53 protein-coding genes (2 of these 53 running past the window's edge) are annotated in these 57671 nt (G+C 56.7%); 19 read left to right on the top strand and 34 right to left on the bottom strand.

Going from position 1 to position 57671, the window contains the following annotated elements; all coding sequences use genetic code 11:
* Positions 1-304, top strand: partial view of a bifunctional lysylphosphatidylglycerol flippase/synthetase MprF gene (gene mprF / locus ACR0CE_RS04495; protein ID WP_480831111.1) — the 3' end only. The gene continues 2306 nt to the left of window position 1, outside the view; 304 of the gene's 2610 nt are visible here — the last part of the coding sequence; its start codon lies beyond the left edge, outside the window; it ends in the stop codon at positions 302-304.
* Between the two features lie 3 nt (positions 305-307).
* Here mprF and ACR0CE_RS04490 read toward each other — a convergent pair whose 3' ends face one another.
* From ACR0CE_RS04490 to ACR0CE_RS04465, 6 genes are all read right to left on the bottom strand, one after another.
* Positions 308-1858 carry an efflux transporter outer membrane subunit gene (locus ACR0CE_RS04490; protein WP_480831109.1) on the bottom strand — a complete coding sequence of 517 codons (1551 nt, stop codon included), beginning with the start codon at positions 1856-1858 and terminating at the stop codon, positions 308-310.
* Positions 1859-1869: 11 nt separating this feature from the next.
* Positions 1870-3015, bottom strand: coding sequence for an HlyD family secretion protein (locus tag ACR0CE_RS04485; RefSeq protein WP_480505472.1), 1146 nt, complete (start codon positions 3013-3015; stop codon positions 1870-1872).
* Between the two features lie 21 nt (positions 3016-3036).
* Positions 3037-3399, bottom strand: a complete 363-nt coding sequence (locus ACR0CE_RS04480; RefSeq protein WP_480493356.1) for a DUF3302 domain-containing protein — start codon at positions 3397-3399, stop codon at positions 3037-3039.
* A 35-nt stretch (positions 3400-3434) separates the two neighbouring features.
* Positions 3435-4004 (bottom strand): disulfide bond formation protein B, encoded by a 570-nt coding sequence (locus tag ACR0CE_RS04475; protein ID WP_480485871.1) that lies wholly within the window; start codon positions 4002-4004, stop codon positions 3435-3437.
* Between the two features lie 10 nt (positions 4005-4014).
* Positions 4015-4170 carry a DUF5993 family protein gene (locus ACR0CE_RS04470; protein ID WP_209595994.1) on the bottom strand — a complete coding sequence of 52 codons (156 nt, stop codon included), beginning with the start codon at positions 4168-4170 and terminating at the stop codon, positions 4015-4017.
* A 107-nt stretch (positions 4171-4277) separates the two neighbouring features.
* Complete coding sequence (locus ACR0CE_RS04465) at positions 4278-5039, bottom strand: DeoR/GlpR family DNA-binding transcription regulator (protein WP_480831106.1); 762 nt, start codon at positions 5037-5039, stop codon at positions 4278-4280.
* Positions 5040-5220: 181 nt separating this feature from the next.
* Between ACR0CE_RS04465 and glpD the strand changes: the two genes are divergently transcribed.
* Together glpD and ACR0CE_RS04455 are read left to right on the top strand one after the other, a co-directional pair.
* Positions 5221-6807 (top strand): glycerol-3-phosphate dehydrogenase, encoded by a 1587-nt coding sequence (gene glpD, locus ACR0CE_RS04460; RefSeq protein WP_480831104.1) that lies wholly within the window; start codon positions 5221-5223, stop codon positions 6805-6807.
* A 195-nt stretch (positions 6808-7002) separates the two neighbouring features.
* Entirely contained in the window at positions 7003-7548 is a 546-nt protein-coding gene (locus tag ACR0CE_RS04455) for a DUF2087 domain-containing protein (protein WP_480485865.1), read from the top strand.
* 42 nt (positions 7549-7590) lie between these two features.
* Here ACR0CE_RS04455 and ACR0CE_RS04450 read toward each other — a convergent pair whose 3' ends face one another.
* The 11 genes from ACR0CE_RS04450 to ACR0CE_RS04400 form a co-directional block, all read right to left on the bottom strand.
* Positions 7591-10728, bottom strand: a complete 3138-nt coding sequence (locus ACR0CE_RS04450; RefSeq protein WP_480831102.1) for an efflux RND transporter permease subunit — start codon at positions 10726-10728, stop codon at positions 7591-7593.
* A gap of 3 nt (positions 10729-10731) precedes the next feature.
* Entirely contained in the window at positions 10732-11889 is a 1158-nt protein-coding gene (locus ACR0CE_RS04445; RefSeq protein WP_480505461.1) for an efflux RND transporter periplasmic adaptor subunit, read from the bottom strand.
* A gap of 249 nt (positions 11890-12138) precedes the next feature.
* The gene (gene metG, locus ACR0CE_RS04440; RefSeq protein WP_480831099.1) at positions 12139-13857 is read right to left on the bottom strand and encodes a methionine--tRNA ligase; all 1719 of its coding nucleotides are present in this window, start codon (positions 13855-13857) and stop codon (positions 12139-12141) included.
* Positions 13858-14063: 206 nt separating this feature from the next.
* Positions 14064-15284: an MFS transporter gene (locus ACR0CE_RS04435; RefSeq protein ID WP_480485858.1), complete on the bottom strand. Its 1221-nt coding sequence runs from the start codon at positions 15282-15284 to the stop codon at positions 14064-14066.
* Positions 15285-15364: 80 nt separating this feature from the next.
* A complete protein-coding gene (locus ACR0CE_RS04430) occupies positions 15365-15961 on the bottom strand; it encodes a YceI family protein (protein WP_480831097.1) in 597 nt (198 codons plus the stop codon).
* Positions 15958-17172 carry an MFS transporter gene (locus ACR0CE_RS04425; protein WP_480537684.1) on the bottom strand — a complete coding sequence of 405 codons (1215 nt, stop codon included), beginning with the start codon at positions 17170-17172 and terminating at the stop codon, positions 15958-15960. The genes ACR0CE_RS04430 and ACR0CE_RS04425 overlap by 4 nt, the downstream gene beginning before the upstream one ends.
* Positions 17173-17234: 62 nt before the next feature.
* Positions 17235-17855: an ImuA family protein gene (locus ACR0CE_RS04420; protein ID WP_480537686.1), complete on the bottom strand. Its 621-nt coding sequence runs from the start codon at positions 17853-17855 to the stop codon at positions 17235-17237.
* Between the two features lie 48 nt (positions 17856-17903).
* Positions 17904-18485: a retropepsin-like aspartic protease family protein gene (locus tag ACR0CE_RS04415; RefSeq protein WP_267364159.1), complete on the bottom strand. Its 582-nt coding sequence runs from the start codon at positions 18483-18485 to the stop codon at positions 17904-17906.
* 41 nt (positions 18486-18526) lie between these two features.
* Positions 18527-19147, bottom strand: a complete 621-nt coding sequence (locus ACR0CE_RS04410) for a MarC family protein (RefSeq protein ID WP_209504138.1) — start codon at positions 19145-19147, stop codon at positions 18527-18529.
* On the bottom strand, positions 19144-19536 hold the full coding sequence (locus ACR0CE_RS04405; RefSeq protein WP_480558577.1) for an ACT domain-containing protein: 393 nt from the start codon (positions 19534-19536) through the stop codon (positions 19144-19146). The genes ACR0CE_RS04410 and ACR0CE_RS04405 overlap by 4 nt, the downstream gene beginning before the upstream one ends.
* Positions 19533-21383: an ABC-F family ATP-binding cassette domain-containing protein gene (locus tag ACR0CE_RS04400; RefSeq protein ID WP_480831093.1), complete on the bottom strand. Its 1851-nt coding sequence runs from the start codon at positions 21381-21383 to the stop codon at positions 19533-19535. The genes ACR0CE_RS04405 and ACR0CE_RS04400 overlap by 4 nt, the downstream gene beginning before the upstream one ends.
* A gap of 107 nt (positions 21384-21490) precedes the next feature.
* Between ACR0CE_RS04400 and ACR0CE_RS04395 the strand changes: the two genes are divergently transcribed.
* Entirely contained in the window at positions 21491-22693 is a 1203-nt protein-coding gene (locus ACR0CE_RS04395; protein ID WP_480831092.1) for a multidrug effflux MFS transporter, read from the top strand.
* A gap of 115 nt (positions 22694-22808) precedes the next feature.
* Positions 22809-23231 (top strand): nucleoside-diphosphate kinase, encoded by a 423-nt coding sequence (gene ndk / locus ACR0CE_RS04390; RefSeq protein ID WP_008757405.1) that lies wholly within the window; start codon positions 22809-22811, stop codon positions 23229-23231.
* A 59-nt stretch (positions 23232-23290) separates the two neighbouring features.
* Here the strand turns inward: ndk and ACR0CE_RS04385 are convergent, their stop codons facing one another.
* Positions 23291-23638: a TfoX/Sxy family protein gene (locus ACR0CE_RS04385; RefSeq protein ID WP_267364152.1), complete on the bottom strand. Its 348-nt coding sequence runs from the start codon at positions 23636-23638 to the stop codon at positions 23291-23293.
* A gap of 213 nt (positions 23639-23851) precedes the next feature.
* On the opposite strand from ACR0CE_RS04385, the gene ACR0CE_RS04380 reads away from it, so the two are divergent.
* Genes ACR0CE_RS04380 through ACR0CE_RS04370 form a run of 3 tightly spaced genes read left to right on the top strand, consistent with a single transcriptional unit; the run spans position 23852 to position 26218 of the window.
* Positions 23852-25372 (top strand): CHAD domain-containing protein, encoded by a 1521-nt coding sequence (locus ACR0CE_RS04380; protein ID WP_480831089.1) that lies wholly within the window; start codon positions 23852-23854, stop codon positions 25370-25372.
* A 3-nt stretch (positions 25373-25375) separates the two neighbouring features.
* Positions 25376-25723, top strand: coding sequence for an AAA family ATPase (locus ACR0CE_RS04375; RefSeq protein WP_480831087.1), 348 nt, complete (start codon positions 25376-25378; stop codon positions 25721-25723).
* Between the two features lie 27 nt (positions 25724-25750).
* The gene (locus tag ACR0CE_RS04370) at positions 25751-26218 is read left to right on the top strand and encodes a CYTH domain-containing protein (RefSeq protein ID WP_480831085.1); all 468 of its coding nucleotides are present in this window, start codon (positions 25751-25753) and stop codon (positions 26216-26218) included.
* Here the strand turns inward: ACR0CE_RS04370 and ACR0CE_RS04365 are convergent.
* From ACR0CE_RS04365 to ACR0CE_RS04325, 9 genes are all read right to left on the bottom strand, one after another.
* Complete coding sequence (locus ACR0CE_RS04365) at positions 26215-27585, bottom strand: sensor histidine kinase (protein ID WP_480565059.1); 1371 nt, start codon at positions 27583-27585, stop codon at positions 26215-26217. The two genes, ACR0CE_RS04370 and ACR0CE_RS04365, sit on opposite strands and share 4 nt — an antisense overlap.
* Positions 27578-28258, bottom strand: coding sequence for a response regulator transcription factor (locus ACR0CE_RS04360; protein ID WP_267366336.1), 681 nt, complete (start codon positions 28256-28258; stop codon positions 27578-27580). The genes ACR0CE_RS04365 and ACR0CE_RS04360 overlap by 8 nt, the downstream gene beginning before the upstream one ends.
* 181 nt (positions 28259-28439) lie before the next feature.
* Positions 28440-29876: a DegQ family serine endoprotease gene (locus ACR0CE_RS04355; protein WP_480831083.1), complete on the bottom strand. Its 1437-nt coding sequence runs from the start codon at positions 29874-29876 to the stop codon at positions 28440-28442.
* A gap of 749 nt (positions 29877-30625) precedes the next feature.
* Entirely contained in the window at positions 30626-31225 is a 600-nt protein-coding gene (locus tag ACR0CE_RS04350) for a nucleotidyltransferase family protein (protein WP_480558567.1), read from the bottom strand.
* Positions 31226-31256: 31 nt separating this feature from the next.
* On the bottom strand, positions 31257-33674 hold the full coding sequence (locus ACR0CE_RS04345; protein ID WP_480505429.1) for a GcvT family protein: 2418 nt from the start codon (positions 33672-33674) through the stop codon (positions 31257-31259).
* 96 nt (positions 33675-33770) lie between these two features.
* Positions 33771-35060 (bottom strand): HlyC/CorC family transporter, encoded by a 1290-nt coding sequence (locus tag ACR0CE_RS04340; RefSeq protein ID WP_480831080.1) that lies wholly within the window; start codon positions 35058-35060, stop codon positions 33771-33773.
* An 81-nt stretch (positions 35061-35141) separates the two neighbouring features.
* Positions 35142-36098, bottom strand: coding sequence for a site-specific tyrosine recombinase XerD (locus ACR0CE_RS04335; protein WP_480493336.1), 957 nt, complete (start codon positions 36096-36098; stop codon positions 35142-35144).
* Positions 36099-36100: 2 nt separating this feature from the next.
* Complete coding sequence (locus ACR0CE_RS04330) at positions 36101-37621, bottom strand: hypothetical protein (RefSeq protein ID WP_480831077.1); 1521 nt, start codon at positions 37619-37621, stop codon at positions 36101-36103.
* Positions 37611-37760: a hypothetical protein gene (locus ACR0CE_RS04325; RefSeq protein ID WP_480472404.1), complete on the bottom strand. Its 150-nt coding sequence runs from the start codon at positions 37758-37760 to the stop codon at positions 37611-37613. The genes ACR0CE_RS04330 and ACR0CE_RS04325 overlap by 11 nt, the downstream gene beginning before the upstream one ends.
* Before the next feature lie 79 nt (positions 37761-37839).
* Between ACR0CE_RS04325 and ACR0CE_RS04320 the strand changes: the two genes are divergently transcribed.
* Positions 37840-38427, top strand: coding sequence for a shikimate kinase (locus ACR0CE_RS04320; protein WP_480831076.1), 588 nt, complete (start codon positions 37840-37842; stop codon positions 38425-38427).
* Positions 38427-39539 carry a 3-dehydroquinate synthase gene (gene aroB / locus ACR0CE_RS04315; RefSeq protein WP_480831074.1) on the top strand — a complete coding sequence of 371 codons (1113 nt, stop codon included), beginning with the start codon at positions 38427-38429 and terminating at the stop codon, positions 39537-39539. The genes ACR0CE_RS04320 and aroB overlap by 1 nt, the downstream gene beginning before the upstream one ends.
* Positions 39540-39548: 9 nt before the next feature.
* On the opposite strand, the gene ACR0CE_RS04310 is transcribed toward aroB, so the two are convergent.
* Together ACR0CE_RS04310 and ssb are read right to left on the bottom strand one after the other, a co-directional pair.
* Positions 39549-40619: a site-2 protease family protein gene (locus tag ACR0CE_RS04310; protein WP_480565034.1), complete on the bottom strand. Its 1071-nt coding sequence runs from the start codon at positions 40617-40619 to the stop codon at positions 39549-39551.
* A gap of 18 nt (positions 40620-40637) precedes the next feature.
* Positions 40638-41126, bottom strand: a complete 489-nt coding sequence (gene ssb, locus ACR0CE_RS04305) for a single-stranded DNA-binding protein (protein ID WP_209504119.1) — start codon at positions 41124-41126, stop codon at positions 40638-40640.
* 201 nt (positions 41127-41327) lie between these two features.
* Between ssb and ACR0CE_RS04300 the strand changes: the two genes are divergently transcribed.
* The 3 genes from ACR0CE_RS04300 to ACR0CE_RS04290 all read left to right on the top strand — a co-directional run bounded on the left by ACR0CE_RS04300 (position 41328) and on the right by ACR0CE_RS04290 (position 44082).
* Entirely contained in the window at positions 41328-41906 is a 579-nt protein-coding gene (locus tag ACR0CE_RS04300; protein WP_480481225.1) for a lytic transglycosylase domain-containing protein, read from the top strand.
* 96 nt (positions 41907-42002) lie between these two features.
* Positions 42003-42965 (top strand): LuxR C-terminal-related transcriptional regulator, encoded by a 963-nt coding sequence (locus ACR0CE_RS04295; RefSeq protein WP_267363905.1) that lies wholly within the window; start codon positions 42003-42005, stop codon positions 42963-42965.
* Between the two features lie 130 nt (positions 42966-43095).
* Positions 43096-44082, top strand: a complete 987-nt coding sequence (locus tag ACR0CE_RS04290; protein WP_480537707.1) for an MBL fold metallo-hydrolase — start codon at positions 43096-43098, stop codon at positions 44080-44082.
* 111 nt (positions 44083-44193) lie between these two features.
* Here ACR0CE_RS04290 and ACR0CE_RS04285 read toward each other — a convergent pair whose 3' ends face one another.
* The 5 genes from ACR0CE_RS04285 to miaA form a co-directional block, all read right to left on the bottom strand.
* A complete protein-coding gene (locus ACR0CE_RS04285) occupies positions 44194-46281 on the bottom strand; it encodes an ABC transporter ATP-binding protein (protein WP_267363907.1) in 2088 nt (695 codons plus the stop codon).
* 93 nt (positions 46282-46374) lie between these two features.
* A complete protein-coding gene (locus ACR0CE_RS04280; protein ID WP_480481219.1) occupies positions 46375-47838 on the bottom strand; it encodes an ABC transporter permease in 1464 nt (487 codons plus the stop codon).
* Positions 47839-47851: 13 nt separating this feature from the next.
* Complete coding sequence (locus tag ACR0CE_RS04275) at positions 47852-48898, bottom strand: ABC transporter permease (protein ID WP_209504113.1); 1047 nt, start codon at positions 48896-48898, stop codon at positions 47852-47854.
* A gap of 123 nt (positions 48899-49021) precedes the next feature.
* On the bottom strand, positions 49022-50692 hold the full coding sequence (locus tag ACR0CE_RS04270; protein ID WP_480831071.1) for an ABC transporter substrate-binding protein: 1671 nt from the start codon (positions 50690-50692) through the stop codon (positions 49022-49024).
* Positions 50693-51044: 352 nt separating this feature from the next.
* Positions 51045-51938, bottom strand: a complete 894-nt coding sequence (gene miaA / locus ACR0CE_RS04265; RefSeq protein WP_480537711.1) for a tRNA (adenosine(37)-N6)-dimethylallyltransferase MiaA — start codon at positions 51936-51938, stop codon at positions 51045-51047.
* Between the two features lie 97 nt (positions 51939-52035).
* Here miaA and pyrH point away from each other — a divergent pair, with 97 nt between their 5' ends.
* The 6 genes from pyrH to ACR0CE_RS04235 all read left to right on the top strand — a co-directional run.
* Positions 52036-52788: a UMP kinase gene (gene pyrH / locus ACR0CE_RS04260; RefSeq protein ID WP_209504110.1), complete on the top strand. Its 753-nt coding sequence runs from the start codon at positions 52036-52038 to the stop codon at positions 52786-52788.
* 262 nt (positions 52789-53050) lie between these two features.
* Positions 53051-54277 (top strand): aminotransferase class V-fold PLP-dependent enzyme, encoded by a 1227-nt coding sequence (locus ACR0CE_RS04255; protein ID WP_480472429.1) that lies wholly within the window; start codon positions 53051-53053, stop codon positions 54275-54277.
* Positions 54278-54325: 48 nt separating this feature from the next.
* Positions 54326-55750, top strand: coding sequence for a cryptochrome/photolyase family protein (locus ACR0CE_RS04250; RefSeq protein WP_480831226.1), 1425 nt, complete (start codon positions 54326-54328; stop codon positions 55748-55750).
* Positions 55751-55819: 69 nt separating this feature from the next.
* Positions 55820-57031: a class I SAM-dependent methyltransferase gene (locus ACR0CE_RS04245; RefSeq protein WP_480831069.1), complete on the top strand. Its 1212-nt coding sequence runs from the start codon at positions 55820-55822 to the stop codon at positions 57029-57031.
* Between the two features lie 11 nt (positions 57032-57042).
* Complete coding sequence (locus tag ACR0CE_RS04240) at positions 57043-57483, top strand: TrgA family protein (protein ID WP_480831067.1); 441 nt, start codon at positions 57043-57045, stop codon at positions 57481-57483.
* 26 nt (positions 57484-57509) lie between these two features.
* A protein-coding gene (locus ACR0CE_RS04235; RefSeq protein WP_480831065.1) for an NUDIX domain-containing protein crosses the window boundary here: on the top strand, positions 57510-57671 show its beginning. The gene runs 954 nt beyond the window's last position; 162 of the gene's 1116 nt are visible here — the first part of the coding sequence; the start codon lies at positions 57510-57512; its stop codon lies off the right edge, out of view.

Here is a 57671-nt window from a genome sequence, read left to right as displayed (position 1 = left end):
TCTTTTCGCCGACATGATGGATTGGGGGGCGCAGCAGGGGTTTCACTGGTTTTCACTGGGTGCCGCACCGTTCTCAGGGATCGAAAACCGTCAGCTTGCTTCGCTTTGGAACCGCATCGGTGGGTTCGTTTACGAACATGGCGAACAGTTCTACCATTTTGAGGGCCTTCGTGCGTTCAAGCAGAAGTTCGATCCGGAATGGAGCCCGAACTATCTGGCCAGCCCCGGTGGGCTGGCCGCGCCCCGCATCCTCTATGAGGTTAATATTCTGATCTCGGGCGGATTGCGTGGATTAACCAAGTAGCACCTAATTCAGGCTTGCGCGGGTTGGGGTTTTCTGCAGCAGATCGCCCCAATCCGTGCGATAGGCCATCTCGGCCAGAACGGTTTCAGGCAGGAATTCCTGATTTTGACGGATTTGCCATCCGCCGCCCAGACCCTTGTAAACCGCCACCAGGTTGCTGGATACCTGCTGCCGCGCCTCGATCAGATTGGCCTGCGACCGCAATAGTGCGGTCTGGGTGTTCAGCACGCGCGAATAATCGGCAATGCCATCTGTATATTGGCTGACGGCGATTTCGGCAGCTTTGCGTGAGGCTTCGACACTTTGCTGATAGAACCCGACCTGCTTACGTGCCTGCGCATAAGCGACCATGGCACTTTCAACCTCGGAATAAGCGGTCAGCACAGTGTTCTGATAATTCGCAATCAGCGCCTGGTAAGCGGCGTCCTGCGCGCGAACATTGTTCTTGATGCGGCCATAGTTCAGCACATTCCAGACCACACCGGCACTGGCCAGACCGGTGGTGCTGCCACCGCTGAACAGATCGCGCCCGCCGGATGCCTGCAGACCGATCGCGCCCGACAGGATAAATTGGGGATACAGATCCGCCATCGCGATGCCCACCTGTGCTGATTGCGTGGCTGCCGCCAGTTCAGCCGCGCGCACATCCGGGCGGCGGCGCAGCAATTCAGCGGGAACGCCCACAGCCACATTTGCCCGGGCCGATGGAATGCGTCCGGTATTGCCCAACAGACCGGTCATGCGTGAAGGTGTCGTGCCCAACAACACCGCAAGCGCGTTCTTGGTCTGTTGCAGGTCGCTTTCCAGTTCCGGTACCAGCGCCTTAGTGTTGTTCAGTAGGGCGGTGGATTCTTGCACATCCAGTTCCGTGGTGACGCCATTGTTGAACCGCAGCTGAGTCAGGTCTGCCGAGTCCTGCTGCAATTTGATGTTCTCGCGCGCAATTGCCAGCGTCTCCTGCAACGCCCGGATATTGACGTAAAGCGCGGCGACGTCCCCGGTCAGCGTAACCAACGCGTCGTCGTAATTCGCCACTTGCAGGGCCAGGTTGGATCGCGCCGCCTGAACACCGCGCCGCTGGGCGCCCCAGACGTCCAGCTCCCACTGTGCATCGAAGCCGACTTGCGAGGTCGAGAATGCGGTATCCAGCGGGATGACGCGATTGACATCCGAAATTGGCCCCAGATTGTCGCTGATCTGGCGCCGTTCAAGCGAGCCGCCTATGGCCTGCGACTGCGGGTAAAGCTCGCCAAAGGCGATACCCAGTTGCGCGCGCGCCTGCAAAACCCGCGCACCAGCGACCTGAAGTGTCAGGTTCTGGGCGTAGGCCTCGGCAATCAGTTTGTTAAGGGTCGGATCATTGAATGTCTGCCACCATTTCACGACAGGCGCACTTCGCGAGGTCAGCCCGCTTTGACCGGCGCTGGGGTTGTTGACCTCAATCCATTGTTTCACGACAGGTGAATTGGGGCGCACAAAATCCGGTCCAACGGGTGTGCAGGCCGCGAGAGTGGCGGCGCAAATGGCGGTTCCCAACAACCTGCGGAGTGTCATGGCGCGCATCCTCAGATATCCAGGGGTCGGATGAAGTTGGCGAAGGAATAAAGGCGGATGTTGATACGCCTCAGAAACTCAAAACTTTTGCCTTGGCCTGTATAGATCGCCACAGCGGCATGGCCGCCCGCTGGGAAAATGTGGTCTTCCGGCACATCGACGGTGATTTGAACCGCAATCCGACCGGGCAGTTTGGGCAGCTCGAAACCGGGCAGGCGGCCCGACGGGATGAGTTGCCCTTGCCGGGTCGCCCACCAGATCGCTTCGACCTTGCCCGTCAGGATTTCACCGGGATAAAGATCAAGTGCGACTTCGACCTCTTGCCCCGGCTCGACAAATTTCAGGTTCTGCTGGCGGAATGTGGCAAGGATATAAGGGCTTTCATCAGTCACAAAGCTGGCAATCGCACCCAACCGGACGTCACCGACTACCAATCCGGGACGAGCCTGCTGCGAGACGATCATGCCATTTTCAGGCGCATAGATTGTTGTGTTTTCCAGAAAATACTCGGCTTCGGCCAATTGCGCCTGCGCTTGAAGGATGCCGGTGTTCACGCCGTCAATCTGCGATTCCAGCGCCAGCTGAGCCTTGGCCAGGTTCGCCTCGGCCTGTTTGACGGCGGCCTGATCTTCCGTCACCTGTTCGTTCCAACGGTCGAGTTCGTCTTGACGGGCGCCTCCGGCGGGAACAAGGTTTTCATACCTTGCCTGTTGAGTTTGCGCATAAGCCAGTTGTGCATTGGCCCGTTCGACAGCTTCGGTCGAGGCAATGACATCCTGTTCAAGGATTTTGGCGTTCTGCTGTGCCGCCACCAGCTGGGCCTGCGCATTATCGACCGCCAGCGAAAACACCGTATCGTCGAACCGATAAAGCGGATCGCCCTTTGTGACCGGTGTGTTCGGTTCAACAAGAACCTCGGACAGGATCGTCGGCTGTGTCAGCTTGGGGATGATCTGTATGGTCGAACGCACCACGTGGCTGTCTGCCGAAAACGGCTGAAAGAAGCGCAACGCCACAAGGAAGATCAGCAGCAGATGTGCGCCCACCCAGAACGAAACAATGCCCCAGGCAATGTTAAACTTCAGCCATTCCAGCTTGAAGAAAATGAGCCAGACGAAAATGATGTAGAACAGAGTGATGCCGAGGGCGACGAACATAGGTATTAGGGTCCTTCGGTCTTAACTGGGTTGTGTGTCGTCTGTGTCCAGACGATTCTGGTATTCGGGTTTGACCTTGCCGCCCAGGCGTTTGATTTCATCGCGAATGGCATCTTTTTCCTCGTCCGGGCCGCGGCGAATATCGACCGTGACTCCATCGTGAAAAGCCCACATGAAGGCGTGTACCCAGGGCACGACAGCCAAGAACCCCATCCATCCCATGATCTTTACAGCTTCGGCGTGGGGATGATTGCGTTTGATCGCGATCCGCCCCGGAAGGCCCATAATGAAAAGGAACAGCGCCATAACTGCTGCAAGCAGCAGGATCAGCGCGGCCAATGTCAGATAGTCATAATAGCCCAGCGGCTGGCCCAGTAGTCCCATGTGTGTGCCTCCATCAGGGGAAGGTTAGGGTATCCTCAGTCATTCGTTTTCAGTTCGTCAATCAACTTGTAGTCCGTTGGCGGGTCATCACAAATGCCCGGTCCGCATTCCAGCAGAGTTGAACCGGCGTTCAGTACGGCAAGTGCCAGCATGACAAAGAAGGCGGTTTTGGCCAGCTTGTTTCCCCCAAAATGTACCTCGCTGGCCGCGCCCGAGTCATATTGGCGATCAAACAGCAGCATGAACGACGTACCCAGCAGGACAAGGAAAAAGGCGATGCCCGCCCAAGTGTAATAATGCAGCCCCAGAACGGGCGATCCGTAATGGCCGGTTCCAGGCACAATGTGCAACAGGATTTGCCGGATCGAAACACTGCCGCCATACAAAGCGGCAATGAGCATGATGGCATAGTGCTGCGGTCGCGCGCCATAAAGCAGGTTCAGGCCCAGCCCGACGCCGACGGCTACAAAGCCGACACGCTGCAACAGGCAAAGCGGACAGGGCAGTTCGTAAAGGACAAGTTGATAGAAGAACGCCAGCGCCAGAACGAGACTGACGGCCAGCATTCCGATCGCGTTTAGTGTACGTGACAGTTCGGGTGTCATGATGAGGCCCTCAAAGCTGAATTGTCAGCTGACTGGTGGCGTGGAATTTCAACCAGTAGATACTCAGGGCAATCGTAAGGAAGAACAGCGCATTGCCTGCCTTTGTCATGTTGAAATAGTTGAGCCCCATCGTGGCAGTAAGTAATGCAAATAAAAGCGCAATCATGGCCCGGTGCTCCCCTCCCGTGCACATATCTTTATGCAAACGATAGTGTCAGGCCGGGTGGCATCTGGCAAGCGGCGCGGTAAATTGGAGACTATTCTTAATGTCCGCTAGCTACACAGGACGATGTCCGTTTGCCATTCCTGACTGCGCAGGTGCAGATCGCCTGGTAACGGCGCATCCGTGTAAATTGCGTCGATTTCTGCCAAAGAAGTGATGCGCGCCGGAGCCGAGCGGTAAAACTTTGAATGGTCGGCAACCAGAAATGTGCGGCGTGCCTGCGCAATGATGGTCTGGCTGACTTGTACCTCCTGAAAGTCGAAGTCCAGAAGATCTCCGTCAGTGTCCAAAGCTGAACAGCCGATTACGGCAAGGTCAAATTTAAATTGCCGAATGGTCGATACGGTCAGATTTCCGATCAACCCGCCGTCGGTGCGCCGCAGAACGCCACCGGCCATGACGACCTCACAATCCGGGTTCTCAATCAGAATGTTTGCGACATTCATGTTGTTGGTCACAACCATCAGATTCTTGTGGTGCAGCAATTGCCGCGCCACGGCCTCGGTTGAGGTCCCGATGTTCATGAAGATCGACGCACCGTCGGGGATATCGGTGGCGCAAGCCTGTGCAATACGGGTTTTGGCGTCGGAATTCAGGGCGCGGCGGTCTTCATATCCGATGTTGGAAACGCCCGAGCGCAGAACCGCGCCGCCATGCACCCGATCCAGTTTACCTGCCTCGGCCAGCTCGGTCAGGTCGCGCCGGATCGTCTGGACCGTGACACCAAATCTTTCGGCCAACCCGTCAACGGTGACGCGGCCTTCGGCCCCGGCAATGTCCAGAATGTCAGATTGGCGGAAAGACAGGGACATGGGTGTTTCCAGACTTGAAGTGTTTCTTTTCGTTTTTGTTCTTTCTGGCCGGTTTTGCAAGAACGGCATGCGAAAATTTCAGATCAGTGTTGTAAAACGAAAAAATTCGAACATAAACATTGACCATACGAAGGATGTTCTGGCAAATGCCTATCATCCATCCTGACAAGGAATCATTGGCATGCAGTCAGCGGACGTTCAGATAACGGACCTTTTTATCATCGGTGGCGGGATCAATGGTTGCGGCATCGCACGGGATGCTGCTGGCCGCGGGCTGTCAGTTGCTTTGGCAGAGATGAATGATCTGGCTTCAGCGACGTCATCAGCCTCGACCAAATTGTTTCATGGCGGGTTGCGCTATCTGGAATATTTCGAAATCCGTCTGGTCCGTGAGGCCCTGATCGAGCGTGAAACCCTGTTGCGCGCGATGCCGCATATCAGCTGGCCGATGCGCTTCGTGCTGCCATACCATAAGGACATGCGGTTTGACTCGGAAACGCCGACCTCACGGCTGCTCAGCACGGTCATGCCGTGGATGCGCGGGCGGCGTCCGGCCTGGCTGATCCGGTTGGGTTTGTTCATGTATGACAATCTGGGTGGTCGCAAAATTCTGCCGGGCACCACGTCGCTGAACTTGCGATCGGCACCAGAAGGCGTCCCGCTACAGGACACGTTCGAAACGGCATACGAATATTCTGATTGCTGGATCGAAGACTCGCGGTTGGTGGTTCTGAATGCCCGCGACGCCGAGGCGCGCGGTGCGCAGATCATGGTGCGAACCGAGGTGATTTCGGCCGAGCGGTTGGACGACCTTTGGCAGGTATCACTTCGTGATCGCAACAGCGGCGAAACCCGTCTTGTCCGGGCCAGAATGCTGATCAATGCGGGTGGCCCTTGGGTCGGGGACATCATCCAGACCAAGATCCGTGTGAACTCACGCGAGGGTGTTCGGCTTGTTCGGGGCAGCCATATTGTGACACCCCGGCTGTATGACCACGACAAGTGTTATTTCTTTCAGGGCGAAGACGGCCGCATCATTTTCGCCATTCCGTATGAGCAGGACTTTACCCTGATCGGCACAACGGATCAGGATCATCCGGACCCTGACACGAAACCCGTCTGTACCGAGGTCGAACAGGAGTATCTGTGCGCCTTCGCATCGAAGTATTTCATGCGCCCTGTGACCCGCGAAGATGTTGTGTGGACCTATTCTGGTGTGCGGCCGCTTTATGACGACGGTGCCAGCAGTGCCACCGCAGCAACGCGAGATTACACGCTGAAAGTCGATGCGCAGGGTGGGGCGCCTGTATTGAACGTGTTTGGCGGCAAGATCACCACCTATCGCAGGCTCGCGGAAAGTGCTCTGGAGAAGGTTGGTGAATTCTTTCCGAATATGCCGGGCCCCTGGACCGCTGGTGTGGCGCTGCCGGGCGGTGACTTTCCGGTTGACGCTGTTGAAGCCCTGACTGATCAGCTTCAGGCCGCGTATCCGTTTCTGGGTGCCGCCTGGGCTGCACGCCTGATCAGGGCCTATGGAACCGAAGCAACAGATGTCCTTGGGGATGCGCAACAGCTGTCTGATCTGGGTGAGGATTTTGGCGCAACCCTGACCGCGCGGGAAGTCGCGTGGTTGATGGACAAGGAATATGCACGGACCGCCGAAGATGTCGTCTGGCGGCGCAACAAGCTGGGCCTGCGACTGAATGCCGAGCAGATTGCGCGGATCGACGGCTGGATGACTGAACGGCTGGCCCCCGGCTCGACCTGATCCATCTTTCTATCCTCTTGGCGCGTGATGAGTGTTGTGCTAGCCGTTGGATACGGTCGGCAGACACCGAGGCGTCGCTGCTCTTACCCAGAGTGCTAAACCTGCCAGTGTATGTGAAACTATCGCAACCATCAGGGCGTTGTTTCGTCAAGTCAGCGACCAACGATCGCGCAAAACGCCCGATATGGATTTGTGATGAGCAAAACTCCTGTACCCTTGCACGCCGATGATCTGACCGGATTCGTGCGTATCCTGTCCCAACAACTTGGCGACTCCAGCCCGTCGCACCTGACCCTGATGAATATGGTCGCTCGTGCCGCCGGGTTTCAGAACGTGCAACATATGCGCGCCACCAGTGCCGCTGCCCGGCGGACCGAGGCCCGCCCGAAACAACCAGTTGCTGACATGCGCACGGTTGAGCGCACATTGCACCTGTTCGACGGGCAGGGCAGACTTCGGCAATGGCCGTCAAAACGATTGGTGCAGACTTTGTCCTTGTGGGGGCTCTGGTCTGCGGTACCGGCAGCCGCGGTGCTGCAAGAGGGTGAGGTCAACGCGTGCCTCAATGCCGAACATTGTTTTGATGACCCTGCAACCCTGCGCCGGACCATGATTTCCTGTGGGCTGCTGACACGGAACCGGGATGGATCGGATTATCGCCGGGTCGAGCAGGCACCGACACCAGAGGCAAAGGTGGTGATCCACGAACTCTCTGAACGTCGGCGGGGAAGAACAGACTGACGCCAGAAAAAAGCCCCGCTGATGGGCGGGGCTTTGATCGGATCAGGCCGCTTCTTCTGAAGGGCCGGGATCGTTTTTGCTGCCTTTCAGCCACTCACGCATGCTTTGCATCAGGGCGTAGAGGACAGGCACCACGATCACGCCTACCAGCGTCGCGGCCAACATGCCACCGAACACGGCGACACCGATGGCTTTTTGGCTGGCCGCACCCGCACCATTGGCAGCCAGCAGCGGTACGACGCCTAGCAGGAAAGACAGGGCGGTCATCATGACAGCGCGGAACCGCTGATGAGCTGCCTCGACGGCAGCGTCCTTGATCGAAAGACCCTTGGCGCGCTGTTCCATTGCAAACTCGACGATCAGAATGCCGTTCTTCGAAGCAAGGCCCACCAGCATGATCATACCGATCTGCGTATAGAGGTTTATGTCACTGCCAACGATGGCAACCGCGGCCACCGCCCCGAACAGGGCCACGACCACAGACAGCAGGATCGAGACCGGCATAGTCCAGCTTTCATACTGTCCAACCAGAAACAGGTAACCGAATAGGATAGCCAGCCCCAGAATGACGATCACCAAGCTGCCGGACGCCAACTGTTGTTGTGCCGTTCCCGTCCATTCGAACGAGTATCCCGGCGGCAGAGCCGAAGCAGAGACCTCTGTCATCGCTGTGATCGCATCGCCGCTGGACAGGCCCGGCGCTGGCACCGCTGTCACCGTTGCCGACCGGAACAGGTTATGCCGCTTCAGCAGAACCGGCCCCAAAACGTTTTCCACGTCAATCAGGGTACCCAATGGCACCATGTCGCCCTTCTGTGAACGCACATAGAGGCTGGCAATGTCATCGACATTGTCGCGATAGCTGCCTTCCGCCTGGATCATTACGCGATAGACGCGACCAAACAGGTTGAAGTCGTTGACATAATACGACCCCAGCTGGGCCTGCATGGTCTGGAAGATTTCAGCCACCGAGACGTCCAGTGTCTTGGCTTTCTCGCGGTCCAGATCCACGAACAGCTGCGGAACGTTGGCACGGAATGTCGTATAGGCTTGCCCGATCTCGGGTCGTTGGTTGGCCGAATAGACAAACGACCCCACAGCCGATGCCAGATCCTGCGGTGAACCGCCACCGGTTTGCTGCACCTCCATCTCGACCCCGGCCGACATGCCGAGACCCTGAATTGGTGGCGGGTTGAAGGCAACGGTCGAGGCTGCGGTCTCATTATTCGCGATGGCCAGCACCTTAGCCAAAATGGCTTCGGCGCTCAGGTTTTCCTCCTGCCGTTCGCTCCAGTTGTCGAGGTTCACGAAGATCGCAGCGCCGTTGGTGATTGTGCCGTTCAGCAATGAGAAGCCATTGATCAGAACGGTGCTGGACACACCCGGGATCTCGCGTATCTGGTCATCAAGGCGCTTTGTCACGGCCTCGGTCCGTTCCAGCGTCGCGGCGTCAGGCAGTTGCACGTCGACAAAGAGATAGCCATTGTCTTCCAGCGGGATGAACCCGGCGGACGTGTTCGACATGATTGCCCCTGTTCCCATGCCGAGCCCAACCACGATGGCCAGCGCGATAGCCGGAAAGACAAGCAGTTTGCGAACAATGGCGACATAGCCGTTGCGAACGCCACCAATGAAGTTTTCGAACAGTGCAAGCAGCCCTTTGGGCGGCCCTGAGCGGGCCTTAAGGACCAGCCCACACAGCGCGGGCGACAGTGTCAGCGCGTTGATCGACGAGATCACAACAGCGGTCGAGATCGTGACAGCGAACTGAGAGTACAGCCGCCCTGAGATGCCCGGCATGAAGGTCACGGGCACGAATACCGCCAGCAATACCAGCGTGGTCGCGATGACCGGGCCTGTGATCTGCCCCATCGCCTTACGGGTGGCTTCGGCTGGGGGCAGCCCCTCATCAGCGATGATGCGCTCGACGTTTTCGACCACGACGATGGCGTCATCAACCACGATCCCAATGGCCAATACCAGCGCGAACAGCGAGATCGTGTTCAACGACATGCCGAAGGCCAGCAAGAAAGCAAACGTGCCGATCAGAGAGACCGGGATGGCAACCGCGGGGATGATCGTCGCGCGCCAACTTCCCAGGAACACAAAAACGACCGAGATCACGAGGGTGAAGGTCAGGATCAGTGTCGATACGACGTCATTCAATGAAGCTTCGACAAAGTCTGTCGTGTTGAAGGGTACTTCATATTCGACATCCGTCGGGAATGCGCGGGACAGCCGCTCCAGTTCCGCCTGTACGCGCTCTGAAACGGCGAGGGCGTTCGCGCCGGGGGCTTGATAAATACCGATGACGGTGGCAGGCACGGCCTGAAAATAGCCGGATGCCGAGTAGAACTGTGCGCCAAGCTCAACTCGGGCGATGTCCCTTACGCGGACAATTGCGCCAGCATCTCCGGTACGGATCACGATATCGCCAAATTCTTCGGCGGATGTCAGTCGCCCTTTGGACTTGATCGTGTATTGAAAGGTCTGGCCTTCGGGAACAGGTGGCGCACCGATCGAACCGGCGGACACTTCGATATTCTGTTCGCGGATCGCGTTGATCACATCGCCTGGTGTTATGGACAGGGCTGCCATCTTGTCGGGGTCCATCCAGACCCGCATGGCGTATTCCAGGTTGGTCAGAACATCAGCTTTACCCACGCCCTGCACACGCGCCAGCGCATCGCGCAGGTTGATCGAGGCATAGTTGGAAAGAAACACGCTGTCATAGGTGCCGTTGGGCGAGGTCAGAGTGACCAGCATCAGCATGTTGGTCGAAGATTTCTGTGTCACCACGCCGGACGAAGTCACTTCGGCTGGCAGCGACGACATGGCCTGCGCCACCCGGTTTTGAACGTTGACCGATGCGATGTCGGGATCGGTGCCGACCTCAAAGGTCACATCCAGCGAATAGGACCCGTTGTCAGACGATCTGGACGTCATGTAGATCATGTCGTCCACGCCGTTGACCTGCGCCTCGATCGGAGCCGCAACGGTGTTTTCCACTGTTTCCGCATTTGCGCCGGTGTATTTGGTGGATACGTTGACCACGGGCGGAGTAATGTCGGGGAACTGCGCGACCGGCAGCACCAGATAGCCGATGCCACCCATGATGGTCAGCACAAGCGAAATGACTAACGCCAGCTTCGGCCGGCTGATGAACAGGGCTGAGAACATCGATTACTCTCCCGGCTGTTCAGAGGCGACGACCGCGTCAACAGCCACACCGGGACGGACCCGTTGCAGGCCCTCGACAATCACGCTTTCACCCTCACGCAAGCCTTCGGTAACGATGATGGCGGTACCTTCCGTGTTGCCTGTGGTGATATATCGCTGCTCCACCATCTGTTTGTCGTTTACTACAAGCACAAAGTCACCGCGCTGGTCGCGTTGCAGCGCAGCTTGCGGCACCAGAACTTGCAAGGTCGGTTGCAACGCTTCGATCTGCACATTCACGAATGCACCATCCAGGATCAAACGGTCGGCATTTTCGAACTGGGCGCGCATTGTGATCGCGCCGGTCAACGGGTCGATACGATTGTCAACAAATACGATCCTGCCCGTTTCATCCAGCTTGGTTCCATTTGGCAGCGTGATATGCACGTTGGGGCTTTGCGGGCTGTCCGCAAGAGAAGCGGAATTTGCGCCAACGGTCTGAAGAACCGAAGTAAAGAGTTTTTCGTTGAGCGAGAAATTCACATAGATCGGCGTCTCGCTAACAATGTTCACCAGCGGCGGGTTGGTCGGGCCGACCACATCACCGACACTGGTGGTGATGCTGCCTATACGTCCATCAAAAGGCGCGTGGATCTGTGTATAGCTGAGGTCCAGTTCGGCCTGCTGGATCGCTGCATTTGCGGCCTTGACCTGAGCCTCGGCGACCAGTTCGTTGGCCCGCGCGATGTCGCGTTCGGATTCAGGTGTCGCGTCGCGCTTGTAAAGCTCTTCCTTTCGCGCCAGGTCTACCTTGGCCAGTTCAAGATTTGCCTCGGCCCGGTTCAGATCAGCTTTTCGGGCCTCCAATGTCGCCTCGTAAAGGTCCGGTTCGATGGTGAACAACAGGTCGCCTTCCTTGACCGTAGCCCCATCCTCGACATTCCGGCTGTTGAGAAAACCGTTCACGCGGGCCACGATATCGACCTTATTGATCGCCTGAGCGCGCCCTATGAAGGAAGCCTCGTCGGTGATTTCCTCGGTGTAGGCGGCCGCAATCGTGACTTTCGGTGCCGCCCCTTCGTCCTGTGCAGTTGCAGGTTGGGCCAGTCCCAAGGATATCAGCAATAATGCGGTGGCAATTGGATTGCGGGCCTGAGTTGGAAAAGGGAAAACTTGGGACATGGCGAAAGCCTCGTGCATTTCAGAAACAATTGATGTCCATCCCGGCGGTCACAAACGCGCGAGTCGACAAAACTTGTTTGCAGGATGGCTTGTTTACCACGAATTCTCAAGCGCGATGAATCCCGAGGTGGTTTGCGATGACGCCAAAAATTACAGCAACTAAGCTGGTTTAGGTGTCGACCCGTTCTGAGGTGCCGAACGAAAACAGGGGCCAACGGCCCCCGTTTGAGCTTTCAAATATCAGGGTTGTCAACCGCGTTTACCGGCGAATTTTGCTTGCCATTCTTCGCGCTGTTCGTCTGTTATCTTGGCGAACAGAACGTCTGGCACGGTAAAGTCGTGACCCGCGGGTAGCGCGTTCAACGCTGCGGCCACGTCTTCCGGCCAGCTGGTATCAAGCGTGTTCATGGCGCTTAGCATCTTGGCCGAAGTATAAGGGATGAACGGCGCGCTGAGCACGGCATAGAACCGGATCAGGTTCAGGCCCAGACGCACCTGCGCAGCGGCCCCTTCGGGGTCTTCCTTGAAGGTTGACCACGGCGCCGCAGCTTGCAGGTATTCGTTGCCAGCCACCCAGATGGCACGCAGTTCCTGAGCCGACTTGCGGACATCCATTGCTTCCATATGCGTCTCGTAAGCGCGGACGCGTTTGGTGAGTTCGTCAATCAGAGCGTTCTCACGCTCGCCAAACTCACCGCCTTCGGGCACTACCTCACCAAATTTCGAGCGACAGAACTTGGTGATGCGGCTGACGAAGTTGCCCAGAACATCGGCCAGATCCTTGTTCACGGATTGTTGGAAGTTTTCCCACGTGAATTCGCTGTCGCTGCTTTCTGGCGCATGGCTCAGCAGCCACCACCGCCAGTAGTCAGCTGGCAGAATCTCGAGAGCCTGATCCATAAAAACGCCACGCCCCTGCGAGGTCGAGAACTGGCCGCCGTCGTAGTTTAGATAGTTGAAGGATTTCAGGTGGTCGACCATTTTCCACGGCTCGCCCGATCCCAGAATAGTGGCGGGGAAAGAAAGCGTGTGAAACGGCACGTTGTCCTTGCCCATGAACTGGACATAGCGCACATCGTCCGCGCCCTTATCGGTGCGCCACCAGCGTTCCCACTCAGAATCGGGTTTCCCCGTGGAATCCGCCCATTCCTTGGCACAGGCGATGTATTCAATCGGCGCGTCGAACCAGACATAGAAGACCTTGCCTTCCATACCGGGCCAGTCCTGATCGCCTTTCTTGACCGGAACGCCCCAGTCCAGATCGCGGGTGATCCCCCGGTCTTGCAACCCGTCGCCATCATGCAGCCATTTCTTGGCAATGGATGTGGTCAGGATCGGCCAGTCGGTTTTGCTGTCAATCCAGGCATCCAGCTGATCCTTCATTGCCGATTGGCGCAGATAGAGGTGCTTGGTCTCGCGTACTTCCAGATCCGTCGAGCCCGAAATGGCCGAGCGCGGTTCAATCAGGTCGGTTGGATCCAACTGCTTGGTGCAGTTTTCACACTGGTCGCCACGTGCGTTCTCGTATCCGCAATTGGGGCAGGTGCCCTCGATATAGCGATCCGGAAGAAAGCGACCATCTGCGTTGGAATAGATTTGCTTTTCCGTGACCTCGCGGATCAACCCGGCCTCATCCAGCTTTCCGGCAAAATGTTGGGTCAGCTTTTTATTCTGCTCGCTGGATGAGCGGCCAAAGTGATCAAAGCTCATCCCAAAACGCTTGGCGATGTCAGCCTGAATTTCGTACATGTCCGCGCAATACTCGGCCACCGGCTTTCCAGCTTTGGCAGCGGCCAGTTCGGCCGGGGTGCCGTGTTCGTCGGTGGCACACAGGAACATGACCTCGTTCCCCCGGCCACGCTGGTAGCGTGCATACAAGTCGGCAGGCAGTTGCGAGCCGATCAGATTGCCGAGGTGCTTGATCCCATTGATGTATGGGATTGCCGAGGTGATGAGAATCCGAGCCATATTCCGTTTCCGCATATCTAACTGCGCGTTCGTCTAACCTAAGTCACCGCTCAGCAAAAGCCCGGTTTCGTAGATGACTGGAATAACTCTGATTTGTAACGCGCGCCTGATAGGGCGACCAAGCCGCCGATGGCCGTTGTAATACTGTCAGACTGTGGTCAGCCAATACGCAGACTCTGCGCAATGCAGGGCTGCGGGCACGCTTTTCATTCCTCGCGGGCGCGTTTCAGCAACCTTCCGACCGTAAAGGATGTACGCGGTGCGTAGACGTAATTGGTTCTCTCCGCTGGTGTTGGACGCGACCGCATTCGGGCCAGGCCGAAGCCGATCAGGAATACGTGGCCGACCGCGACAAATGCAAACAGCGCGCTGGGTCCAAAATCCTGGATCAGTGTTGACGTGATATAGGGTGACGCAATTGCCCCCAGCGCGTACCAGAACATCAAGGCGGCAGATAACTCGACCCTTTGTTCGGTTGTCGCAAAATCGTTGGCATGTGCGGATGATACTGAAAAGATCGGGAATGTCGTGAACCCAAAAAGCGCCGCTGCAAGCATGACACCTACAGTTCCCGTGTCGCTTGCCGCCATTGTGACCCCGCAGCTTAGTACAGCCGCGACCGAAAGCCAGATCAAGACCCAGCGCCGGTCGTATTTGTCCGCGAGCCATCCCATCGGATACTGCGCCAGCGCCCCGCCTAGAACGAAAGAGGCGAGGAAGAAGGCGATTTGATCCACTCCCAACCCGACTTCCTGACCGTAGACGGGCCCGACCATTCGGAAAGACGCTGAACTGAGTGCCGAAACAATGACACCTGCTACGGCCAACGGCGAACTGTGCCATGCCAGTTTCGGGCGCAGGCGGGGAGCGTCGGGCGTCTTCGGCTGACTTGCGCGTGTCAGTGTCAGCGGCAGCAATGAGGCGCAGCAAAGGATCGCCAAGAGGTTATAGGAAACATACGAGGCGGGTGGCAGGACGGCGATGATCAACTGAGCACTCAGCGAGGCACCCATATCGACGATGCGATAGGTGCCCATGGCTCGTCCACGTGTCTCATTGGTCACTTTTGCATTCAGCCAGGCTTCGATGACGGTGTAACTACCTGCCACACATGTGCCCGAGGCGATGCGCAACGCCGCCCATACATAAGGATTGTCTGTCAGGGTGTGCCCGATCAACCCCATCGCGCCCAGCGCTGTGCATACGGCAAACGCGCGGGAATGCCCGACACTGCCCATCAGACGCGGCGCCCACCAGCAACCTATGAAAAAACCGAGGAAATGCGCTGAACCCAGCATACCGATCTGTTCGGTCGAAAAGCTTAAGGTGATCCCGGAAATGGCATCAAGTGGCCCGACGCCGCCCGTTGAAAGCTGAAGCAGAATGACCGAAAGAAACAGGGCGGCAAATGAAATGATCGTGCGCATGGTTTTCTCAGATAGGCGGTGTCACCGGACAATGCGCGCAACTATTCGACTTTATCCAGTCGTTTTTTGCTTTTTGTCGATTAGGTTGCACGAATGATCTCGGCACGTATGTCCAGTCCGACGATTTGTCCTACCAGATCGGGATAAGCCGAGGCACCGAAATCGTGCCGGTTCAATGTCCCGGTCAAACCTATGGACAGGCGATTGAGGTCTTTCGCGGCTGTTCCGGGCCGGCGGTATAGGTTGGCATCCAAAGTTATGGGGTGCGTCACATCTCGGATAGTCAGTTCCCCCGTGACACGAGCACCATTCGATATGCGCCCATCCGCCCCCAATTGAATGTCAGTCGATACGTATTGAATTATCGGGTAGGTTTCGGCGCCCAAAACACCGGGGCCGAGCATCGGCATGCGGGCAAAGGGCAAGCGTGTTCTCGCCTTGTTGACATCCAGCACCACCGTGACCCGGCTATTTTGCAGGCGGTGCATGTCAATCTGTACGTCCGCCTGCCGGATCGGCATTGATCCGGTCTGAGGGATACCTGACAGATCAAAGGTAAAACCAACCACGGTGGTTTTCGTTGACAAAATGTATGGCTGCAACCCGGCTTGCACGGTACGGGCCAAAGGCAGAGCCACCATCCCTGCAAGCACCAAGCGGCGGGACAGGTGTGTCATGCCATGACCGTGTCCCGTCTGGGGCGGGATCTTTTGATCAACATCAGAACGATGGCAATGTTCAAACCGTTCCAAAGAATTCCGTTGACGAAGGCCAGTTGGTAACTTCCGGTGACATCGTAAATCCAGCCTGACATCCATCCGCCAAGCGCCATGCCAAGGATGGTCATCATCAGGACGAATCCGACCCGCGCCCCGGCGTCCTGCGGCGGCATGTATTCACGGACAACCAAAGCGTAGCTGGGCACGATGCCACCCTGTGCCAGACCGAACAGCAAGCTGATCACATAAAGTGAGACCATCCCGTCATATGGCAGGAACAGGAACAGGGCGATGCACTGCAAGACTGAGCCGATCAAGAGCGTCATGACGCCGCCCAGACGGTCGGCCAACAGGCCCGAGAGAATACGGCTGGCGACGCCACCTAGCAGCATCAGCGATAGCATTTCGGCCCCCACTGCGGGGCCGTATCCCAGCCCGACGCAATACGACACGATATGGACCTGTGGCATGGACATCGCTACGCAGCATCCAATACCAGCCAGGCCAAGGATGTACTGTAACACGCGTGGTGAAACGCCGACAGTGCGCGCGTTGATCCGGGCTGTGGCCGCGGCTGTGCTGTGTGCTTCGACCGGGACCTGACGACGCAACAGCAAGGACAGGGGGATGACAACCAGCAGCGTCAATAGCGCCAATGTCAGGTAGACCTGTTGCCAGCCATCCCGTAACAGAATGCCGGACAGCAGGGTGGGCCAGATTGCGCCAGAGATATAGTTTCCGCTGGCCACCAATGCGACGGCGAACCCACGCCGCTTCATGAACCAGTGCGAGATATCGGCGATCAAGGGGCCAAACCCGATCGACGTTCCCAGCCCGACCAGCAGATGCGCCGCAGATAGTAGTGTTATATTCGGGGCCAGCGTTGCCAATAGATAGCTGAAGGCGCTTAATACAGCGGCGCCGATCAGGGCGCGTGTCACGCCCAGCCGGTCCACCAGTTGTCCTAGCCACATATTGCCCAGCGCAAATCCGATCATCGTAAGCGTATATGGCATCGAGGCTTCGGCGCGACTGGCGCCGAATTCTGCTTCGACAGTAGGCATGACCACGATGACCGCCCACATCCCTACATTCGCCACAGTTGCGATGGCGAGCGTGATCAGAAGGCGAATCCAGGAATAGCGGCTGTCATGGATCGGATGGCTCATGCGGCGACGCTAGGGTGCGATCCGGAGTTTGGCGAGTCACATCTTGCGTGATCCTTGCGGCTTCACGTCAGAATGTCCTCTGTTTCAATGCGTTTCAGGTGCAGACCGGTGCGGGCAGCAGTCTGAGTGGCCTGCCAGCTGACCGGGGGCAGGGCGCGGGCGCGGCGGCGGGTCAGGGTCCAGTGTCTGGTATCCCCCTGATGGGCGGCGGCCATGTGCCAGCGTGTCTCAACCCCTTGTGCGCCGCCATCACCGGGCGTCAGCAGCAAGCCAAGCGGGGCTTGGCCCATCGTACCGCCTTGTTCTGCGGCCAGATGCATCCGCCGCACCGGCGTCAGCCCCGGCGCGCCGGGCAGGTCGCCTATGATCAGCGGGATGGCCCCGCTGCGCAGCGCCTCTTCAATACACCATAGCAGATCTTCGGCGCGGGTGGGGTGGACGAACAGAAAACGCGCCGGATCAGCAAAGGCCATCATTCCGTCGGGGTTCAGTTGGGCGGGCTCCCACGCGGGGGAAATCCACAGCACGGGACCCTGTGTCTGACCGGCCAGCCAGATGGCAAAGCTGCGTCGGGCGGGGCCGCAAGCCTCGTGCACGCGACCCGGTTGCAGGGTGATCTGCGAATGGAGATTTATCCCCGGGATCTGACGTGCAGGTTTGGGACCAAGAAGCTGAGCAGACATGCCCGCAAGCTATCATGTTCCACTTTTGTTCTCAAGAGGTGAGGAGCATCAACGGGACAGGATCAGCTTGCCATCCGCAAACTGAATGCTTGAAAAACGGTGCAGATATTCCATCCCCAAAAGAGACTTATCCAGTTCGCCCTCGTTGACCCAGGCCGAAACGTTCTGATCCGTAATGGGTCCTATCGTCAGGGTCTCAAGCCGCACCGGCGCGGTACGCACCTCACCGTTTGCAGTCAAGGCGCGGCCGAAATAGTTCAGCTGATCGGGATCAATGCCTGCCCGTTTGGCATCCCGCGCGTTCAACACGATCTGGCTGGCACCGGTGTCGACAAGAAAGGTGATCAGCTCACCATTCACCAGAACCGGAAGGTAATAATGGCCATCATAAGCGCGGGGAACCTCAACCGAGTTACCGGTGACACTCATCTGCGGCGCGGGAGCGACCGAGGAACGAATATCCTCCCACAGACCGACCAGTGCAATGACCCCGACAAAAATGAACACCCATGCCATGACCTGCTGCAACGTCTTGCCAAGCGACTGCCGATTATGCGTGACAAACCACATCAGCAGCGCCGCCCCCAGCAGGGCCAGATAGATCAGGCGTCCAATATCGAAACTGTCCATGCGGTTCCCGGAAATCCCCTTAACCTTGTTAATATGGGGGCTTAAGATGCGAATCCAAAGGCCTTGAGGCCATCAAGAATAAACTGAACAGACAATGCAGCCAGCAGCATCCCAAGAAGCCGGGTCAACACGTTCAGCCCGGTTTTCCCCAAAAGCCGTGCCACGGCCCCTGATGAAAGATACATCACAAAAACCATTGCCAGAACGACCAGCATAACGCCAATGACCACGGCCAGACCCTGAATGCCGGGATGTTGACCGGCCAGCAGGATCATAGTGGCAATCGCACCGGGTCCTGCAATCAGTGGGATGCCCAGCGGAAACACCGACGGGTCTGGATGTTCTTCTTCTTCGGCACTGTTTTCACGACGTTTGGTCCGGCGTTCAAACAGCATGTCGAGCGCGGTCAGAAACAGAAGAACACCTCCCGCAACGCGAAACGCCTCCATCGAGATGCCGACAAAACCCAGCAACGCTTCGCCAAAGGCCGCGAACATGGCCAGAATGCCGCCTGCTGTCAGGCACGCGCGTATCGCGACAGAGCGGCGCGTGTGCCAATCCATGTTCTGGGTCAGGGCCACAAAAATCGGGGTTTGCGCCGGTGGATCAAGAACCACGAAAAGCGTTGTGAACGCAGTGATCAGAAATGCGGTGTCAATCACTCTTTGCTACTCTGTTGCAGATGTTTCAAAATTTTTAGGGCGTCTTCGGCCCGTCCGGAGGGAACATAAACATGATCGTGGTGATAGCCCGCAACCATGTTCGCCGGAATTCCGGCCTGTGCCAACACCCCGGAGACCGCAGCGGTCAGACCCACGCCTTCGAGCGAGGAGTGCACTTGAAGCGTGATACAACGCATAGCAAACGCCTCTTTTGGTGCGCAATGGATCGGAACGATTAAAGACAGTCCTTCGGCCTCGACGTAACTGGCGCGTGTCCCGTCGGGCCAGTCCATATCTTCAGGCCAGACCACAAATGCGAATTCGTCGGGTTGAATTTCGGGGTGCATTCCCGCGATCATCGCTTTGGTTTCAACAACGGGATCGCTCATACCGTTTCTGCCTGTTCCAGTCGCTCGGCAGCGGCGATCCAAAGCGCTTCTGCTTTTTGCATGGCCTCGATCACCTCGGCGAATTTGCGGTTCCAGGTTTCCAGATCGTTGATCTTGTCGTCTTCGTAAAGCGCCGGGTCGGCCAGTTTTGCCGCGAGCTTGTCGTGCATCTCTGTCAGTTTCTCGACCCGGTCCTCGCATTTGCGCAGGTCCGCCCGCAGTGCCAGCATGGTATCGCGCGAGGTACGTTTGGGCTTCTCTGTTTGCGGCTTTTCTTTCACCGGCTTGTCACGCGCCAGCAAAAGGGCCCGGTAGGATTCAAGGTCACCGTCATAAGATTTGACCGTACCGTCCGAGACCAGCCACAACCGATCGGCAACAAGCGACAGAAGGTGCATGTCGTGGCTGACCAGCACGACAGCGCCGGAATAGGCGGTCAGTGCTTCGACCAGCGCCTCACGGCTTTCGATATCCAGATGGTTCGTCGGTTCATCGAGGATCAGCATATGCGGTGCGTCGATGGTGGCCAGCAGCAGCGACAGGCGTGCTTTTTGCCCACCCGACAGGCGGCCAACCTCGGTTTCCGCCTGAGCTGCGTTCAGGCCGAATCCCGCTAAACGCGAGCGCCACTTGCCAGGCGCCTCGTCCGGGCGCAGGCGGCGCAGGTGGTCCAGTGGCGTTTCGTTCACATAAAGCTCGTCCACCTGATGCTGAGCGAAATACCCGATGCGCAGCTTGTTGCTGCGGGTCATCTTGCCAGCCATCAGGGGCAGGCGGTCTGACAGAAGTTTGGACAGGGTAGATTTGCCCTGACCGTTCTTACCCAGCAGCGCGATGCGGTCATCCTGATCAATGCGCAGATTCAGGCGGCGCAGTACTTCGATCTCGCCATAGCCGGTGACACCACCTTCGATCTGGATGATGGGCGGCGACAGTTCCTCGGGTTCGGGGAAGGAAAACGCACGCAGCGCGGCCTCTTGCGGGGTTGAGACCAACTGGATGCGTTCGATCATTTTCAGGCGCGATTGGGCCTGAACGGCCTTGGATGCCTTATAGCGAAACCGATCCACGAAGCTCTGCAAATGAGCGATGCGGGCCTTTGCCTTTGCATTCTCGGATTCCGCCTGCGCTAGACGTTCCGCCCGCCGTTCCGCGAACTTGTCGTAAGGCACAGCGTAATAGGTGAGTTTGCGATCCTCCAGATGCAGGATCGACCCTACGGCACGGTTCAACAGGCCCCGGTCATGGCTGATGATAATGACCGTGTGGGGATATTTCGCCAGATAGCTTTCCAGCCACAGCGCGCCTTCGAGGTCCAGATAGTTGGTCGGTTCGTCCAACAGCAACAAATCCGGTTGCGAGAACAAAACCGCCGCCAAGGCCACGCGCATCCGCCAACCGCCCGAGAAATCCGAGCAGGGGCGCAACTGGTCTGCGTCGTCAAACCCCAACCCCTTGAGGATCGAGGCCGCGCGGGCCTCGGCCGACCAGGCGTCGATATCGGCCAGCCGCGTCTGGATTTCGGCAATTCGCGTGGGATCTGTTGCGTTGCCAGCCTCGGCCATCAGGGCGCTGCGTTCGGTATCAGCGGCCAGAACAGTGTCGATCAGCGAAACGTTGGACGAGGGGACCTCTTGCGCGACCCCGCCAATGCGGGCGCGCTTGGGGACCGAAATATTGCCCGATTCCAGCGCCAGTTCCCCGCGGATCAGGCGAAAAAGCGTGGTCTTTCCCGTGCCATTCCGGCCCACAAGGCCAACCTTGTGACCGTCTGGTATGGTTGCGCTGGCGCCATCAAACAATGGGCGGCCTTCAACGGCATAGGTGATGTCTTCGATCCGTAACATGGAGCGCTCTTAGCAGAGGTGTGATGCCGCCGCCAGCGGCTTGGCATTTTCAAGCATCAAGCAATGTGTTAGCGCTGTCTCGTTTGCTTTTTGAAGCGGTTTTTCACATGCGCGCGGCCCGGACGCCTCCATCCCTGATCACATTGATCTTTGCTACGGCGCTGTCTGTGCTGACGCTCAACATGTTCCTGCCGTCGCTGGCGCATATGAGTGAAGACTTCACGGTGGATTACGGCCTGATGAACCTGTCGGTCGCGGGGTATCTGGCGGTTTCGGCAGTGTTGCAACTGATCATGGGCCCGTTATCGGATCGCTTTGGGCGCAGACCTATCCTTTTGATTTGTATATCAATATTTGTCCTTGCGTCGATCGGATGCACACTGGCCGGATCGATCTGGGTTTTTCTTGGCTTCCGCCTGCTTCAGGCTGCTGTTGTCGCCGGCTCGGTCCTGTCCAGCGCGTCGATCAGAGACCGTTACGCACCGAATGAGGCGGCAAGCAAACTCGGTTACGTCGCAATGGCCATGGCTTTGGCCCCGATGCTTGGGCCGATGTTGGGTGGGGCGCTGGATATGCTTTTCGGTTGGCGCTCGGGGTTTGTCCTGTACTCGTTGCTCGGGGCAGGGTTGCTGGTGCTGCTTTGGTTCGACATGGGCGAGACCAACACCAACCGCTCGTCCACATTTGGTGCCCAACTGCGCGAGTATCCGCACCTGTTCCGTGCCCGCAGGTTCTGGGGGTATGCCTTATGCGCGGCGTTTTCGATTGGGGGGTTCTACAGCTTTATCACCGGTGCGCCGCTGGTTGCCGTAGCGTGGTTCGACCTGAGCCCAGCAACGCTGGGGCTGGGAATTGGCATCATCACCGGCGGGTTCATGGTTGGCAATTTTGTCACCGGTCGGATTGCGGCCCGGACGCGGCTGACGACGATGATCTTGTCGGGGCGGATCGTGGCCTCGACCGGGCCGTTTTGCGGATTGTTGCTGTTCCTCGCTGATCTGGGATCGGTCTGGGTCTTCTTCGGCTCGGCAATCTGTGTCGGCTTTGGCAACGGTTTGACCAATGCCAATGCCGCGGCCGGTGTCATGTCGGTACGCCCCGGACTGGCAGGAAGCGCGGCAGGGCTGTCGGGGGCAATGATCGTGGCTTTGGGCGCTGTTCTGACCTCAATGACCGGCGCGTTCGTTAGCCCCGAAAATGGGCCGTATCTGGTACTGGGCATGATGTGGGCCTGTAGCTTTGCTGGCTTGCTGGCGGTGCTTTACGTCCGTCGACTGGACCGCGTCGACCCTTTGCCAGACACAATCTGAACTGCAAAGCCACGGGCAAGGCATCATTACACTTTTCATAGGCCAAAGACCATGATACCCGGCGCGCGATGGATTTCGGCGCGGGTCCCGCGTCACATTATAAGGAGAGGCCGACATGGCACTGGAACGCACATTCTCGATCATCAAACCCGATGCAACCCGCCGCAACCTGACCGGCAAAATCAACGCCAAGTTCGAAGAAGCTGGCCTGCGCATTGTGGCGCAAAAGCGCATTCACATGACCAAAGCTCAGGCTGGCAAGTTCTATGACGTTCATGCCGAACGTCCGTTCTATGACGAACTGTGCGAATTCATGTCGTCGGCTCCGGTTGTTGTTCAGGTTCTGGAAGGCGAAGGCGCCATTGCAAAGAACCGTGAAGTCATGGGCGCAACCAACCCTGCAGACGCAGCACCCGGCACCATCCGCGCCGAGTTCGCGGAATCGGTCGGTGAAAACTCGGTCCACGGTTCGGACGCTCCGGAAACCGCAGCGGTTGAAATCGCATATTTCTTCTCGGGCATTGAGCTGGTCGGCTAAGCCACAGCCATTGCTGACAGATTGGGGCCGCATCCTTGGTTGGGTGCGGCCTTGTTCGTTCAGACCTGCTTTAGGTCCTTTTGTGCAACACGAACTCCGATAGCGTCCAGATCTGCAATCATCTGGTTTTCGGGGGCAGCCGCGTTACCGGCTTTGATTGCGTCGAACCTTTCGCGCAGGGCTTTTTTCTCGTCGCCCTTGCAGTCGTTCCACGGCCGGCCCTGCAATCCCATCACCAGAACGTAATATCCGATGAAATGCGCCCTGGTGCCGGCGCGCAACAGGCGAGCATAGGCTTCGTCCGGCCCCAGTTCACGCAGCGCCTCGGCCGAATGAATACCAGCACGGGCGCAGGCCTGTTCAAAGGCGGGGCCAAGGTTTCGGATTGAAGATACTGGTTCGCTCATAGCGGTGTCTTACTTCGGCGCCCGGGGCCTGTCACCCCGTGAATACACTCGGTCGCAGTCATAATGCCTTGATGTCCCTTCGGGTTCCGCCGAGACTGAACAAGAAAACCCAGAATGGCGTTGGGGCAGCCCACCAAACAAAGGGGCGGGCGCGCAAATGACCGTTGAGAAACCTGTAAAGGGGTTTCTGAGTTTGAACTGGAAAGGCCTATCATGACCAGATCGTCAGGCGATCAGTTCATTTTCCCAGCGAAGATTGACGAAACGGCACTGGCACATGCCATTGCCGGGTTTTCCCCAAAAGCTTCACCCGATAGTTCCGTCGCAGCTTTCGCATTGCTCGATTGTCACGATCAGTCATTGCGCGCCTCCGGTCGTGCTTTGATCCATACTGGCGGGATGTTGCACCTGCTGCGGAAGGATCATGGCCCTTTGTCTCAGCAATACTCGGGGTATCTGCGGTTTGCGCGGGACTTGCCAGAAGGGCCGGTTCAGAAGGCGCTGAACGACTTTCCTGAACTGCGGGCGCTGACGCAGATCGGTGTTGGGGAGATCAAGGTTCAGACCTTTGCCGTACTAGATGATCTGCAAAAGACAAAAGTCAGGGGAACTTTAACGTACATGTCGACGCCATCAGGGCAGGCGACTATTGTACGAATTCAGAAGTTGCGCGGGTACAAGAAGGCTTATCAGTCGGTCTGTTCCTCTATCGCCAGCATTACGGGCGGTGTTCATGATATTGAAACGCTCTATTCCAGCCTGGTTCCAGACATGGTTCCCTATCAGGCCAAGCCTGAATTGAAGATTGGTCAAGCAGAACCTTCCTGCGAAGTCGCTGCAAAAATCATTCAAACATATCTGCGGGTTGCGCGGCAAAACGAAGAGGGCGTGATCGCTGATATCGACACTGAGTTTTTGCACGATTACCGAGTATCGTTGCGCAAGATCAGGTCAGTGATCAGCCTGTTCAAGGGTGTGTTGTCCGAGGCCCAGACGGCCGAGCTGAAGCGGGTCTTTTCCGACCTCATGACCCGTACTGGACCTCTGCGTGATTTGGATGTCTACCTTCTGGAAAAAGACAAGTATTTCAATCTTATCCCGCCGAACCTTCACTCAGGACTGTCCGAGATGTTTGATCAGTTTCAAACGGATCGTACACAAGAGCAACTGCGCCTGTCACGCTGGTTGCGCAGCGCCGACTACACGACGTCCATGACCGACCTGACCGCAATGTTCGCAGGTTCAGATCACTTGGACCTTGGGCCAAACGCGCATCTCGGTGCGTATGACTATGCCTGCGCGCTGATCTGGAAGCGCTATCGCAAGGTGTGCAAACTGGCGCGCGGCATAAGCGACGATAAACCAGACAGGACGGTGCATGACCTTCGTATCGAATGCAAAAAACTAAGATATCTGATGGAATTGTTTGCCCCATTATTCGATTGGAATGGTTTGAAAATGATCCTTAAGCCATTGAAAAAACTTCAGGATAGTCTTGGTTTGTTCAACGACTATTCTGTTCAGCAAGATGCGTTGATGACCTTTGTAGCGCCTCGCGCCGATACGCAAGGCCGCGTGGACGCGCAGATCGGTTTGTCCGTGGGCGGCCTAATCGCTGTGCTTGATCAACACCAAAAGACGGAAAGAAAGCGCGTTGTCGCAAGTTTCCATCAGTTTGACGGGCAAGAAATCCGGCACATGTTCCGCAGTCTGTTTCACCACAAAAAGGAGTAAGGAATGAAAATCATTGCCTTTTACTGCAATAAGGGCGGTGTTGGACAAACCGAGACTTCCGTGAACCTTGCCTATGTCTGTGTGCAAACCGGTCGGCAGGTTTTGCTGTGCAATCGCGATTCTGGGGGTGCGTCTGGGGTCTATTCTCGAGCCGCCGATGAAATCCTTTTTCCTGCCATTCCCACAACCCTGTTCGAGCGGTTATTTGGTCAACCGGTTAGCATTTTCGACAAACACAATATGCATCAGAAAAGCTGCGGGCGTTCTTTTCAATGGCGCAGCATCGGGCCTTTGCCAATACTTACGCAGGTCGCGGCGCGGCTGGCAAGCATACCGGGCGCAGTTCGATGAGCTGGAAGAAAGAGTGGGGGCGCTCCGATGAGCACAGAAATAGAGCGCAAGTTTCTGGTGGCAAATTTACCGGACTTGAGCCGCGCAAAAAAAGCAGTGGTGCGTCAGGGTTATCTTACCTCTCCGGATGATTCGACCGAATTGCGTCTGCGGCAAAGGAACGATGTGTTTTTCCTGACCTTGAAAAGGGGAGGTGATCTTGTACGTGTTGAGCGTGAGACAGAGATAACCCGAGACCAGTTCGAAACTTTCTGGCCGGAAACCCAAGGACGCCGGGTCGAGAAGGTACGTTACACGGATCAAATGCCGGACGGCCACCAGTTCGAGCTGGATATTTTCTCAGGCGGCCTGGAACCCCTGCGTTTGGTTGAGGTTGAATTCCATACCAGTGAAGCCGCAAATGCTTATGTTCCACCGGATTGGTTCGGTGCGGAAGTCACAGGCGATAAACGGTATAAAAACACGATATTGGCGGTAAACGGACTGCCGGATTAACTCTGAATTGCCAGATTGATCGTGGTTTCCAGACCCGGGTCGCAGTTTCGGGCTGCGAATGTTCCGCCATGCATATGGGAAATCGCGGCAACCAGTGCGAGCCCCAATCCCGCGTTGCGTTCCGTCCGCGCCGGATCAAGCGTGACGAAGGGAAGCTGAAGGCGATCCAACTCTCCGGGCGGAACACCCGGACCACGGTCCCGAACCCGCAATTGGGCAAATCCGCCTTGGGTACCGATTGAGATCGTGATTGCGGTATCTGCCGGTGCATAGCGCATAGCGTTTTCCAGCAGATTGGAAAGAGCCTGCGAGAGGAGGGGCCGGTGCCCCTGAATGGCTGGGGCAGAGCCCGTAACCTCAAGACGGATGTCCTGATCCGCGGCCACCGGATCGTAAAGCTCTACGACATCGCCAACCAGTTGCTGCAAGTCAATGTCTTCGAATTGCTCGCGACCCAGACCAGCCTCGGCCCGCGAAATTTCGGTAAGCTGCCCCAAGACCCGCAAAACATGGTCGATTTCTCCCGTTGCCCGCGCAATGTCGATTTCGCGGTCCAGATCGCTTTTGCCGGGCTCGGAAAGGGATTCGACCCGTTGACGAAGGCGGGACAAAGGAGAGCGCAAATCATGTGCGATAGAGTTTGAGGTGGTGCGCAGATTACTGACCAGCTCTTCGATCCTGTCGAGCATGTTGTTCAGCGTTCCAGAGACCTGATCGAACTCGTCCCCGGTTCCGCGCAGGGGCATCCTTTTGGAAAGATCGCCGGAAACGATGTTTTCGGCTGTGCTTGCAATGTCCGACAGGCGTGAAAACACCAGGCGTGTGAACAGCCAGCCGGTGATCACGCTCAGAACAAATGCTATCCCTAGCGCCAGTGCCAGAGATCGGAACAATACACGGTCGAATTGTTGACGGGCCGCCGCATCCCGTCCCACCAGAAGGCGTTCGCCACCGGGCAGGCGGATCGATGCCGCCGAGATAGGCACCAGTTGGTCATTGTCAGCCCTGCGCAACTCAAGGTCGACCCAACCGCTTCCGGCGGTCACATTGACCGGCCAGGTTTTCAGGTTACCCACAAGCTTGACGCCTTGCCGATCCGCCAGAAGATACAGCGCGTCTCGGTCGGGCGCGCTTGGAAGACGGCGTTCGATCGCTGTGATCAGCCCGATCAGCCCGCGCCGTTCATATTCATCTGCAAGCCCGGTCAGTTCGGCGGACACGACTGATCGGGTTTCGGATTCGATGCTTCTGTTGGCCGTCACATAGACCAATGCCAGCACGGACGCGGTCAGGAACGTGCTTAGCACCATGCTGGTGGCGACAAGTCTTGTTCGTGAATTATTAAGGGAAAGCCGAAGGTTATCCATCGGACATCATGTAACCTGCTCCGCGAACAGTTTCAATTAAAGGTGTGTCTCCGCCTTCATCCAACTGGCGGCGCAGCTTTGAGATGTGAACATCCACAACGTTGGTGTTCGGGTCGAAATGATAATCCCAGACGCCCTCAAGCAGCATGGTACGCGACACGACACGGTTCTTGCGGCGCAGAAAGAATTCAAGGATCTGGAATTCACGGGGCGTCAGCGTGATCTCATGGCCGTCCCGCGTAACCTTGCGGGTCAGAAGATCCATTTCAAGATCCTTGCAGGTCAGAGTCGGCGTTTCCTCGGATTCCTGCGGACGTCGCAACAGGGCTTCGATCCGTGCATGAAGTTCCTGAAACGAGAAGGGCTTGACCAGATAATCGTCGGCGCCTGATCGCAATCCTTTGACGCGCTCGTCCACTGCACTCATGGCCGTCAACATCAAGACCGGTGTTTTCAGCCCTGCTGCACGCAGGGATTTGATCAGGGACAGCCCGTCCAGACCGGGAAGCATCCTGTCCAGCACAATGGCGTCAAACCCGCCATCCGTTGCGTGGTACAATCCCTCGCGGCCATCAGCAGCCGTTTCGACAACATAGCCTTCTTCGCCAAACCCTTTGGCAATGAAATCCCTGGTGTCAGCGTCATCTTCGACGATCAACAGACGGCGGCTCATGATCTGGCTCCTTTTCCCTTGGGATTTAAACACATTATCCAAACAAAGCCCATGGAATGCAGAATATCTTGCCGGGTGCTGGGCACGCACCCGGCAAGCCCGACGGACAGCGGACAACTCAGGTCCGCCGGGTGAGGCGCGCGCCGGATCTCCCCATCAAGCGACGCGCGCATAGTGTTGGTCAGACCAATTCGACGGCAACGAAGATCTGGCTGCCGGCCCGATTGATCAATACCAGTGCCGGGTCTGTCTTTTCGCTGTCCAGTGCCGCCTTCAGCGCTTCGGGTGTGAACGTGTCTTGGTTGCCCAGTTTCACGATCACGTCACCACGTTGCAGACCCGCCCGAGCCGCAGGGCTGTCCGGTTGCAGGTTTGTGACGACCACACCTTCGACGGCTTTAGCGATACCTGCCTCGGCCCGCACCGTTTCGGTCAGGGGGGCCACGGTGACACCAAGCGACGTGCCTGCCGCCTCGGATTCGACAGGGGTGTCGGACTGAGCCGCCGCTGCCTGATGCTGGCCAACGGTCAAAGTGACCGTTTCCTGTTTGCCATCGCGCAGAATGGTCAAATTACTGGCGGTGCCGACCTTGGTTGTGCCCACCAGAATGGGCAGGTCACCACTGGAGTCTACGGCTTCGCCGTTGAAGGACAGGATAACATCGCCTTGTTCCAGAATTCCGTCAGCGGGGCTGTCGGCGACAACATCTGCCACCAGTGCACCCGAGGAGGCATCAATTCCCAGCGCCGCCGCAAGCTGCGGGCTGATATTCTGGATCGAAACACCCAGCCAACCACGGCTGACCTGCCCATCATCCTGCAGATCGGCTGCAATATGTTCAACGATGTTCGAGGTTACGGCAAATCCCAGCCCGACAGATCCGCCACTGGGGGAATATATGGCCGAGTTTACACCAATCACTTCGCCGTCCATGTTGAAAAGCGGGCCACCAGAGTTGCCCTTGTTGATGGCGGCGTCCGTTTGAATGAACTCGGCATAAGGCCCGTCCGAGATATTGCGACCTTTCGCCGATACAATGCCGGTAGTAACTGTCGAGCTCAAACCAAACGGGTTGCCGATCGCAACGACATCTTCGCCAACGCGGATTGCATCGCTGTCACCCAGTTCGACAGCTTGCAGGCCCGGGCCTGCATCGATCTTCAAGACTGCGATGTCTGTCAGCGGGTCGGTGCCAACCACCTCGGCCTCAAATGTCCGGTCATCACTTAGGCGAACGGTTACAGTCGCGGCATTGTCCACCACATGGTGATTGGTGACGATATAACCGGCTTCATCCAGTACAAACCCTGACCCGAGCCCTTGTGCCGGCCCGCGTTGAGGCATGTTGAACCCTTCAGGCCCACCAAAGCGCTTGAAGAATTCCCCAAACGGATGACCGTCGAAATCAAAATTCTGCCCCTGTGCGGGGCTTGAGGCGGCCTTTTGTTCGGCAATGATGGTTACAACCGAAGGAGAAACGGATTCGACAAGATCGGCAAGCGCCTCATCCGCCATCGAAGGTAAAGCGGTTGTGGCCAGCATGGCTGCGCCCAATGCGCTGACCCCCATCCAGTTGGATGTGCGGGGAAGTAAAAGCGAAGATTTTCGGATGCTCATTTCTGTCTCCTGGTTTGATCACGCAATTTCCGTTGCGCGTTGAGACATGAGATGCACTGGCAGGATTGGGGTTTCCTGACTGATCAATTAATAAATCTTAATTTTGCCACAAAGCAGATGTTTTGTGGCGAAGGACGTTGATCAGGATTCGCTGATTTAACCGGGTAGGTCGAAGGCGAATCGGAGGATTGTTGCCAAAACAGACGTCAAACTTTCAAAAAAGTTGAATTTTCATTGTTTTGTTGACAATGCTTTCACTGAACAGTGGGAAAAAATGCTGCTCTTCCAATGGTTGTGGGCGAGTCCGGGAGTCATCGGACTTGACGCTGTAACTTTGCTGACAGGCAGCTGAATGGGTGCATAAGTTTGCGCTTAATCCCGAATCGTTGATATGCGCACCGGACTTGGATCGCCTATAGGTTGAGCAAGCCCTGGGGCTATGTTGCCTAAAAGCCAAATCGAGGTGCGCGAAATTAACCTATTCTTCCAATTTTACGTTGTTTCTAAGGATCGGATAAGTGAGGATGAAATTGCCCAAGTGAGGGGAAGCCAAAAGCGCTAGGGGGCGCTGGCGGCTAACTCAGTTACCGGAAGTTTTAGCGGCGTGTTAACGAGGGGGTCTTGTTTAGGTTTAGCTGCTAGGGAACCAGAGTGTCTTTAAGACCTATTGGTCAAACTTTTGGAGTTGTGGAAAGTGGTAGTCCTGTATTGGGCACCGGCCCGGTCGATATCGACCGGGCCGTGTTTATTCAAGAAGTGCGCTTCTTGCACCAAGCATCCCAATCTTCCGGCGTATCCAAATCCATAACCGCGTTTTGACCGGGAAGGGGTTGCAGGAATACGCCACCCTGTTGTGACCGAACCACCGTCTGCGCGCCGTGATCGCCGTGCAATGCCAAGAGCTGACTGAAAAGCGTCCGATCGAAGATCACCGGGTGCCCGGGCTTTCCATCTGCGGTTGTTCCGCGCCAGATTACATTGTCGGGATGTAATTGACGTGCATTCAAGATCGTTCTCAGATCAGCCTGGGTCAGGTCAGGTAAGTCGGCCAGCAAAACCATGACTGCGGGTGCGTCTACAGGAAGGTATTCTATGGCGGTGCGCAAACTGGCGTTCATTCCCTCTGCCGCGTCCGGAACCGGAACGGTCTGAACATCCAGTCCCGCAAGTGCGTCATATCTTGGGTGTGGACGCGGTGGCAGGGCGACAAGGACAGGCGCCACACCACGCGCAAGGGTCGCCGTACGGGTCAGCAGTGGAATGCCGTCGATTTGCTGCAAAAGCTTGTCCAACCCGCCCATACGACTGGATTGACCGGCGGCAAGCAGGATGATTGGGATTTCGGTCATTGTGCCTCACTGCCGTCAGTCATGTGTGCTGTCATCCCCTCATGCGTGTGCCATCTGAGTCAAACAAAGGTGTCGAGATAACCTTCGCTTTGCGCATCTGCCCCAGAATCTCGATTTCAACCTCCAGACCATCTTCTATGCGCCCGGACGGAAGAAAGCCCATGGCGACGGATTTTTGCGCAAAATGAGAGTAGCCGCCCGAGGTACAGAACCCGACAACCGAACCATCCAGCCAGATCGGTTCATAGGCGTTGACGTCTGCATCGTATGTTTCAACTTCGAAGGCTGCCAGCTGGCGGGTGGTTCCGTTGGCCCGTTCTGCTTCCGCTGTATCGCGGCCGATGAAACGGGTGCTTTTGTTGAAAGCAATGAACCGGTCCAACCCCGTTTCTGCGGCGGTGTAATCTGGCGAATATTCCCGCATCCATGAGCCAAAGAACTTGTCTAGCCGCAGGCTCATCATTGCGCGCATTCCGAACGGAACAATGCCGTGGGGTTGTCCGGCCTCCCACAGCGTCCACCAAAGCTGACGCTGCGCTAAGGGGTCGCAATAGATTTCGTAACCAAGATCACCCGTATAGCTGACACGCTGAACGATACAGTCGGTCATGCCGACAGTCATCCGGCGCACGTTCAGGAAGTTGAAATCGGCCAAGTCGTCTCGGGTGCAGGCTGCCAGAACCTGCGTTGCCTTCGGGCCGGCAATCTGGAAGCCGTTCAACCGGTCGCTGACGTTTTCAATCCTCACGCCGTCCTGAGCGTTTTGCTGGAACCACCGCATGTGGAAGGCCTGACTGCCATAAGACGCCGTAAGCTGGAAGTCGGTGTCAGTCAGGCAGGAAACGGTGAAATCACCGATTAGCTTGCCCTTGTGCGACAGCATCGGGGTCAAAGACAGCCGACCGGGTTTCGGAATGCGGCCAGCCATGATCCGGTCCAGCCAGTTCCGAGCATCGGGTCCGGTGATGCGGTATTTGCCGAAATTGTGGACTTCGTTGATACCCACAGCTTCACGCACCGCCCGCACTTCGCGCCTTGTCGCCGTGAACGCGTTCGAGCGGCGGAAGGATGGCGTTTCAAACCCCGGCTCATCTTCCTGAGCAAAATAGTTTGGGACCTCAAGGCCGTATTGCTGCCCCCAGACCGCGCCCAGCTCGCTGAAGATGTCATACATTGGTGTTGTGCGGTTGGGGCGCGCGGCAGGCAGTTCTTCGTTCGGATAGGCGACGCTGAAGCGTTTCTGATAATTCTCGATGACTTTGGGGCGGGTGTAACCTGGGCTGATCCAGTCTCCGAAGCGGGCAACATCCATGGCAAACACATCGCGCTCGGGCTCGCCTTCGATCATCCACTGCGCCAGCGTCAGGCCAACGCCGCCACCCTGACTGAACCCGGCCATGACACCGCAGGCCGACCAGTAGTTGCGCATTCCGGGTACAGGGCCGACCAGCGGGTTGCCATCAGGGGCAAAGGTAAACGGCCCATGGATCACCGATTTTATCCCAGCCTCAGCCAGCACAGGAAAGCGGCGATACGCGAATTCGATACTGTCGGTGATCTTGTCATAGTCATCGGGCAGCAACTCGTGCCCGAAATCCCACGGGGTGCCGTCTACTGCCCAGGGCTTGCAGGTCTGTTCGTAGAACCCGATGCACAGGCCACGCCCTTCCTGCCTTAAATAGCTTTCACCTGCCGGATCCATGACATGCGGATGCTCGCCACCCGCATCGATAATTGCTTCGATCTGTGGGATCGCGTCGGTGACAAGATATTGATGCTCCATCGGGTGCAGGGGAAAATAGACACCGGCCATGGCGCCAACTTCACGTGCCCAAAGCCCGCCTGCATTAACAATGTGTTCGGCATGGATTGTGCCCTTGTCGGTGACGACATCCCAGCTTCCATCGGGGCGCTGGTTGGTTTCACGCACCATACAATGGGTTTCAATTGTGGCACCGCCCATTCGCGCGGCCTTGGCATAGGCATGGGTGGTGCCTGAGGGGTCCAAATGTCCATCCAGCGGATCATAAAGAGCACCGATAATTCCGTCGATATTTGTAATGGGCGCGATCTTTTTGATTTCTTCCGGGCCGACGATTTCTGTTTCAAGCCCCATGAACCGATGCTTGGCGCGTTCCGCCAGCAGCATATCAAACCGGTCCTGATTGTCGGCAAGTGTCACACCGCCCACGTGGTGCAGGCCACAGGACATGCCGGTGATCTGTTCCAGTTCTTTATACAGCCTGATCGTGTATCCCTGTAGCGCCGCCATGTTGGTGTCGCCGTTGAGGGTGTGAAACCCGCCTGCCGCATGCCAGGTCGATCCGCTGGTCAGTTCGGACCGTTCCAGCAACATGACGTCCGACCACCCGAGCTTGGTCAGGTGATAAAGAACCGAACATCCGACCACACCGCCACCAATGACGACCACCTGGCATGTGTTTTTCATCCGCTCCTCCTTTTCTGGTAGGACGGTGCAGATCAATGGCAAAGCATTCTGTCAAACGAGCGACAGAGCGCGTCGTTTTTGTCTAGCGTCCAAACCCTATAAGGGCCGCACTTTCAGGGCTGTGATACGATTGCCTTCGCGTGCTGTAACCTCGAACCGGAAGCCATGGAACGAAAACACTTGCCCAACAACCGGGATCATCTGGGCTTCGTGGATGACAAGACCAGCAAGAGTGTTGGCTTCTTCATCCGGTAGCGACCAGTCCAGCGCACGATTGGCGTCGCGAATGGTCATAGCACCTTCGACAAGGAATTGGCCATCATCCGTTCGAACGACCGGCACTTCTTCGGCGATATCGAACTCATCGGCGATTTCGCCCACGATTTCTTCCAGAATATCCTCAAGCGTGATCAGTCCACGCAATGAGCCGTATTCGTCCACCACCAGCGCAAAGTGACCGTGCATTCGCAGAAACTCGCGCATCTGGTCATCCAGAGTTGTGGTCTCCGGAACGAAATAGGGGGCATTTGCGACCTTGCCGATATCGAAGCTGGCCAGCCGGTCGGTGCCGCCGTCGCTGCTGCCAGCCTGTGCATACATCGCGCGGAACAAGTCCTTGGCGTGAACAACGCCAACAATGTTCTCCTGCTCGTCCCTGAAAACAGGCAGACGAGTGTGAGGGCTTTCAAGGCATTGCCTCAGGATAGCTTCGGGTGGGGCGTTCGCATCGATCATCTCGATGTTGGAACGGTGGAGCATGATCTCTTCCACCGTGCGGTCGCCCAGATCCAGTGCACCGAGGATGCGGTCGCGATCTTCTTTTTCGACAACCCCTTCCGAATGGCCCAGTTGCAGAGCGCCTGCGATTTCTTCGCGCACGGCCAGAATATTGCTGTCAGGATCGATCTGAACTCCAAAAAGGCGCAATACGCCACGCACCAACAATCGTACGGCCGCGACGACAGGTGAAAACACCGTCACGACCACGCTGATGATCGGCGCAACGGCCGCAGCGGCCTTTTCGGAATTGGTGATGGCGTATGTCTTGGGCAGCACTTCGGCAAAGATCAACACCAGAAAGGTCATGACCAGCGTTGCCAATGCCACGCCGCTTTCGCCAAAAAGACGTGTGAACAACGCCGTCGCCAGTGACGCGGCCAGAATGTTGACGAGGTTGTTGCCCAGCAGAACCGACCCGATCAGACGTTCGTTGTCGTCGGTGATTTCCAGAGCCTTTTTGGCCCCGCGCGATCCCTTGTCGGCCTGAGCGCGCAGTTTCCCCCTAGATGAGGCGGTCAGCGCCGTTTCCGAGCCCGAGAAAAATCCGGACAGGATAAGCAGGAACAGGATAGCGCCGGTCGTAAACCAGAATGCGCCGTCGATCATAGAAGGTAAGGGTTCCATTGGTCCTTGATAGGTTAGTGTACTGCATCCGTTATGGGGACGTCGCTCCGCTGGATCAAGGTCTTAGCCTTTGTCCTCATTGCGGTCTTTGCTCAGCGGGTGATGTTGCAACACCAGTTCCGCCAGACGTTCATCCAGAACATGCGTATAGATTTCGGTCGTCGCCACGTCTGCATGACCCAATAACGTCTGGATCGATCTCAGATCAGCACCATTGGCCAGCAGATGCGTAGCGAATGCATGGCGCAGCGTGTGTGGTGTGACTTTTTCAGAAGAAACACCGCCGCGTACAGCCAGCTCTTTCACCAGCAAAAAGAACCTGTGCCGTGTCAGATGACCGGACTTACCGCGTGATGGGAACAGAAAGCGCGAGCGTTGAGCGCCATTTTCCACGGCCAAATCCTCGGCCTCGTCCCGCGCGGTCAGCCACGCGGCCAGCGCATCCCGGGCCGGGGGCGACAGGGGGACCATTCGCTCCTTCCCCCCTTTGCCCAGCACCAGCAGCATCCGGGGATCGCCACGGGCCGAGGAGACTGGCAGGGAGACAAGTTCAGTCACCCGCATTCCGGTGGCGTACAAAACCTCCATCAGGCAGGTGTTTCTTAGCCTGTCAGCTTCGGTTCTCCCGGTTTTTCGGGCGGCCTCCAATAAACGATCAACTTCGGGCACATCCAGCGTCTTGGGCAGCCGTTTCTGCCGGCCGGGACCTTTGATCTGAATGGCAGGATTGGCTGCGCGCCAGCCTTCCTCGAAGGCAAACCGGTACAGCTGCTTTATTGCAGACAAACGCCGCGCGCGGGTCGAACGTGACAAGCCCTGTGCATCGCAGTCGATCAGGTAGGCTTCGATCAGGTCGCGATCTGCCTGATCAAATCCGGATTTCTTGCGGTCCAGCCATTCGGCAAAATCTTTCAGATCGCGCCCATAAGCCAGCAGCGTATTGGTCGCAGCGCCAAGCTCTGCCGCCTGCGCCTGCAAGAACGTTGAAATCCACAGTGCGTCTGATGCCGGAGAGCCCATGATCAACGCTTTTGCAGGATCAAAAGGGACAGGGCCGCACGTCGCGCGGTGTCTTCCAGCCTAACGCGCCGAAATGTTGCAATTGCCGCTGTCAGGTCCACCAGATTGCCCCGCGCGCCATGTGCAAACAATTGCATGGCTTCAATTATGGCTTCGCCCAACTGACCGTTGGTCAGCAACGCATCAATGTCGCCTGGCACAGGCGCTGCCCATTCGAACCCCTGAGCGACGGCATCAGCCAAAGGGGACGGGGACACCGCGCGCCCGGGATCGCCTTGTGCCAAAGCGGCAAGAAACCGGGTTTCGTTCGATGTGTCAGGTGTTGACAAGGCGGCCTGTTCGTAAAGCCCGGACAGCATCAGAATACGCCAGCGCAGGTTTTCGGTGGCAGCAACCGGTAATGTGACAGTCGACAAGCGCTCGGCAAACAGTTCGGCAAACGGAACCTCAAGCCCGACACCGCGCATCTGTTGCCAGACCGGCTGCAAGGTCTTTCCGATCGCTTCCGCGTTCCCGGTGTCTAACGCGCTTTCAAAACGCTGAACGGCGGCCACCCGATCCCAGACAGCACCTGAGGCCGCCGGGTCACGCTCAGTATAAAGGCCCAGCAGCTGATTGGGGGTTAATGCGCCAATGCGGGTAAGCCGTTCCGCTGCTTCGATCTGTGCCTTCCAACCTGCGACATCGCGCAGATCCGCATTGGCAAACGCCCGTGGCAGCGGAGCGGAGGGAAGTCGTTCGCCAATTGCCTCAAACAAACGGAACGTCAGGGGATCAGGGTTCTCAGGCTGCGGCAGGTAAGCTGCGCCTTCATACAGTTCCGGGCTGAGGAAACGGTCCAGAACTGCCAGATCCTCGGGTGGAAGGATTTCAAGCGCATGCGCTGCCTCAAGGGTCAGCGCGGCTGAAGCCCAATCCCCGCGGCGGGCCTTGCAGAAGATCTGAGCCGCATAGTTCCGCGAAAGATGCGGTTCGGCAATAAGGGCGGTACAACTGCGATCCTCATCCCCGGTCAAGAGCGTCGCATCGAACCAGCGCTTGAAACGGTCTTGCGTGTCAGTAGGTCCGGCCAGTTGAACAAGCGATTGCGCCGGATCAGCGGCACCCAGTTGCATCAACCGATCCAGCCGCGCCAGTAAAAGGGTTTCTTCGGCCAGAGGCCCTGACGGCGCGCGTGTTTCAGACAAGAGTAACGTGAACAACAATCGCTGCATCGCCGGGTTGTCACGCACGTGGACGTCGGCGATCAGTTCGGCCAAGCGATCCGCATCGCTGCCTTGCCAAAGGTCGACGGGCAGGCCAGTGACAGAGGACGAAACAAGGCCCAGCGGCTGCGACAGCGCTTCAAGCGAAGTCACCTCAATTCCTGGCAAAGTGCCATCTTGCGTGACCGGTGGTTCCAGCAGAACGGTTCCCGGCAGGTTTTCCGGCGGGTCTGTCAGCCATTCGATGGCGGACAAGGGTTCCTGCGCATGTGCTGACCCGGCCAGTGTGATTGCCAAAAGCAGTTGCTTAGTTGACATCCAGTACAACCGGCTCGCGAATTTCACTTTGAGGCGCAGAGAAATCCACGCCAAAGAATGGACCGACATAGGCATAGGCAACCAGCCCGATGAATACTAGGCACAGAACATATATCAGGAATTTGATCAGACGGCTCATGGCGTCACGCTGCCTCAATTTTTGGTTTTGACCAAGTTATAACTGGCATTTTTCCCAAGATCACGTCATTCACGGTGAAATGAGCGAAATTAAGCATAACACGCACTCAGCGGACGCGCAGACCCGATTTGCTCTGCACAAAACCGTGGTTCTGGTGGGGATGATGGGGGCTGGTAAGACAGCCGTGGGCCGCGCTTTGGCCGCGCGTCTGGGTGTTCCCTTTCTGGATAGTGATGCCGAAATCGAATCAGCCGCCAACATGACCATCCCCGAAATCTTTGAGCGGGACGGGGAGCCGTTTTTTCGCACCAAGGAAACACAGGTCATCAGCCGTCTGCTGGACGAGAAAAAAGGCATCCTTTCAACGGGTGGCGGGGCGTTTCTTCAGCCCGACAACCGGCGTATGATCACCTTGCGCGGGGCGTCTGTCTGGCTGCGGGCAGACCTGAGAGTTTTGTGGAACCGAGTTCGCCACAAGGACACGCGCCCGCTGCTGTGCACTGCTGATCCTTATGCGACATTGAAAGCCCTCTACGAGGCGCGTGTTCCGGTTTACGCCGAGGCAGATTTGATCGTGGATTCGGATGGCGAAACTTCGATCGAGAATATGGTGGACCGGGTTGTCGACGCCTTATTGGCGCGCCCTGATGTTTTGGAAATCAGATAATGCATCAAAGAGTACACGTTGAACTTGGAGACCGGTCGTATGACGTTGAGATCGGTCCGGATCTTCTGGCGCGCGCAGGCGATTGGATTGCACCGCTATTGGCGCGTCCTAAGGTGGCCGTCCTGACAGATGAAAATGTCGCTGATCTGCATCTGGAAACGCTGCGTGCGGGTCTGAAAACCACCGGGATCGAAATGTCCGCGCTGGCCTTACCCGCCGGAGAGGCAACAAAAAGCTGGCCACATTTCGAACGCGCGGTTGAGTGGCTGTTGACTGAAAAGGTTGAACGCAGCGACGTTGTTGTGGCCCTTGGTGGTGGGGTAATTGGTGATCTTGCCGGCTTTGCCGCAGCCGTTCTGCGCCGAGGTGTTCGGTTCGTACAAATCCCCACGTCTTTGCTGGCGCAGGTCGACAGCTCTGTCGGGGGGAAAACAGGGATCAACGCCCCTCAGGGGAAGAACCTGATCGGCGCTTTTCATCAGCCATCGCTGGTTCTGGCCGATACATCTGTGTTGCAGACCATGTCCCAGAGGGACTTTCTTTCAGGGTATGGCGAAGTGGTGAAATACGGCTTGCTTGGGGATGCTGATTTCTTTGAATGGCTTGAGGCGAACGGGCGAAGTGTGTCTTCAGGCGACATGGCCGCACGTGTGCGTGCGGTAACCCGCTCGGTTCAGATGAAAGCCGATATCGTGGCCCGGGATGAAACCGAACAAGGTGACCGCGCCCTGCTGAATCTGGGGCACACCTTCTGCCATGCCTTGGAGGCCGCCACAGGGTATTCCGACCGTCTTTTGCATGGCGAGGGCGTGGCCATCGGCTGTGCACTTGCGTTCGAGCTTTCGTCCCGCCTTGGCCTGTGTTCACAAGAGGACCCAAGCCGGGTACGCGCACATCTGCGGGCGATGGGCATGAAAACGGATCTGGCTGATATTCCGGGCGAATTGCCAAGTGCCGAGGTGCTGGTGGATCTGATGGGGCAGGACAAAAAAGTCGTGGACGGCCAACTGCGGTTTATCCTGGCCCACGGAATTGGTCAGGCATATGTGACTTCGGATGTGCCGAAGGATGCGGTCTTGTCGGTTCTGTCGGACGCTCTCGCCCCGGTGTGACGCAAGGGGTTAACGACCCTGAATGACCATCAGCTCGCCGATGTTTTCGCGGGTTATGTAACCGATCATGCGACCGCCATGGGTCAGAACTGCAATGGCCGGCGCCCCATTGTGCAGGTGTTCCAGCACGTCCTCAAGGCCGGTTGTCAGCAGGACTGTGGGGACGTTTGTATCCATGATCGAGGTCGCGGGTGCGGTTCTGGGCTGGTCGCTTGCAAGGGCGGTGAACAGGCGATCGCGTGTCACAAAGCCCAGCAACGTGTGATTTGGGTCCAGTATCGGAAATTCGTGCTGCGTGGTGTGAATGACGGCTTGTGCAGCTGTGCTCAGCGTATCACTGGGAGAAAGTGCGTGAAACTCGGTGATCATCGCGTCACGGGCCAGAACACGACGAACCGCAGATCGCAAAGCGACTTCCTGGCTTTCTGCATTGGCTGCAAAGAACACGAATACGGCGATCAATACCAGAATTGGATTGCCAGAGCTCAGCCCTAGAAATCCAAACCCGATGGCGACAACCTGGCCACCAACGGCTGCAATTCGGGTGGCTTTGACACGATTCATGCGTAAACACAGAAGTGCGCGAAAGACGCGGCCTCCGTCCATTGGGAAGGCCGGGATCAAGTTGAAGATGGCCAAAAGCAGATTGATATAGGCCAGCTTGTCCACAATCCTCACATTTGGTGACTCCAATTGCGCGAGGGTCTCAAGCGGCATCCCTGCGCCAAGCACGGCAAGGCCAATGAAGATAGCGATATTCACTGCCGGGCCCGCAAGCGCCACCAGAACCTCTTGCATCGGTTTTTCCGGCATTCTCTCAAGCCGGGCCAGGCCGCCGATGGGCAGAAGGGTGATGTCGGGGGTTTTGATGCCATAGCGCCGCGCCATAAGGGCGTGACCGAACTCATGCGCGACAACGCAGGCAAACAGCGCCAGAACAAAGAGAAGGTTCTCAATCGCGGCTGGCATTCCACCGGCTGAGAAAGCGGCAAAACCGACCCAAGCGAGCAGCAGAAAAAAGGTGACATGGACCCTCAGTTCGGACCCGAGCAATCGGCCGAGAGAGAAGGACCATGTCATGTTGTTTCTCCGTTTTACTTAGAACGGAATCTCGTCGTCGTCGATTCCGCCCGATGCGGGCGCCGGAGAGCTGGATGGACCGCCATAGGGGTCACCGTAACCGCCACCGGCCTGGCCGCCACCATAACCGCCGCCGCTGCCGCCACCGCCTTCACTACGACCGTCCAACAGGGTCAGTTCCCCGCGATAGGGGCGCAAGACAACCTCGGTCGTATAACGATCCTGACCGGACTGATCCTGCCATTTGCGGGTTTCCAGCTGGCCTTCGATATAAACCTTGCTGCCCTTGCGCAGATATTGCTCGGCGATGCGGGCCAGCGGTTCCGAGAAGATGGCAACCGAATGCCACTCTGTCCGTTCACGACGTTCACCCGTGTTGCGGTCTTTCCAGTTTTCCGAGGTGGCAATGCGCAGGTTGCACACTTTGCCACCGTTCTGGAACGACCGGACTTCGGGGTCGCGGCCAAGATTTCCCACCAGAATGACCTTGTTGACTGAACCCGCCATGTAAATCCTCGTTCTGTTCTGCGTAAATGCGCCGAATCTGGCGCAATGAGTTTCGTGAGACCCTATACGGCCTGCATCATGGTTGAAAACAGTTGATACAACACTGTCGAACAAGAGTCTTACTGTACTATTTACCAAGCTTTCATTTTTTGCGGGAATACCTATACTCCCACTGGTTTTGATCGAGCAGGATAAGCAAAGATGCGTTCTTGGGTTGCTGGGTTTTCCGTTGCCTGCCTTGTATTGGCCGTTGCGCCGGTGCAGGCACAAACATTGTCCAGCAAAAGCCGCAAGGATATTTTCCTGAAACAGGCGAAGGTTCTGGATTCTCGTGCGGCAACCCAGTACCGCGACTCGGCCCGGCTGAAACCCAAAACAACGCGCGATCAGGTCAGCAAACGATATTCAGGAAAATATCGCGGAGAGTATCTGGAAATCGCGCGGCGTGTTGCCCGCCTTCACAACATCCCTGAAGATCTGTTCTTGCGTCTCGTGCAGCAGGAAAGTGGATGGAACCCTCAGGCGAAGTCACATAAAGGTGCGTTGGGATTGGCGCAACTTATGCCACAAACGGCTGAGCTTTTGGGCGTAAACCCGCATGATCCCAAGCAGAACCTCGAAGGCGGTGCTAGATATCTGTCCTGGCAGTACCGCAAGTTCAAATCGTGGCCTTTAGCGCTGGCGGCCTATAACGCGGGGCCTGATGCGGTTGAAAAGCATGGTGGTATCCCGCCGTACAAGGAAACCCAGAACTACGTAAAGATTATCTGGGGCGGCTGAAACCGATGCTGCGCCGCAGAGTGTCGTATTCTTGATTCAGTGTAACGCCTCCAACTAACCTGACAGGGTATCGCCCAATAACTGGTGAGGCCCCTTATGCCTGCTGATCACCCGCAGATTCCCAAAGAAACGCTGGCAAACTGGCAGCAACTTGTTGATCTGGTCGCAGAACTGGCCGACGTGCCCGCAAGCCTGATCATGAAAACCGACGCGCCGGATCATGCGGTTTTGATCACATCCGATCACCCCGAGAATCCATATCCGGTCGGTCTGAGTTTCCAGTTGAACCCCAAGCTATATTGCCAGGGTGTTCTGGAGCGTGACGGAGAATTGGTGGTCGAGGACGCCAAATGTGATCCGGTTTGGGCGGACAACGACGACCTGGAACACGGAATGACCTTTTACATCGGCTTACCGCTGAAATGGCCCGATGGCTCGGTGTTTGGCACAATCTGTGTTCTGGACCGTAAACAGAACCGGCGGGCCTTGTTGTTCCGAGAGGGGCTGGCGCAGTTCGCGCGCATGGTCGAGTCGGATTTGGCTTTGTTGCAAGAGGTTTATCTGAGACGCGCGTTGGAGGAGAAACTGAACGAAACACTTGCCCAGCTTGAAACGCGTGTTTCGGATCGAACCCGAGAGTTGCAGGAGACGAACACAGCGTTGCGCGTATTGCTCTCAAGTCTCGACGATGACCGCAAGAACCGGGATCACGAAATCGTCGAGCAGGTTCGAAGCAGAGTTTTGCCGTATCTTGAAAAGGTTCGGGCGCAGCTTTCCGGCGACGAGGCGCAATTTGTCTATCTTGAGCTGGCCGAAAAGAACCTGAACGAGATCACATCTTCGCTGTCTGACAAGTTGACGGATGCCTTCGCGGCAATGACCCCGACCGAAATGGAAATTGCACAGATGGTCATGTTTGGGAAAACCACAAAGGACATTGCCAAGGCCCTGTCCCGAGAGACGTCGACAATCGATTTTCACCGCAACAACATTCGTCGAAAACTAGGACTTGAGGGACGGGATCAAAACCTGCGCAGTCATTTGCTCTCGATTTCGTGAATGCCGAATATGGGGATTGCCCCCATATTTCACCCCCATTTTTTCGGTCTGAGCCGATGTGCTTTGGCTTGTTACCCTCTGGGTTGAGGTGCGGAAAAACGGCGCACGTCCAACAGAGAGGTACAAAGATATGGATCGCAAGGATCTGAAACCGACCATCCTGAAAGGGGACAGGGATCATCTGGCACCGGGGCTGTCTCGGCGGTCATTTTTCATGGCGGCAGGTGCTGCCGGTGTTGGCGCGACAGCTTCAGTGCTGGGGGCAAAACCGGCCGAGGCGCAATCGCAAGCCTGGTTGCAGCCAGGAAACAATAACCACGTGATCGACCTGCAGGGATCGACGGGTCAGGCCAGTGCCGGAGTTGTCGGTATCGACTATTATGGCCATTGCGCCATAAAGATCACCTCGCCCAACGGCGCAACGGTCCTGTTCGACCCCTGGCGTGATGACCCGTCGGGCGCGTGGGGGCTTTGGTTCCGCAATGAATTCCCCCAGATCCCGGTGGACATTACCTTGTCGACACATGCGCATTTCGATCACGACGCGATCGAACGACCAAGCTCGACCATGGTGCTGGACAGGATGGTGGGCAATTTCGAGTTCGCCGATATCAAGATCACCGGTTTTGCAGATAAACATGCCTGCGTGGCGCCGGGGTGGTACAACTGGACCAATGCACTGGCCGAGTTTGGGGTCGAAGCCTGCCCACCGAACAATGTGGGTCATATGGATATGGTGGTCTATCTGGTGGAAACAGGCGGCATTCGTACGCTGATCTGGGGTGATAATCGCCACAATCCGCCTCAGGAGTTTTGGGACGCCGTCGGACAGGTCGATGTTCTGACCCTTCCGGTAGACGGGTCGCAACATATCCTGAGTTTCGATCAGGGTAATGACATCGTGGCCAAGCTAAAGCCCAAGATCATTATCCCAACTCATTACCTGAACGAAGTCACGTCTTATACGCTGACCACGCTGCAATCAGCAGACGAGTGGGTAAAGGGACAGCAAAGCTATCAGATGCTTGACAGTGCCAGCCTGAAACTGGAGGCCGGAGAGATTGCTGGTATGAACCAGGAGTTCATGCATTTCGGCAACAATGTCATGACCGGCTGAGAGTCTTACAGGGAACCACCACTCACAGGCGCCGCCAGTTTCCTCGTGAAACGCGGCGCTCACAGAAAGGGCCGGTCAACGACCGGCCCTTTCCAGTGAAGATCCGCAAACCTACTCGGCCGCGACTTTGATCACGGGTTGCATCCGTGCCAGCACCTCTTCGGACAAGTGGCACTTCACCTGATGACCCTCGGCCAATGTCTGCACCGGTGGCACATGTGACTCGCAGCGGCCGTCAGGCACTTCGGATTTCCAGCGACACCGTGTCTGGAACGGGCATCCCGGTGGCGGGTTCATGGCTGAAGGAATATCACCTTCCAGTACGATGTGCTGCTTTTCGACCGATGTATCGGCGATGGGAACAGCACTCAGAAGCGCTTCGGTATAAGGGTGGTAGGGGGGGGCAAAAACCTGATCAGTTGTGCCCAGCTCGACCACGTGGCCCAGATACATCACCATCACTCGGTCGCTGAGGTATCGCACGATGGAAAGGTCATGGCTGATGAACAGCAACGTGGTTTTGTGCTCGCGCTGAATTTCCATCAGCAGGTCGGTCACCGCAGCTTGCACCGAAACGTCCAGTGCCGATACGGGCTCGTCGGCTACCACAATGCGCGCATCGCCGGCAAAGGCGCGCGCGATACCTACGCGCTGCTTCTGGCCACCCGACAGCTGACGCGGCATTCTGTCGGCAAAGGCGCGCGGCAGTTTTACCAGATCCAGCAGCTCCAGCATCCGCTTCTTGCGCTCGGCCTCGGAATTGCCAACACCGAAGATTTCCAATGCCCGGATGATCTGGCGCCCAACGGTCATCGACGGGTTCAGCGTGTCGAACGGGTTCTGAAACACCATCTGAACTTCACCAACGGTCTTTGCGTCGCGCTCTTCTATGGGCACCTGTTCGATATTGCGGTTGTCCAGAAGAATCTGCCCGTCCGTGGCCGTCTCAAGACCCATGAGAACTTTGGCAAAGGTGGACTTGCCGCAACCGGATTCGCCCACAATGGCCAATGTCTCGGATTCATGCGCCTCGAAACTGAGCGTTTCGTTTGCCTTCACAACCTTCTTTTCGCCACCGCCGAACAGGGCATTTGCTGCAACCTCATAGTATTTCTTGAGGTTGTCCATCTTCAGAACGACCCTGCCGATCTCACCTTTCTCTTTCTGTTCACCCACCGTGATTGGTGCGTTCCAGTCAATCTCTTTGAATTTAAGGCAACGGGTATGGTGCCGGTCATTTCCGGGCACCGCCTCCATCAGGATGTCCTTGGCGTCACAGCGACCCTCTTCGAAATAGTCGCAGCGCGGACCAAAGTTACAACCAGGGGGCCGCTCATGGGGTAGGGGAAAGTTCCCCGGTATAGCCACCAGCGGGCGCGAATTCTTGTCGGCCCCCGGCAGCGGGATCGACCGGAACAGGGCTTGCGTGTAAGGATGCTGCATCTCGTCAAACACATCCTTGATCGAGCCGCGCTCGACCGCCTCACCCGAATACATCACGCAAAGCCGGTCACAGGTTTCCAGAACCAGCCCGAGGTTGTGCGAAATGAAAAGCATCGAGGTGCCGTATTTCTTGCCCAGATCCTTCACCAGCTCGACCACGGCAGCCTCAACCGTCACGTCAAGTGCCGTTGTTGGTTCGTCAAGGATCAGCAGCGCCGGTTTCGACATCAAGGCCATCGCGATCACGATGCGCTGCTGTTGACCGCCTGACAGCTGGTGCGGGAACGAGTTGAGCATTCGCTCGGGGTCCGGCAAGCGCACATCGGTGACAACTTCCAGCGCGCGCGAATACGCTTCTTCCGCGCTGACGCCCTCGTGAATCATGGGCACTTCCATCAGCTGCTTACCGATCTTCATTGCCGGGTTCAGTGAGGCCATCGGCTCCTGATAGATCATCGCGATCTCATTGCCGCGTATGTCGCGCAATTCGTCTGAACTCATTTCCGCCAGATCACGACCCTTGAACTTGATCGTACCACCAACGATGCGACCGTTTTTGCCAAGGTCCTGCATGACACCCAGCGCCACCGTGGATTTGCCGCAACCGGATTCACCGACCAGACCAACAGCTTCACCGGGTTGCACACTGACAGAGAAATCCATCACGGCCGGAATTTCCCGCAGGCGGGTAAAGAAGGAAATCGACAGCTTGTCGATCTCAAGGATCGGGCCGTCATAATCCGCCATCTTGCTCATCTTGTATCTCCTCGCCAGATCGAGGGGATCCTCTTCATCTGGCTAAAAATATCTCGGGGGGTCCGGGGGGCTGGCCCCCCGGTCGCTTTCACATCAGTCTTTCAGACTTTCTTCGCGCAACCCGTCGGCCAGCAGGTTCAGACCCAGAACCAGCGTCAACAAGGCCAGCGCGGGTGGCAGAGCAGGGTGCAGGTAGATCGACAAAAGCTTGCGCCCCTCGTTGATCGTCGACCCCCAGTCAGGGCTTTCAGGTGGCAGGCCCAGACCAAAGAAACCTAAGGTTCCCAGTAGGATGGTGGTATAGCCAATACGCAGACAGAAATCGACGATCAGCGGGCCGCGCGCGTTGGGCAGGATTTCCCACAACATGATGTACCACGGACCTTCGCCACGGGTTTGTGCTGCTGCCACGTAGTCCCGTGTTTTGATGTCCAGCGCCAGTCCGCGCACGATGCGGAAAACGGTGGGCGAATTCACAAAGACCACCGAGACGAAGACCACCAGAATACCACCTGGAATATCGAACAGATCCAGATAGGTCGGCAGACCCCAGATACGATAGGCGTCGGTATTGATGATGTAGCCACCGGTCGAAATCAGAGACAGGTAGAACCAACCCGCTACCCCTAAAACTCCGATCAACAGCGGTGTTCGGAAGTTCGGTCTGGTATAGTAGCGTGAGTTCAGCAGCACACCGAGGAAGATGATCGGGAATACGAACAAGACGGCCGCCATATAGTTCGGTACACCGGTCGCAACGATCTCGGGCGTGACCAGCAGATAGAACAGCAGGATCACCGGGAAGGCCAGGATCAGGTTCGCAAGGAACGACAGCAAAGTATCCAGCCGACCACCATAATAGCCTGCCGGCAGACCCAGCGTGATGCCAACCATGAAGGCAAACATCGTGGCAAGCGGGGCGATCTGAACAACAATCCATGCCCCTTTGACCATGCGGCTGAACACATCGCGGGCCAGATTGTCGCCACCCAGCAGATACCAGGCGTATTGACCGTCCTCCAGATTTGAAAGTGGCGTACCTGGCACTTTGTTCTTCATGCCCGAAACCTGCGACAGCGGGTCATGCGTGACGATCAAATCCATCGCGCCGAATACCCCGGTGAAAACCCAGAACATCACAAGGCCAAAGCCAATCATGCCGATGGGACTGTCAAACAGTTTGCCGTAGAGGCCAAGCTTGCGTTTGAAAGCGATCGACATGGCATAAAGGATGATTAACGACACCCAGACGGGCAAAAACTGCTGGGACATGGCGCCAATAATCCCGGCGCTGGTGCCCATTAGTACGCCCAGTACGATATAGGCGAGTGCGATTCCGACACTGGCCAAGAAACTGTAGCGCAGTGCAAGTTGTATCAGTGTCCGCAGGCCCGAGCTTGAGCTCAACGTACCGTCCGGGTTCACCGTCATCTGGTCTTCGGGCAGCACGATGCTGGCCAGCATCCAGACGGCAATTGACAAGAGCATTAGCGCAAGGCCAAGGGCAAAAAGCGGGTTCAGGAAGGCGATAGAGCCGGTCCAGGTAAGTGGTTCCATGATCTAACCCTCCTTAAGAAATGCGGATGCGCGGGTTGAGGTAGACATAGCCGATATCCGAAATCAGCTGGGTCACCAGCACCACAAAGACCGACACGACCGAAATCGCCAGCAACAGCTGAATGTCGTTATTGCCCGCGGCCTGAACCAGCGCCCAGCCGAAGCCCTTGTAGTTGAACAGGGTCTCGACGATCACTACACCATTCAGCAGCCAGGGGAACTGCAGCATGATGACGGTGAACGGTGCGATCAGCGCGTTACGCAACGCATGTTTCATGACGATATTGGGGAAGGACACACCTTTCAGACGCGCTGTCCGGATATATTGGGCGGTCATCACTTCGGTCATCGAAGCGCGAGTCATTCGGGCAATATAGCCCATCCCATAAAGTGCAATAGTCAGGACCGGCAGGAAGAAGTTCTCAAAGGTCGGGTTCTCCATCGCTTGCGTGGCCGTGCCTTTGAACCACTTCAAACCAACTGCGGATGAGGTGAAGATCGCGATAAAGATCACGCCCGAGACATATTCCGGCGTCGCCGTCGTTGTGATGGCGAAGGTCGATAACGTCCTGTCAGTGGCAGATCCTTCTTTCATTCCTGCCAAAACACCAAGGATCAACGCGGACGGAACCATCAGCAACATGACCCAGAGCATCAGACGACCAGTCAGAGCCAACCGGTTCCCAACAACGGTGGAAACCTCTTCCTTGAAGACAGTCGAATAGCCCCAATACCCTTGCAGGATTCCGCAGAAATTCGGAGATTCTTCGGCGGTTTTGCCCGGCAGAATGCATCTTCCCTGAACGGTTCCGTCTTCATTCGTGTACCGATAAGAGGGCAGGACACCTAGCCATTCGCCGTATTTTATCGGAGTGGATTGGAGGTAACCATTTTTGCTCAGGTAGCTCTCAACCTGTTCATCCGACATCCGAAAGTTGCCCTGCGTTTTCGCCAGCTTCTCGAGGTTCGGATAGAGGTTGGTTAAGAAGAAAACCAGGAAAGTCAAACACAATGCCGTCAACAGCATGATGCCAACGCGCCTTAGAATGAAAAGTCCCATATTTGCCCCTGTGGGTCGGCTAGCGCGGGTTTCAAGGAACACCACGCTTAGCTGTTATTATTTGTTCGTCGCGTTCAGGACGAAGAGGCCGCGCCAGGGTGGCGCGGCCTTTTGCGTTTTGGCTCAGGACGTAAAGCCGAACTTATAAAGCTGCGGCAGGTCTGCGATATGCTTTTCGACACCCACCAAATTGTCGCGGTGATGGCGCATCGCTGTCCGCCAATAAGGCTGGATCGTGACACCTTCGTCGATCATGATCCCCTGCAGTTTGGCCATCACTTCACGACGTTTGTCGACATCTGCGATCGAGTTCGCCTCGGCCAGCAACGCATCAAACTCTGCATTGGCGAAACCGGATTCGTTCCATGCGACTCCTGATTTATAGGCCAGTGCCAGAACCTGAGTGCCCAATGGGCGGTGGTTCCAGTTCGTCGACGAGAAGGCGTATTTCGTCCAGTCGTTCCAGAAGGTCGATCCCGGCAGAACTGTATGCTTGGCCTTGATGCCCGCGTCGTTCAGCTGCGCTACAACCGCGGCTGTGGTGTTACGGCGCCAGTCATCATCGATTGATTGCACTTCGTGCTCAAAATCACCCATACCCGCTTCGTCCATCAGGGCTTTCGCCCCGGCAGGATCGTACGGGATGCGAGTCACGGCCGAGTCATGTTCAGGGTGCATCGGCCCGACATGGCAGTTGTCAGCCGGAATGCCGTAGCCTGACATGCCCAGCTCCAGGCACACTTCGTTGTCCACCGCCATGGCCAAAGCCTGACGAACGCGCTTGTCGCCGTAGATCTTGTTGCCGTTTTCGTCTTCGGCCAACTGGTTCGGGCGGATAACGATGGTGAAGCCCGACGGGATTTCCGAGCGCACAAGCCCAATTCCGTCGAAGATGTCGACGAATTCGCCAACAGATTCCCAGTTCATGTCGATCTCTTCGGCCTCATAAGCCGCAAGGAATGCAGCCGGGTCAGTGCCGTAGTCGATGAACTCGATGCGGTCGATATAGCCGCCTTTGCCAGCCTCATATCCCCACCAGTCGAAGCCTTCGTTGCGCACCAGCACGCCTTTAACGCCAACTTCGTGGCTGTCAGGCAGCATGAAACCTGTGCCGACTGGGTTTGAAAGCATGTCGTTCGCATCGAAGCTGCTATGAACGATAGGAGCGGGATAGTCCGCCATGCCCGGGATGATCGTGATGTCAGGCGCGTTGCACTTCAGTTTGACAGTATGGGAGTCGACAACGGTGATTGCGCCGTCCGCAGCTTTCTGAGTGCTTTCGTCGATAAGCGACGCCATACGCGATGCCATCGAGTTGCCTTCCAGACCAGCGTCACACCATCCTTCGATGTTGCGGGCCACGTCTTCGGCTGTGAAGTCATCGCCATTGTTCCACTTTACGCCCTTGCGAACGTTCAATGTGTATTCGGTGGCGTCGGCGTTGGCTTCCCAGCTTTCCAGCAGCATTGGCTTGAACGAGCCGTCGTTGTTGTATTCGACGAGGTACTCAAGCCAGCCTGCTGTGAAAGTGGCAATTTGCGTCCAGTCATAAGTTCGCGGATCTTTAAGCGCGCGCACTTCCATCTGATAGCGGATGGTTCCACCGCGTTGCGGCTCTTGCGCCGCCGCAGGTGATTGCAGACCGATCAAACCATAGGCCGTCGGTACCGCGACACCCAGCGCCGTTGCGCGGACCAGAAATTCCCGGCGGCTAAGCTTGCCGTCACGGTATTCCTGCGCGTGCATCTCGGCCGCCCAGTGCACCTTGTCTGTGGTGATTGCCGTATTGGTCATAAATGTCTCCCTGTGACATTGATTTTGTTGATTTGTTCTTGTTCTAAGCGACACGGGCTTGTCCGGTCGAAAGAAAGAAGGATTCCGGTTTTTGGACTCTGTGCATCCCCATGCCGCCATTCGGCACCAGAAATCACTCAACGTCAACGTTCGGAATCGACATAAAATGCACAAAAGCGACGTTCCCGCAGTGTTGATATTTCAGTACGGATTTTGTCATGTGGCGCCCCGCAAGAAGAAACCCTTGCGGAGATTCTGCGTCAAATCACTGATAACAGACGAAAAACCAGTTAGTTTCCGTTGATCTGTTTGCTTTCGGTGTCATATCCTGTGGAATGAACAACTCCAGATATCACTTTGAGAAATCAACGTGATTCCATGTTTTCATTCTTGCCCGAAACCACGTGCGTTGACGTTTGGCAAATTGCCGGGTCGAGATTGTGGCCCGTTCACGGGCCTGATCCAAAGTCAGTGTTCCATCCAGATAGGCCATAAGCTCTGGCACACCAATGGCTTTGCAGGCGGGAAGAGCGGGGTCGAAACGATCCCGCATGGCGCGTACTTCGTCGATTGCGCCCAGCTCCAGCATCTGATCAAAACGGCGTTCAATCCGATCCAGAAGCCACGTTTTGTCGACGTCAAAAACGATAGGAACCGCATCATCCAGCCGTAAAATTGGCGGTGGCGTATCGGCCTGCCAAGATAACAGGCTGCGACCAGTGGCGCGCTGCACTTCCCAAGCGCGCTGCACGCGCGCGCGGTTCTGCATATCCAGGCCAGACAGTGTCTGTTCGTCGACCCCGGCGACCAGCTCGGCAACGGTCAGCAAGTCTGCTTCGGCCCGCACCTGCGCTGGGGTCGCAGGAATTTCGGCCATGCCTTCGGTCAGGGCCGAGAAATACAATCCTGTCCCGCCGACAATGATTGGCCGCTGGCCCCCGGTTAGCAGTGGCACCACTTCTCGCAGCCAGTGACCGGCAGAATAGTCCTGATCATAGGCGATGTGACCATAGAGCAGATGCGGCACGCGTGTTTCTTCTTCGACAGATGGTCGGGCCGAGATCACTCGCCAGCAGTCATAGACCTGACTTGCGTCTGCATTGACGACGACCCCGCCATGCCGTTCGGCGATCTCCAGCGCCAGTGCTGATTTCCCGGATGCCGTCGGCCCTGCAATCAGGACAGGTTTGTCGTCGGGAATAGGGGGTAATTGCTGAAATATCGCGTCTGTTGATCGCCGGGTCATATGCGGTTGCCTCAATCCTCACCAACCGCATTGAACCTGCGGAGCTTTTGCTTCATTTTGCGCCGGAAATTAACCCCGTGCCAGCCCGGAGCGCAACATGAGCCTTTCCCCGTCTTCTGAAACTGCCGAAACCCCGAAAACCACATACAAACGTGTCATGTTGAAAATTTCAGGAGAGGCATTGATGGGGGATCAGGGCTTTGGCCTGCACCCGCCGACAGTTCAACGCATCGCGCAAGAGGTGAAATCGGTTCACGATCTGGGCGTTGAGATCTGCATGGTTATCGGTGGCGGAAACATTTTCCGGGGCCTGAGTGGATCTGCTCAGGGTATGGAGCGGACGACAGCAGACTATATGGGGATGTTGGCCACGGTGATGAACGCACTGGGTATGCAATCTGCCCTGGAAGAGATTGGGGTGTTCACCAGGGTCATTTCGGCCATTCGCATGGATGAAGTGTGCGAGCCGTATATCCGCCGCCGCGCCGTACGACACCTTGAAAAGAAAAGGGTTTGCATCTTTGCGGCCGGCACCGGCAACCCGTATTTCACCACCGACACCGCGGCGACCTTGCGCGCCAATGAAATGGCGTGTGAGGCGATTTTCATGGGCAAGAACGGTGTCGACGGCGTCTACGACAAGGATCCCAAACAACATGCCGACGCGGTGCGTTATGACACGGTCACCTATGACGACGTTCTAGCCAAGCGGTTGCGGGTCATGGATGCGTCAGCCATCGCGCTGGCGCGTGACAACAACCTGCCTCTGATCGTCTTTGGTCTGGATGAGCCCGGAGGTTTCCGTGGTATTCTTGCAGGCGAGGGGACATATACCAAAGTTCAGGGTTGAGGCCCGAACGAGACCTGCCCCAGAGTGTTAGAAATTCAGCCCCGGCAACCCCGCCGGGCTTTTTCTTTTGCTTCAGCTTGACGGTCGCGGATGGTGCTGTCTAAGTAGCGTTGTCCTTCCGAAGTGAAGGGCTGCCCGGTGTTTCGTCAGCTCATGGCGCAAGCACAGGCTGGGCTGGAAGACCTGCCATGATTTCTGAGATGTCCGGAAACATGAGCGGGCATCTTGTTGATATGACAGCACAACTAAGGAGCAATGAGGCATGAGCTCTCTGGATATCGATTTCGTTCGGGCACAGTTTCCGGCTTTTTCCGAACCCAGCCTGAAAGGACAGGCGTTTTTTGAGAATGCGGGCGGGTCATATACCTGCAAGCCGGTGATCGACCGGTTGACGCGGTTCTATACGCAGCGAAAGGTTCAGCCCTACGCCCCTTATGAGGCCAGCCGTCTTGCAGGTGCCGAGATGGATGAGGCACGCGTGCGCATGGCCGCCATCCTGGGTGTTGAAACCGATGAGCTGAGCTTTGGCCCTTCGACGACACAGAATACCTATGTTTTGGCACAGGCGTTCAGGCAATGGATGAAACCTGGCGAGGCGATTGTCGTGACCAATCAGGATCACGAGGCAAATTCGGGCCCATGGCGTCGTCTGGCCGAGGCAGGGATTGAAGTGCGGGAGTGGCAGATCGATCCTGAAACCGGATCACTGAACCCGCAGGATCTGGAAAATATGCTGGACGAAAAAGTGCGTCTGGTCTGTTTCCCGCATTGTTCCAATGTCGTTGGAGAGATTAACCCGGTCACCGAGATCACTGCGATTGCCCACGCGGCTGGTGCATTTGTCTGCGTGGACGGCGTATCTTACGCCCCGCATGGGTTTCCGAATGTTGGCGATTTGGGGCCGGATATCTATCTGTTTTCAGCCTATAAAACTTTTGGCCCGCATCAAGGCTGCATGGTCATTCGCCGAACACTGGGAGAGTTGCTGCCCAACCAAGCGCACTACTTCAACGCCGACGTTCTTTACAAGCGCTTTACCCCGGCAGGCCCGGATCATGCTCAGATTGCGGCAAGTGCAGGTATGGCCGATTACGTCGAGCTCCTGTGCACGCATCACGGTGGGCCTGACGCCGGTGCAGCAGAGCAGGGTGCCTTTGCCCATGACCTGATGCGCGCGCATGAGGTGTCCTTACTTCAACCGGTTCTGGATGCGGTAAAGGACCGCAACGCGGTACGTCTGATCGGCACTTCAGATGCCACCCGGCGTGCGCCGACGGTAGCGCTGTCGCTGAACCGTCCCGCTGAGTCAGTTGCAGCAGAACTGGCGCAATACGGTGTTATGGCGGGGGGAGGCGACTTTTATGCTGTGCGCCCATTGCAAGCGATGGGCGTGGATCTGGCACAGGGCGTTTTGCGGGTCAGCTTTACACATTATACCTCGCAGCAGGAGATTGATCAGCTTTTGGAGGCGCTTGAACACGTTTTGTGATCCACTCAGCTTGGGGCTTCGTAGAACGAAGAAAACCTCAGGGTGGATATGGAAAACGAGCGGTCTCCGATCATCTTATGGTACCGACGGGATCTGCGCCTGTCGGACCATCCGGCATTGACTGCTGCTGTTGCAAGCGGCCGTCCGATCATACCAGTCTTTGTTCATGACCTTCTTGTGCAACACCTTGGCGCGGCCCCAAAATGGCGGTTGGGGTTGGGTCTGGAGGTCTTTTGCGACGCTCTGACGAGGCTTGGTAGCCGTCTGATCCTGCGGCGTGGCGATGCGCTTGAGCAATTGCGGACACTTGTCAAAGAGACGGGCGCAAAGGCTGTCTATTGGTCGCGGGCCTATGATCCAGCGTCGATCAGACGCGATACACAGATCAAAACGGCGCTGACCGAACTGGGTGTAAGCGCAAAGTCCTTTCCTGGTCATTTGCTTTTTGAGCCCTGGACGGTCGCAACAAAGCAGGGCCAGCCGTTTCGTGTCTACACTCCTATGTGGCGCGCGGTTCAGCGGCGGGACGTGCCAGCGCCGGATGCGTTGGTGTCACGCTTGGCGGGGCCTGCAACCTGGCCTTCCAGTGATAAACTGAGTACCTGGCATATGGGTGCGGACATGTACCGAGGCGCTGCAATCGTGCGCCCCTATGTCCAACCCGGAGAGAAGGCCGCCCGCGACCACCTTGAGCACTTGCTCGACAAGTTACCCGGCTACTCCATTGATCGTGACCGGTTGGATCTGGACGGAACATCAAACCTGTCAGAATACCTTTCATTGGGCGAGATCGGGCCACGTACTGTCTGGCACAGGGTTCAACAGGCTGCGATGACGGGAACCCCCGGCGCTGAGGCATTTCTGCGGCAGTTGGTCTGGCGTGAGTTTGCCTATCACCTGATGTATTACTCACCGCATCTGCTGACCGATAACTGGAAAGCGGAATGGGATGATTTCCCTTGGAATATCGATCCGCACCACCCTGAAGTTGCCGTCTGGAGACAGGCCCGAACCGGAATTCCTGTGGTCGATGCGGGCCTGCGGCAGATGTATGTGACGGGCCGTATGCATAACCGGGCCCGGATGATAGTGGCCAGTTACCTGACCAAACATCTGATGACACACTGGAAAATCGGGATGAGTTGGTTCGAGGATTGCCTGATTGACTGGGACCCGGCCTGTAACGCCATGGGCTGGCAGTGGGTTGCGGGTTCAGGCCCCGACGCGTCGCCCTTCTTTCGTATATTCAATCCTGAAACGCAGGCCGAAAAGTTTGATCCGCAGGGGTCTTACCTGCGGCGCTGGATCGCCGAAGGCCAGACGAAACCCAGTGACGTTGCACTTTCCTATTTCGCTGCGGTTCCCCGGTCATGGAACCTGTGTCCGCAGGCGGATTATCCCGAGCCTGTCGTGAAACTGGCGGATGGACGAAACCGCGCCTTGCGTGCGTATGAAAGCCGAAAATCTCACTAAGGAACTGAAAACTTGCCAGAAACAAAATCGCGGCCTAGCCTGAGACCTGTGCCGCAGAGGGGAGAGCGGATGGTGCTGACGACGACAGAGGGGCAGTCGGATCTGCCCAGGTATTTCGCCCAGGTCTTCAAGATGCTGACCAGAATGGAGTCGGGGCGACTAGACATAACATTGCCAGATGGTCGCATCTTTCGCGCAGAGGGACCCAAGGCAGGGCCTGTTGCTCAGATCGATATCCACGACGGAGATGTTTTTGCCCGTCTGATCCGCGAAGGCGAGCTGGGGTTTTCTGATGCCTACCTTGAAGGACATTGGAGCACGCCTGATCTGCGCTCATTCATGGATCTTGTCCATCTGGGGTCCGAAACCGTCTATGACGGGTTTACTGGAAAGTTCCTTGTCCAGGCCTATGAACGGCTGCGGTTCTGGCTTCATCGCAATAACCGGACGCAGGCGAAAAAGAATATCTCTTACCACTATGATCTGGGTAACGACTTCTACGGTTTGTGGCTGGATGACACGATGACTTATTCCAGCGCCATTTTTGAGACCGGGCAAGAAAGTCTTGAGAAGGCGCAAACTGCCAAATATGCCAGCCTTGTCGATGAAATGGGGGCCAAACCCGGTGACCACATTCTGGAAATCGGATGCGGTTGGGGCGGTTTTGCCGAATATGCCGCGAAAGAGCGGGGTTTGCATGTAACCGGCCTTACGATTAGTGAGGAGCAGTTCAAGTTTGCCAATGAACGTATTGAAAAAGCAGGACTTTCTGATCAGGTGACATTCAAGTTGCAAGACTATCGCGATGAGCGTGGGCAATATGATGGCATAGCCTCAATCGAGATGTTCGAGGCGGTCGGTCAAAAATACTGGCCGGTTTATTTTGAAACCGTTCGTGAGAGGCTGAAGCCAGGGGCGCAAGCGACCTTGCAAATCATAACCGTAGGTGACCACCGCTGGGATTATTACAAGAACGGTGTTGATTTCATTCAGAAATACATCTTTCCGGGTGGAATGCTTCCGTCACCTTCGATCCTGCGGCAGCAGATCAATCAGGCCGGTCTGAATGTAGTGAAGTCGAAAGAATTCGGCAAAAGTTACGACCTGACGCTGCGGCGGTGGTATGAAACGTTCAATGCAAAATGGGAACAGATCGCAGACCTGGGCTTTGATGAGCGTTTTCGCCGCATGTGGAATTATTATTTGACAGCGTGTGGCGCAGCCTTTGACACGCGCAATTGCGATGTGACACAGATCACCGTAGCAAAGCAAGTTAACTGACGGACCGAAACATGCCCACTGCCTCGCGTCTTGTAGCCGCCGTTTGTCTCATCGTGCTGGCATTCATTGTCTCAGGAATGATTATCGAAAACGGTGAAGAAGGTAAGGATTACGGGTACTTTACCCTGGTTAACATGGGCCTTGGCGCAGCTTGCGGGTGGGGCATCATGGGTAAGCGGGCTGGGCGCGGCTGGATCTCTGGGATCAACAATGGGCTGACTGGTGTCGCCTCGCTGATTTTCTGGGCGCTGTTTGTGCAGGGCTGTTACGAAATGTTCCGGCTTGCCATGCGCAATCGTTACGGTGGCCCGTTTGAGGCCATTCTGGCCATTTTCAAGATCGGGATTGAGTACAGCAAGCTGCTGATTTACCCGGAAATTCTGATAGCATTCCTGATAGGTGCCGTTGTCTCGGGGCTGGCCACAGAAAAGGCCAACCGATCATGGCGCTGATCCGTTACTGACAAGAGAGATCGAATTTGTCTGATTTGTTCTTTTATGGAACGCTGCGACACTTGCCACTGTTGGAACGCGTTCTTGGCCATCCTCTGAGCGAACGCAAAGCACGACCCGCCCAACTTCGAGGCCATGCTGTCCATTCTGTACAGGGGCAGGATTTCCCAATGATCCTGGAAACGGAA

This window comes from Ruegeria sp. L11 (genome assembly GCF_056531755.1).
The sequence above is the reverse complement of the archived record's forward strand: the minus strand, read 5'-3'. Positions and strand labels throughout refer to the sequence as shown.

Excerpts from the sequence above, each read along its gene's own strand:
- ndk (WP_008757405.1), top strand. The coding sequence starts at position 22,809 with ATGGCACTGGAACGCACATTCTCGATCATCAAACCCGATGCAACCCGC.
- aroB (WP_480831074.1), top strand. The coding sequence starts at position 38,427 with ATGCATCAAAGAGTACACGTTGAACTTGGAGACCGGTCGTATGACGTT.
- ACR0CE_RS04395 (WP_480831092.1), top strand. The coding sequence starts at position 21,491 with ATGCGCGCGGCCCGGACGCCTCCATCCCTGATCACATTGATCTTTGCT.
- ACR0CE_RS04405 (WP_480558577.1), bottom strand. The coding sequence starts at position 19,536 with ATGAGCGATCCCGTTGTTGAAACCAAAGCGATGATCGCGGGAATGCAC.
- ACR0CE_RS04295 (WP_267363905.1), top strand. The coding sequence starts at position 42,003 with ATGCCTGCTGATCACCCGCAGATTCCCAAAGAAACGCTGGCAAACTGG.
- ACR0CE_RS04350 (WP_480558567.1), bottom strand. The coding sequence starts at position 31,225 with ATGACCGAAATCCCAATCATCCTGCTTGCCGCCGGTCAATCCAGTCGT.
- ACR0CE_RS04330 (WP_480831077.1), bottom strand. The coding sequence starts at position 37,621 with ATGTCAACTAAGCAACTGCTTTTGGCAATCACACTGGCCGGGTCAGCA.
- ACR0CE_RS04300 (WP_480481225.1), top strand. The coding sequence starts at position 41,328 with ATGCGTTCTTGGGTTGCTGGGTTTTCCGTTGCCTGCCTTGTATTGGCC.
- ACR0CE_RS04355 (WP_480831083.1), bottom strand. The coding sequence starts at position 29,876 with ATGAGCATCCGAAAATCTTCGCTTTTACTTCCCCGCACATCCAACTGG.
- ACR0CE_RS04345 (WP_480505429.1), bottom strand. The coding sequence starts at position 33,674 with ATGAAAAACACATGCCAGGTGGTCGTCATTGGTGGCGGTGTGGTCGGA.
- ACR0CE_RS04470 (WP_209595994.1), bottom strand. The coding sequence starts at position 4,170 with ATGATTGCGCTTTTATTTGCATTACTTACTGCCACGATGGGGCTCAAC.
- ACR0CE_RS04420 (WP_480537686.1), bottom strand. The coding sequence starts at position 17,855 with ATGTCTGCTCAGCTTCTTGGTCCCAAACCTGCACGTCAGATCCCGGGG.
- ACR0CE_RS04435 (WP_480485858.1), bottom strand. The coding sequence starts at position 15,284 with ATGCGCACGATCATTTCATTTGCCGCCCTGTTTCTTTCGGTCATTCTG.
- ACR0CE_RS04275 (WP_209504113.1), bottom strand. The coding sequence starts at position 48,898 with ATGGGACTTTTCATTCTAAGGCGCGTTGGCATCATGCTGTTGACGGCA.
- ACR0CE_RS04380 (WP_480831089.1), top strand. The coding sequence starts at position 23,852 with ATGACCAGATCGTCAGGCGATCAGTTCATTTTCCCAGCGAAGATTGAC.
- ACR0CE_RS04450 (WP_480831102.1), bottom strand. The coding sequence starts at position 10,728 with ATGTTCTCAGCCCTGTTCATCAGCCGGCCGAAGCTGGCGTTAGTCATT.
- ACR0CE_RS04280 (WP_480481219.1), bottom strand. The coding sequence starts at position 47,838 with ATGGAACCACTTACCTGGACCGGCTCTATCGCCTTCCTGAACCCGCTT.
- ACR0CE_RS04475 (WP_480485871.1), bottom strand. The coding sequence starts at position 4,004 with ATGACACCCGAACTGTCACGTACACTAAACGCGATCGGAATGCTGGCC.
- ACR0CE_RS04290 (WP_480537707.1), top strand. The coding sequence starts at position 43,096 with ATGGATCGCAAGGATCTGAAACCGACCATCCTGAAAGGGGACAGGGAT.
- ACR0CE_RS04415 (WP_267364159.1), bottom strand. The coding sequence starts at position 18,485 with ATGGACAGTTTCGATATTGGACGCCTGATCTATCTGGCCCTGCTGGGG.
- glpD (WP_480831104.1), top strand. The coding sequence starts at position 5,221 with ATGCAGTCAGCGGACGTTCAGATAACGGACCTTTTTATCATCGGTGGC.
- ACR0CE_RS04245 (WP_480831069.1), top strand. The coding sequence starts at position 55,820 with ATGGTGCTGACGACGACAGAGGGGCAGTCGGATCTGCCCAGGTATTTC.
- ACR0CE_RS04485 (WP_480505472.1), bottom strand. The coding sequence starts at position 3,015 with ATGTTCGTCGCCCTCGGCATCACTCTGTTCTACATCATTTTCGTCTGG.
- ACR0CE_RS04240 (WP_480831067.1), top strand. The coding sequence starts at position 57,043 with ATGCCCACTGCCTCGCGTCTTGTAGCCGCCGTTTGTCTCATCGTGCTG.
- ACR0CE_RS04370 (WP_480831085.1), top strand. The coding sequence starts at position 25,751 with ATGAGCACAGAAATAGAGCGCAAGTTTCTGGTGGCAAATTTACCGGAC.
- ACR0CE_RS04255 (WP_480472429.1), top strand. The coding sequence starts at position 53,051 with ATGAGCTCTCTGGATATCGATTTCGTTCGGGCACAGTTTCCGGCTTTT.
- pyrH (WP_209504110.1), top strand. The coding sequence starts at position 52,036 with ATGAGCCTTTCCCCGTCTTCTGAAACTGCCGAAACCCCGAAAACCACA.
- ACR0CE_RS04365 (WP_480565059.1), bottom strand. The coding sequence starts at position 27,585 with ATGGATAACCTTCGGCTTTCCCTTAATAATTCACGAACAAGACTTGTC.
- ACR0CE_RS04445 (WP_480505461.1), bottom strand. The coding sequence starts at position 11,889 with ATGTCCCAAGTTTTCCCTTTTCCAACTCAGGCCCGCAATCCAATTGCC.
- ACR0CE_RS04480 (WP_480493356.1), bottom strand. The coding sequence starts at position 3,399 with ATGGGACTACTGGGCCAGCCGCTGGGCTATTATGACTATCTGACATTG.
- ACR0CE_RS04285 (WP_267363907.1), bottom strand. The coding sequence starts at position 46,281 with ATGAGCAAGATGGCGGATTATGACGGCCCGATCCTTGAGATCGACAAG.
- miaA (WP_480537711.1), bottom strand. The coding sequence starts at position 51,938 with ATGACCCGGCGATCAACAGACGCGATATTTCAGCAATTACCCCCTATT.
- ACR0CE_RS04325 (WP_480472404.1), bottom strand. The coding sequence starts at position 37,760 with ATGAGCCGTCTGATCAAATTCCTGATATATGTTCTGTGCCTAGTATTC.
- ACR0CE_RS04490 (WP_480831109.1), bottom strand. The coding sequence starts at position 1,858 with ATGACACTCCGCAGGTTGTTGGGAACCGCCATTTGCGCCGCCACTCTC.
- ACR0CE_RS04455 (WP_480485865.1), top strand. The coding sequence starts at position 7,003 with ATGAGCAAAACTCCTGTACCCTTGCACGCCGATGATCTGACCGGATTC.
- ACR0CE_RS04250 (WP_480831226.1), top strand. The coding sequence starts at position 54,326 with ATGGAAAACGAGCGGTCTCCGATCATCTTATGGTACCGACGGGATCTG.
- ACR0CE_RS04465 (WP_480831106.1), bottom strand. The coding sequence starts at position 5,039 with ATGTCCCTGTCTTTCCGCCAATCTGACATTCTGGACATTGCCGGGGCC.
- ACR0CE_RS04375 (WP_480831087.1), top strand. The coding sequence starts at position 25,376 with ATGAAAATCATTGCCTTTTACTGCAATAAGGGCGGTGTTGGACAAACC.
- ACR0CE_RS04310 (WP_480565034.1), bottom strand. The coding sequence starts at position 40,619 with ATGACATGGTCCTTCTCTCTCGGCCGATTGCTCGGGTCCGAACTGAGG.
- ACR0CE_RS04360 (WP_267366336.1), bottom strand. The coding sequence starts at position 28,258 with ATGAGCCGCCGTCTGTTGATCGTCGAAGATGACGCTGACACCAGGGAT.
- ACR0CE_RS04430 (WP_480831097.1), bottom strand. The coding sequence starts at position 15,961 with ATGACACACCTGTCCCGCCGCTTGGTGCTTGCAGGGATGGTGGCTCTG.
- metG (WP_480831099.1), bottom strand. The coding sequence starts at position 13,857 with ATGGCTCGGATTCTCATCACCTCGGCAATCCCATACATCAATGGGATC.
- ACR0CE_RS04270 (WP_480831071.1), bottom strand. The coding sequence starts at position 50,692 with ATGACCAATACGGCAATCACCACAGACAAGGTGCACTGGGCGGCCGAG.
- ACR0CE_RS04385 (WP_267364152.1), bottom strand. The coding sequence starts at position 23,638 with ATGAGCGAACCAGTATCTTCAATCCGAAACCTTGGCCCCGCCTTTGAA.
- ssb (WP_209504119.1), bottom strand. The coding sequence starts at position 41,126 with ATGGCGGGTTCAGTCAACAAGGTCATTCTGGTGGGAAATCTTGGCCGC.
- ACR0CE_RS04320 (WP_480831076.1), top strand. The coding sequence starts at position 37,840 with ATGAGCGAAATTAAGCATAACACGCACTCAGCGGACGCGCAGACCCGA.
- ACR0CE_RS04340 (WP_480831080.1), bottom strand. The coding sequence starts at position 35,060 with ATGATCGACGGCGCATTCTGGTTTACGACCGGCGCTATCCTGTTCCTG.
- ACR0CE_RS04425 (WP_480537684.1), bottom strand. The coding sequence starts at position 17,172 with ATGAGCCATCCGATCCATGACAGCCGCTATTCCTGGATTCGCCTTCTG.
- ACR0CE_RS04400 (WP_480831093.1), bottom strand. The coding sequence starts at position 21,383 with ATGTTACGGATCGAAGACATCACCTATGCCGTTGAAGGCCGCCCATTG.
- ACR0CE_RS04335 (WP_480493336.1), bottom strand. The coding sequence starts at position 36,098 with ATGGGCTCTCCGGCATCAGACGCACTGTGGATTTCAACGTTCTTGCAG.